Annotated in this window: 57 protein-coding genes and 1 riboswitch (1 of these 58 only partly in view); of the genes, 24 read left to right on the top strand and 33 right to left on the bottom strand. The window is 72.1% G+C overall.

Going from position 1 to position 54654, the window contains the following annotated elements:
• The first annotated feature begins 80 nt into the window (after positions 1 to 80).
• Both OHT52_RS25215 and OHT52_RS25210 read left to right on the top strand, forming a co-directional pair.
• Entirely contained in the window at positions 81 to 614 is a 534-nt protein-coding gene (locus OHT52_RS25215) for a YbhB/YbcL family Raf kinase inhibitor-like protein (RefSeq protein WP_328722473.1), read from the top strand.
• A gap of 140 nt (positions 615 to 754) precedes the next feature.
• Positions 755 to 1261 carry an HNH endonuclease gene (locus tag OHT52_RS25210; protein ID WP_328722472.1) on the top strand — a complete coding sequence of 169 codons (507 nt, stop codon included), beginning with the start codon at positions 755 to 757 and terminating at the stop codon, positions 1259 to 1261.
• Between the two features lie 101 nt (positions 1262 to 1362).
• On the opposite strand, the gene OHT52_RS25205 is transcribed toward OHT52_RS25210, so the two are convergent.
• The 4 genes from OHT52_RS25205 to OHT52_RS25190 form a co-directional block, all read right to left on the bottom strand.
• The gene (locus OHT52_RS25205; RefSeq protein WP_328722471.1) at positions 1363 to 2130 is read right to left on the bottom strand and encodes a sulfite exporter TauE/SafE family protein; all 768 of its coding nucleotides are present in this window, start codon (positions 2128 to 2130) and stop codon (positions 1363 to 1365) included.
• A 155-nt stretch (positions 2131 to 2285) separates the two neighbouring features.
• A complete protein-coding gene (locus OHT52_RS25200; RefSeq protein WP_328722470.1) occupies positions 2286 to 3236 on the bottom strand; it encodes an SPFH domain-containing protein in 951 nt (316 codons plus the stop codon).
• 132 nt (positions 3237 to 3368) lie between these two features.
• Positions 3369 to 3791 (bottom strand): NfeD family protein, encoded by a 423-nt coding sequence (locus OHT52_RS25195; protein ID WP_328722469.1) that lies wholly within the window; start codon positions 3789 to 3791, stop codon positions 3369 to 3371.
• A gap of 118 nt (positions 3792 to 3909) precedes the next feature.
• A complete protein-coding gene (locus tag OHT52_RS25190) occupies positions 3910 to 4707 on the bottom strand; it encodes an ABC transporter ATP-binding protein (RefSeq protein WP_328722468.1) in 798 nt (265 codons plus the stop codon).
• Positions 4708 to 4852: 145 nt separating this feature from the next.
• Here OHT52_RS25190 and OHT52_RS25185 point away from each other — a divergent pair, with 145 nt between their 5' ends.
• Positions 4853 to 5641, top strand: coding sequence for a hypothetical protein (locus OHT52_RS25185; RefSeq protein WP_328722467.1), 789 nt, complete (start codon positions 4853 to 4855; stop codon positions 5639 to 5641).
• A 122-nt stretch (positions 5642 to 5763) separates the two neighbouring features.
• On the opposite strand, the gene OHT52_RS25180 is transcribed toward OHT52_RS25185, so the two are convergent.
• Together OHT52_RS25180 and OHT52_RS25175 are read right to left on the bottom strand one after the other, a co-directional pair.
• Entirely contained in the window at positions 5764 to 6408 is a 645-nt protein-coding gene (locus OHT52_RS25180; protein WP_328722466.1) for a response regulator transcription factor, read from the bottom strand.
• Positions 6401 to 7546 carry a GAF domain-containing sensor histidine kinase gene (locus tag OHT52_RS25175; protein ID WP_328722465.1) on the bottom strand — a complete coding sequence of 382 codons (1146 nt, stop codon included), beginning with the start codon at positions 7544 to 7546 and terminating at the stop codon, positions 6401 to 6403. Before OHT52_RS25175 ends, OHT52_RS25180 begins: the two co-directional genes overlap by 8 nt.
• Positions 7547 to 8021: 475 nt before the next feature.
• Here OHT52_RS25175 and OHT52_RS25170 point away from each other — a divergent pair, with 475 nt between their 5' ends.
• Positions 8022 to 8798: a transglycosylase SLT domain-containing protein gene (locus OHT52_RS25170; RefSeq protein ID WP_328722464.1), complete on the top strand. Its 777-nt coding sequence runs from the start codon at positions 8022 to 8024 to the stop codon at positions 8796 to 8798.
• A 135-nt stretch (positions 8799 to 8933) separates the two neighbouring features.
• On the opposite strand, the gene OHT52_RS25165 is transcribed toward OHT52_RS25170, so the two are convergent.
• Positions 8934 to 11507 carry an ABC transporter ATP-binding protein/permease gene (locus tag OHT52_RS25165; protein ID WP_328722463.1) on the bottom strand — a complete coding sequence of 858 codons (2574 nt, stop codon included), beginning with the start codon at positions 11505 to 11507 and terminating at the stop codon, positions 8934 to 8936.
• A 393-nt stretch (positions 11508 to 11900) separates the two neighbouring features.
• Here OHT52_RS25165 and serB point away from each other — a divergent pair, with 393 nt between their 5' ends.
• Positions 11901 to 13157 carry a phosphoserine phosphatase SerB gene (gene serB, locus OHT52_RS25160; RefSeq protein ID WP_328722462.1) on the top strand — a complete coding sequence of 419 codons (1257 nt, stop codon included), beginning with the start codon at positions 11901 to 11903 and terminating at the stop codon, positions 13155 to 13157.
• 104 nt (positions 13158 to 13261) lie between these two features.
• On the opposite strand, the gene OHT52_RS25155 is transcribed toward serB, so the two are convergent.
• The 4 genes from OHT52_RS25155 to OHT52_RS25140 form a co-directional block, all read right to left on the bottom strand.
• On the bottom strand, positions 13262 to 13780 hold the full coding sequence (locus OHT52_RS25155) for a SixA phosphatase family protein (RefSeq protein WP_328722461.1): 519 nt from the start codon (positions 13778 to 13780) through the stop codon (positions 13262 to 13264).
• A gap of 101 nt (positions 13781 to 13881) precedes the next feature.
• The gene (locus tag OHT52_RS25150) at positions 13882 to 14088 is read right to left on the bottom strand and encodes a hypothetical protein (RefSeq protein ID WP_328722460.1); all 207 of its coding nucleotides are present in this window, start codon (positions 14086 to 14088) and stop codon (positions 13882 to 13884) included.
• 274 nt (positions 14089 to 14362) lie between these two features.
• Positions 14363 to 14479, bottom strand: coding sequence for an SGM_5486 family transporter-associated protein (locus OHT52_RS25145; RefSeq protein WP_328722459.1), 117 nt, complete (start codon positions 14477 to 14479; stop codon positions 14363 to 14365).
• 17 nt (positions 14480 to 14496) lie between these two features.
• Positions 14497 to 15816, bottom strand: a complete 1320-nt coding sequence (locus OHT52_RS25140; protein ID WP_328722458.1) for a CynX/NimT family MFS transporter — start codon at positions 15814 to 15816, stop codon at positions 14497 to 14499.
• A gap of 219 nt (positions 15817 to 16035) precedes the next feature.
• Between OHT52_RS25140 and OHT52_RS25135 the strand changes: the two genes are divergently transcribed.
• Positions 16036 to 16710: a FadR/GntR family transcriptional regulator gene (locus OHT52_RS25135; protein WP_328722457.1), complete on the top strand. Its 675-nt coding sequence runs from the start codon at positions 16036 to 16038 to the stop codon at positions 16708 to 16710.
• Positions 16711 to 16735: 25 nt separating this feature from the next.
• Here the strand turns inward: OHT52_RS25135 and OHT52_RS25130 are convergent, their stop codons facing one another.
• The 3 genes from OHT52_RS25130 to fabG form a co-directional block, all read right to left on the bottom strand.
• Complete coding sequence (locus tag OHT52_RS25130) at positions 16736 to 17137, bottom strand: hypothetical protein (protein WP_328722456.1); 402 nt, start codon at positions 17135 to 17137, stop codon at positions 16736 to 16738.
• Positions 17138 to 17367: 230 nt separating this feature from the next.
• Positions 17368 to 18135 carry an enoyl-ACP reductase FabI gene (gene fabI / locus OHT52_RS25125; RefSeq protein WP_328722455.1) on the bottom strand — a complete coding sequence of 256 codons (768 nt, stop codon included), beginning with the start codon at positions 18133 to 18135 and terminating at the stop codon, positions 17368 to 17370.
• A 5-nt stretch (positions 18136 to 18140) separates the two neighbouring features.
• The gene (gene fabG, locus OHT52_RS25120; protein WP_328722454.1) at positions 18141 to 18860 is read right to left on the bottom strand and encodes a 3-oxoacyl-[acyl-carrier-protein] reductase; all 720 of its coding nucleotides are present in this window, start codon (positions 18858 to 18860) and stop codon (positions 18141 to 18143) included.
• Between the two features lie 275 nt (positions 18861 to 19135).
• Between fabG and OHT52_RS25115 the strand changes: the two genes are divergently transcribed.
• The 3 genes from OHT52_RS25115 (at position 19136) to tyrS (ending at position 23436) form a co-directional block, all read left to right on the top strand.
• Entirely contained in the window at positions 19136 to 20659 is a 1524-nt protein-coding gene (locus tag OHT52_RS25115; RefSeq protein WP_328722453.1) for a TldD/PmbA family protein, read from the top strand.
• The gene (locus OHT52_RS25110; protein WP_328722452.1) at positions 20656 to 22050 is read left to right on the top strand and encodes a metallopeptidase TldD-related protein; all 1395 of its coding nucleotides are present in this window, start codon (positions 20656 to 20658) and stop codon (positions 22048 to 22050) included. Before OHT52_RS25115 ends, OHT52_RS25110 begins: the two co-directional genes overlap by 4 nt.
• Positions 22051 to 22167: 117 nt before the next feature.
• Positions 22168 to 23436, top strand: a complete 1269-nt coding sequence (gene tyrS, locus OHT52_RS25105; protein ID WP_328722451.1) for a tyrosine--tRNA ligase — start codon at positions 22168 to 22170, stop codon at positions 23434 to 23436.
• Between the two features lie 66 nt (positions 23437 to 23502).
• Here the strand turns inward: tyrS and OHT52_RS25100 are convergent, their stop codons facing one another.
• Positions 23503 to 23781 (bottom strand): GlsB/YeaQ/YmgE family stress response membrane protein, encoded by a 279-nt coding sequence (locus OHT52_RS25100; protein WP_266702929.1) that lies wholly within the window; start codon positions 23779 to 23781, stop codon positions 23503 to 23505.
• Positions 23782 to 23991: 210 nt separating this feature from the next.
• Between OHT52_RS25100 and OHT52_RS25095 the strand changes: the two genes are divergently transcribed.
• Both OHT52_RS25095 and OHT52_RS25090 read left to right on the top strand, forming a co-directional pair.
• Positions 23992 to 24414 carry a DUF3099 domain-containing protein gene (locus OHT52_RS25095; protein ID WP_328722450.1) on the top strand — a complete coding sequence of 141 codons (423 nt, stop codon included), beginning with the start codon at positions 23992 to 23994 and terminating at the stop codon, positions 24412 to 24414.
• A gap of 221 nt (positions 24415 to 24635) precedes the next feature.
• Positions 24636 to 24881 carry a hypothetical protein gene (locus OHT52_RS25090; RefSeq protein WP_328722449.1) on the top strand — a complete coding sequence of 82 codons (246 nt, stop codon included), beginning with the start codon at positions 24636 to 24638 and terminating at the stop codon, positions 24879 to 24881.
• Positions 24882 to 24947: 66 nt separating this feature from the next.
• Here OHT52_RS25090 and moaA read toward each other — a convergent pair whose 3' ends face one another.
• The 3 genes from moaA to OHT52_RS25075 form a co-directional block, all read right to left on the bottom strand.
• Entirely contained in the window at positions 24948 to 25937 is a 990-nt protein-coding gene (gene moaA / locus OHT52_RS25085; RefSeq protein ID WP_328722448.1) for a GTP 3',8-cyclase MoaA, read from the bottom strand.
• A gap of 199 nt (positions 25938 to 26136) precedes the next feature.
• Entirely contained in the window at positions 26137 to 27777 is a 1641-nt protein-coding gene (locus tag OHT52_RS25080) for a solute symporter family protein (protein ID WP_328722447.1), read from the bottom strand.
• Positions 27774 to 28139: a DUF485 domain-containing protein gene (locus OHT52_RS25075; protein WP_328722446.1), complete on the bottom strand. Its 366-nt coding sequence runs from the start codon at positions 28137 to 28139 to the stop codon at positions 27774 to 27776. Before OHT52_RS25075 ends, OHT52_RS25080 begins: the two co-directional genes overlap by 4 nt.
• 302 nt (positions 28140 to 28441) lie before the next feature.
• Between OHT52_RS25075 and OHT52_RS25070 the strand changes: the two genes are divergently transcribed.
• Positions 28442 to 29965, top strand: a complete 1524-nt coding sequence (locus tag OHT52_RS25070; RefSeq protein ID WP_328722445.1) for a S8 family peptidase — start codon at positions 28442 to 28444, stop codon at positions 29963 to 29965.
• Positions 29966 to 30028: 63 nt separating this feature from the next.
• Here the strand turns inward: OHT52_RS25070 and OHT52_RS25065 are convergent, their stop codons facing one another.
• The 4 genes from OHT52_RS25065 to OHT52_RS25050 all read right to left on the bottom strand — a co-directional run bounded on the left by OHT52_RS25065 (position 30029) and on the right by OHT52_RS25050 (position 33536).
• Positions 30029 to 31072 carry a zinc-dependent alcohol dehydrogenase family protein gene (locus tag OHT52_RS25065; protein ID WP_328723891.1) on the bottom strand — a complete coding sequence of 348 codons (1044 nt, stop codon included), beginning with the start codon at positions 31070 to 31072 and terminating at the stop codon, positions 30029 to 30031.
• Positions 31073 to 31091: 19 nt separating this feature from the next.
• Complete coding sequence (locus tag OHT52_RS25060) at positions 31092 to 31799, bottom strand: lysoplasmalogenase (protein ID WP_328722444.1); 708 nt, start codon at positions 31797 to 31799, stop codon at positions 31092 to 31094.
• Positions 31796 to 32698, bottom strand: a complete 903-nt coding sequence (locus OHT52_RS25055; protein ID WP_328722443.1) for a sterol desaturase family protein — start codon at positions 32696 to 32698, stop codon at positions 31796 to 31798. The genes OHT52_RS25060 and OHT52_RS25055 overlap by 4 nt, the downstream gene beginning before the upstream one ends.
• A 115-nt stretch (positions 32699 to 32813) precedes the next feature.
• Positions 32814 to 33536 (bottom strand): VIT1/CCC1 transporter family protein, encoded by a 723-nt coding sequence (locus OHT52_RS25050; protein WP_328722442.1) that lies wholly within the window; start codon positions 33534 to 33536, stop codon positions 32814 to 32816.
• Between the two features lie 105 nt (positions 33537 to 33641).
• Between OHT52_RS25050 and OHT52_RS25045 the strand changes: the two genes are divergently transcribed.
• The 5 genes from OHT52_RS25045 to OHT52_RS25025 all read left to right on the top strand — a co-directional run bounded on the left by OHT52_RS25045 (position 33642) and on the right by OHT52_RS25025 (position 38439).
• On the top strand, positions 33642 to 34622 hold the full coding sequence (locus tag OHT52_RS25045; protein WP_328722441.1) for a DEDDh family exonuclease: 981 nt from the start codon (positions 33642 to 33644) through the stop codon (positions 34620 to 34622).
• A 69-nt stretch (positions 34623 to 34691) separates the two neighbouring features.
• Positions 34692 to 34925, top strand: coding sequence for a hypothetical protein (locus OHT52_RS25040; protein ID WP_136320436.1), 234 nt, complete (start codon positions 34692 to 34694; stop codon positions 34923 to 34925).
• A gap of 60 nt (positions 34926 to 34985) precedes the next feature.
• Positions 34986 to 35786 (top strand): SURF1 family cytochrome oxidase biogenesis protein, encoded by an 801-nt coding sequence (locus tag OHT52_RS25035; protein WP_328722439.1) that lies wholly within the window; start codon positions 34986 to 34988, stop codon positions 35784 to 35786.
• 99 nt (positions 35787 to 35885) lie between these two features.
• Entirely contained in the window at positions 35886 to 37679 is a 1794-nt protein-coding gene (locus OHT52_RS25030; RefSeq protein ID WP_328722438.1) for a glycoside hydrolase family 15 protein, read from the top strand.
• A gap of 4 nt (positions 37680 to 37683) precedes the next feature.
• Entirely contained in the window at positions 37684 to 38439 is a 756-nt protein-coding gene (locus OHT52_RS25025; RefSeq protein WP_328722437.1) for an SDR family oxidoreductase, read from the top strand.
• 23 nt (positions 38440 to 38462) lie between these two features.
• Here OHT52_RS25025 and amaP read toward each other — a convergent pair whose 3' ends face one another.
• The 5 genes from amaP to OHT52_RS25000 form a co-directional block, all read right to left on the bottom strand.
• Positions 38463 to 39050 carry an alkaline shock response membrane anchor protein AmaP gene (amaP, locus tag OHT52_RS25020; RefSeq protein WP_328722436.1) on the bottom strand — a complete coding sequence of 196 codons (588 nt, stop codon included), beginning with the start codon at positions 39048 to 39050 and terminating at the stop codon, positions 38463 to 38465.
• A complete protein-coding gene (locus OHT52_RS25015) occupies positions 39047 to 39751 on the bottom strand; it encodes a DUF6286 domain-containing protein (protein ID WP_443046662.1) in 705 nt (234 codons plus the stop codon). Before OHT52_RS25015 ends, amaP begins: the two co-directional genes overlap by 4 nt.
• Positions 39748 to 40101, bottom strand: coding sequence for an Asp23/Gls24 family envelope stress response protein (locus OHT52_RS25010; protein ID WP_327175034.1), 354 nt, complete (start codon positions 40099 to 40101; stop codon positions 39748 to 39750). Before OHT52_RS25010 ends, OHT52_RS25015 begins: the two co-directional genes overlap by 4 nt.
• Positions 40098 to 40289, bottom strand: a complete 192-nt coding sequence (locus OHT52_RS25005) for a hypothetical protein (protein WP_266702963.1) — start codon at positions 40287 to 40289, stop codon at positions 40098 to 40100. The genes OHT52_RS25010 and OHT52_RS25005 overlap by 4 nt, the downstream gene beginning before the upstream one ends.
• Before the next feature lie 109 nt (positions 40290 to 40398).
• Positions 40399 to 40884: an Asp23/Gls24 family envelope stress response protein gene (locus OHT52_RS25000; protein WP_328722435.1), complete on the bottom strand. Its 486-nt coding sequence runs from the start codon at positions 40882 to 40884 to the stop codon at positions 40399 to 40401.
• Positions 40885 to 40980: 96 nt separating this feature from the next.
• Here OHT52_RS25000 and OHT52_RS24995 point away from each other — a divergent pair, with 96 nt between their 5' ends.
• Positions 40981 to 41835: a hypothetical protein gene (locus tag OHT52_RS24995; protein WP_328722434.1), complete on the top strand. Its 855-nt coding sequence runs from the start codon at positions 40981 to 40983 to the stop codon at positions 41833 to 41835.
• Positions 41836 to 41869: 34 nt separating this feature from the next.
• Here OHT52_RS24995 and OHT52_RS24990 read toward each other — a convergent pair whose 3' ends face one another.
• The 3 genes from OHT52_RS24990 to OHT52_RS24980 all read right to left on the bottom strand — a co-directional run bounded on the left by OHT52_RS24990 (position 41870) and on the right by OHT52_RS24980 (position 45009).
• Positions 41870 to 42661, bottom strand: coding sequence for an enoyl-CoA hydratase/isomerase family protein (locus tag OHT52_RS24990; protein WP_328722433.1), 792 nt, complete (start codon positions 42659 to 42661; stop codon positions 41870 to 41872).
• 144 nt (positions 42662 to 42805) lie between these two features.
• Positions 42806 to 43027 (bottom strand): helix-turn-helix domain-containing protein, encoded by a 222-nt coding sequence (locus tag OHT52_RS24985; protein WP_266702971.1) that lies wholly within the window; start codon positions 43025 to 43027, stop codon positions 42806 to 42808.
• Between the two features lie 383 nt (positions 43028 to 43410).
• On the bottom strand, positions 43411 to 45009 hold the full coding sequence (locus OHT52_RS24980) for an ABC-F family ATP-binding cassette domain-containing protein (protein ID WP_328722432.1): 1599 nt from the start codon (positions 45007 to 45009) through the stop codon (positions 43411 to 43413).
• A 201-nt stretch (positions 45010 to 45210) separates the two neighbouring features.
• On the opposite strand from OHT52_RS24980, the gene OHT52_RS24975 reads away from it, so the two are divergent.
• A complete protein-coding gene (locus tag OHT52_RS24975) occupies positions 45211 to 45630 on the top strand; it encodes a VOC family protein (RefSeq protein ID WP_328722431.1) in 420 nt (139 codons plus the stop codon).
• Between the two features lie 89 nt (positions 45631 to 45719).
• Here OHT52_RS24975 and OHT52_RS24970 read toward each other — a convergent pair whose 3' ends face one another.
• From OHT52_RS24970 to OHT52_RS24960, 3 genes are all read right to left on the bottom strand, one after another.
• Complete coding sequence (locus OHT52_RS24970) at positions 45720 to 47051, bottom strand: hypothetical protein (RefSeq protein ID WP_328723889.1); 1332 nt, start codon at positions 47049 to 47051, stop codon at positions 45720 to 45722.
• A gap of 183 nt (positions 47052 to 47234) precedes the next feature.
• Positions 47235 to 48362 carry an alpha/beta hydrolase gene (locus OHT52_RS24965; protein ID WP_328722430.1) on the bottom strand — a complete coding sequence of 376 codons (1128 nt, stop codon included), beginning with the start codon at positions 48360 to 48362 and terminating at the stop codon, positions 47235 to 47237.
• A gap of 151 nt (positions 48363 to 48513) precedes the next feature.
• The gene (locus tag OHT52_RS24960) at positions 48514 to 49197 is read right to left on the bottom strand and encodes a class II aldolase/adducin family protein (RefSeq protein WP_328722429.1); all 684 of its coding nucleotides are present in this window, start codon (positions 49195 to 49197) and stop codon (positions 48514 to 48516) included.
• Positions 49198 to 49508: 311 nt separating this feature from the next.
• Between OHT52_RS24960 and OHT52_RS24955 the strand changes: the two genes are divergently transcribed.
• From OHT52_RS24955 to OHT52_RS24935, 5 genes are all read left to right on the top strand, one after another.
• A complete protein-coding gene (locus OHT52_RS24955; RefSeq protein ID WP_328722428.1) occupies positions 49509 to 50801 on the top strand; it encodes an inorganic phosphate transporter in 1293 nt (430 codons plus the stop codon).
• An 11-nt stretch (positions 50802 to 50812) separates the two neighbouring features.
• A complete protein-coding gene (locus OHT52_RS24950; RefSeq protein ID WP_328722427.1) occupies positions 50813 to 51043 on the top strand; it encodes a hypothetical protein in 231 nt (76 codons plus the stop codon).
• Between the two features lie 203 nt (positions 51044 to 51246).
• A riboswitch (cobalamin riboswitch) is annotated at positions 51247 to 51357 on the top strand.
• A gap of 134 nt (positions 51358 to 51491) precedes the next feature.
• A complete protein-coding gene (locus OHT52_RS24945) occupies positions 51492 to 52469 on the top strand; it encodes a cobalamin biosynthesis protein (RefSeq protein WP_328722426.1) in 978 nt (325 codons plus the stop codon).
• Positions 52466 to 54094, top strand: a complete 1629-nt coding sequence (locus tag OHT52_RS24940) for a cobyric acid synthase (protein WP_328722425.1) — start codon at positions 52466 to 52468, stop codon at positions 54092 to 54094. Before OHT52_RS24945 ends, OHT52_RS24940 begins: the two co-directional genes overlap by 4 nt.
• Positions 54091 to 54654, top strand: partial view of a putative cobaltochelatase gene (locus OHT52_RS24935; RefSeq protein ID WP_328722424.1) — the 5' portion only. It continues 1521 nt past the right edge of the window; the window shows 564 of its 2085 coding nt (coding positions 1-564); its start codon is at positions 54091 to 54093; its stop codon lies beyond the right edge, outside the window. Before OHT52_RS24940 ends, OHT52_RS24935 begins: the two co-directional genes overlap by 4 nt.

Raw genomic sequence — 54654 nt, 5'->3', positions numbered from 1 at the left:
TGTCCGGCATGATCCGTCGGAGACGTCCCGGTCCCGGTGGGGAGTGCCCACCGGGACCGGCCCCCAGGAAAGGTGTTGCTGTGACCGAAGCGAAGAAGCCCCCGCTCCCCCACGACTTCCACCCCGAGGTGCCCGCGTTCCGCGTGGTGAGCGACGATCTCGCGCCCGGCGCCGTGCTCGCGGACGCGCAGGTGCACGCGGGGGGCAACACGTCCCCGCAGCTGCGCTGGGAGGGATTCCCGCCCGGGACGAAGAGTTTCGCCGTGACGTGCTTCGACCCGGACGCGCCCACCGGCAGCGGCTTCTGGCACTGGGTGCTGTTCGACATCCCGGCCTCGGTCACCGAGCTGCCGGCCGGCGCGGGCAGCGGTGCCTTCGCCGGGCTGCCCGAAGGAGCCGTGCAGGCACGCAACGACTACGGGTCGAAGGACTTCGGCGGTGCCGCCCCGCCGGCCGGCGAGAACCACCGCTACGTCTTCACGGTGTACGCCGTGGACACGGAGAAGCTCGGGACGGACAGCGACACTTCCCCCGCCGCGGTCGGATTCAATCTGCGTTTCCACACGCTGGGACGCGCGCAGTTGATCGGTGAGTACGCCTCTCCCGAAAGCTGAGCGTTCTTCTCCCGTTTGCCCTGCCCCGGTCTTGGAGAGATCTGGGCAGGGCACTTTTATTGCGTTGTCCCACACGGCCCGCCCAGCCAGAGTTGGTCCGGGCCCGCCGGGGGGCGGGCGGCACAAGGGAGGTGGGCAGGATGCGTGACACGCTGGTCCTCAACGCGAGCTTCGAGCCGCTGTCGACGGTGACCCTCAATCGTGCGGTGGTCCTCGTCCTGACGGACAAGGCGGTCGTCGAGCAGGCGGATCCCGGCCTGCGCATGCGTGGTGCCGCCGTCGACATCCCGGTGCCCCGCGTGATCAGGCTCTGCAGGTTCGTACGCGTGCCGTTCCGAAGACAGGCGCCGTGGTCGAGACGGGGGGTCCTCATACGTGACCAGCACCGTTGCGCGTACTGCGGGCGGCGGGCGTCCACCGTGGACCATGTCGTGCCGCGCGCCCAGGGCGGCCAGGACACCTGGCTGAACACCGTGGCCTCCTGCGCGGAGGACAACCACCGCAAAGCGGCCCGGACGCCGGAGCAGGCGGAGATGCCCCTGCTGCGCCAGCCGTTCGTCCCCTCTCCGGCCGAGGCGATGCTGCTGGCGATGGCGTCGGCCGACCGTTCCTCGCTGCCGGACTGGCTGGACCGTACCGCTGCCTGAGCCCGCCGCGCATGTCCTGAGTCAGCCGGTCGTGTCCGATCGGCATACGCCTGATGGCGTACCGGAAGCCCGTCTCCATGGGGGAGACGGGCTTCCGTGTGTCAGCGGAGCAGCAGCTGGACGAGGGCGCAGAGTCCGACCGCCACCACGAGGGAGCGCAGCACGGTGGGGCTGAGGCGGCGGCCGACCCGGGCGCCGATCTGGCCGCCGATGGTCGAGCCGACCGCGATGAGGAGGACCGCGGTCCAGTCGAAGTCGGCGACGAAGAGGAAGAAGAGCGCGGCGACGCTGTTGACGACGGCGGCCAGGACGTTCTTGACGGCGTTGAGGCGCTGGATGGTGTCGTCGATCAGCATGGTCATCAGGGAGAGGTAGATGATTCCCTGGGCGGCGGTGAAATAGCCGCCGTAGACGCTGGCGAGGACGAGGCCGACGGCGAGCAGGGGGCCGCCCTCGGGGTGGGCGGGGGTGCCGGAGCGTTCACGGCGGTGCTGCACGGCCTTGCTGATGCGTGGCTGGAGCACGATCAGTACGAGGGCGAGGGTGACCAGAACCGGGACGATCGTCTCGAAGGCGGTCGACGGCAGGGCCAGCAGGAGCGTGGCTCCGGCGAGTCCGCCGACCAGGCAGCTGATGCCCAGTCTGATGATGCGTGAGCGTTGGCCCTTGAGCTCCGCGCGGTACCCGATGGCCCCGCTGACTGAGCCGGGCACGAGGCCGAGGGCGTTGGAGACGGTGGCGGTGACCGGCGGCAGGCCGACGGCGAGCAGTACCGGGAAGGTGATCAACGTACCTGATCCGACAATGGTGTTGATCGTTCCCGCGGCGGTGCCGGCGGCGAGGACGGCGAGCATTTCCCAGAGGGACATGCCACTCCTTCGGTGATCGGTGACGCATCCCCGCCATGAAGGTCGGGGTGCCGCACCGATCATGCACGAAGCCCCGGGGCGGGCCGGACGCGGGCCCCGTGAAGGGGGTTCCGCCGTCCGGCCGCGCTCCCCGGCCGTGCACCCGGGGTGGCGGGTCAGTCGACCGGGGGCTCCTCGCGGCGCTCCTTGCCCGGGCCGCCGCCGGCCCCACCGGTGTTGAATCCGGGGGCTCCGCCACCGAGGTTGCCGAAGGCACCACTGAGGCCCTTGAGGGCGTCGCCGATCTCGCTGGGCACGATCCAGAGCTTGTTGGCGTCCCCCTCGGCGATCTTCGGAAGCATCTGGAGGTACTGGTACGAGAGGAGCTTCTGGTCCGGGTCCCCCGCGTGGATGGACTCGAAGACCGTCCGGATGGCCTGGGCCTCGCCCTCGGCGCGCAGGGCCGTGGCCTTGGCGTCACCTTCGGCGCGCAGGATCGAGGACTGCTTCTCGCCTTCGGCGGTGAGGATCTGGGACTGCCGGATGCCTTCGGCGGTGAGGATCGCGGCGCGCTTGTCCCGGTCGGCGCGCATCTGCTTCTCCATCGAGTCCTGGATGGAGGTGGGCGGCTCGATGGCCTTGAGTTCGACGCGGTTGACGCGGATGCCCCACTTGCCGGTGGCCTCGTCGAGCACGCCGCGCAGGGCCGCGTTGATCTCCTCGCGGGAGGTCAGGGTCCGCTCCAGGTCCATGCCGCCGATGATGTTGCGGAGGGTGGTGACGGTGAGCTGCTCGATCGCCTGGATGTAACTGGCGACTTCGTACGTCGCGGCGCGGGCGTCGGTCACCTGGTAGTAGATGACCGTGTCGATGTTGACGACCAGGTTGTCCTGGGTGATCACCGGCTGCGGCGGGAAGGGCACGACCTGCTCACGGAGGTCGATGCGGTTGCGGATGGAGTCGATGAACGGGACGACGATGTTCAGCCCCGCGTTCAGCGTGCGGGTGTAGCGCCCGAAACGCTCGACGATGGCGGCGCTGGCCTGCGGGATGATCTGGATCGTCTTGATCAGGGCGATGAAGACGAGCACCACCAAAATGATCAGGACGATGATGACCGGTTGCATCGTGTGCCTCAAGCCCTTCGATAGCCGACGGATCCTGGTGATCGGGTCGCACTCTCACTGCTTCGGACCGGGCGAGTCGACATGATCGACTTCGAGTGTCGCAGAACTCGCCCTGCCGCGTGGCCGGTTCGGTCACATGACGACGGCGGTGGCCCCGTCGATGTCGACGACGTCGACCTGTTGGCCAGGCTCGAAGCTCTGGGTCTCGTCGAGCGCGCGGGCCGACCAGACCTCGCCCGCCAGCTTGATGCGTCCGCCCCCGCCGTCGACGCGTTCGAGCACGACGGCCTGGCGGCCTTTCAACGCGTCGATTCCCGAGGAGAATTGAGGGCCGTCTCCCCGGTGGCGCGCGGCGACCACCCGCACCACGGCGACCAGCGCGACGGAGACGACGACGAAGACCAGCACCTGGGCCACGATCCCGCCGCCGAGGGCGGCGACGATCGCCCCCGCGCCCGCGCCCACCGCGAACATCCCGAACTCCGGCATGGCGGTGAGGACCAGGGGAATTCCCAGCCCCACCGCCGCGATCAGCCACCACACCCACGCGTCCATGTCGTCATGGTAGGACCGCATGTGCCCCAGGGACAGGGGCCCTGTGGGGCGGGATCCGGCCAGGGGTGTCCGGTCCCGATCAGCCGGAGACCGCCCGGGGCCTTTCGGACGGGAGGCCCTACGACAGGGGCAGTCCGCGCGCGGTGTAGCGGTCGCCCTGGTGCTCGACGACGAGCGGCAGGCCGAAGCAGCGGGAGAGGTTGCGCGAGGTGAGCTCGGTCTCCATGGGGCCGGCGGCGAGCACCTTGCCCTGCCGGATCATCAGGACGTGGGTGAATCCCGGCGCGATCTCCTCGACGTGGTGGGTCACCATGATCATGGAGGGGGCGTACGGGTCGCGGGCGAGGCGGCCGAGCCGGCGCACCAGGTCCTCGCGTCCGCCGAGGTCGAGTCCGGCGGCGGGCTCGTCGAGCAGGAGTAGTTCGGGGTCGGTCATCATCGCGCGGGCGATCAGGGTGCGCTTGCGCTCGCCCTCGGAGAGGGTCCCGAACTTGCGGTCGAGGTAGTCGTTCATGCCGAGGCGGTCGAGGAAGGCGCGGGCGCGCTGCTCGTCGACCTCCTCGTAGCTCTCGTTCCAGGTCGCCGTCATGCCGTACGCGGCGGTGAGGACCGCCTGCAGGACGGTGAGGCGCTTGGGGAGCTTGTCGGCCATCGCGACACCGGCGATGCCGATGCGCGGGCGGAGTTCGAAGACGTCGGTGCCGACCCCGCCGAGCTGCTCGCCGAGGACCCTGGCGGTTCCGGTGGACGGGAAGAGGTAGCTGGAGGCGATGTTGAGCAGCGTCGTCTTGCCGGCGCCGTTCGGGCCGAGGATGACCCAGCGCTCCCCCTCCTTGACCGACCAGGAGACGTCTTCCACCAGAGCGCGTCCGTCGCGGACCACGGATACGTCCACCAGCTCCAGTACATCGCTCATGAGCGCGTTGTCTCCCCATGCAGTGTCGAGATCGTCGCGTGCCGGAGGGCACAGCTCCCACGCAAAACTTACGCCACCCCGGGAGTGCTCCGGCCGCGAGGTCCGTTCCCGCCGGGGAGAGCGCGGCAGCTCTTAGGCTGTTCCCATGCTTTCGGAACCACGCTCAGGGCTTCTTGCCGCCTGGGGAAACGCGCTGCTCGCCGGACTCGTGTCACCGGACGACGCGGTGGACGCGATCGTCCAAGAGGACGCGGTGCACCGCGTCGAGGGACTGCCCGGTGAGGCGGGGCCCGTCGGGCTCACGCTGGCGCTGGGGCGGCTGCGGGGGCTGGGGGTGACGGGTTACCGGGTGGCGCTGCCGGCCCCGGGGCATCCGCTGGGGCTGAGCGGTCCGCCGGAGTTCAACGCGCGGGCGCTGGAGGCCGAGGAGGCGGTGGTCGCCTCCGGGGCCGCGTACGGGCTGGTGCCGGAGGTGAGCGAGGCGGGGCCGCCCGGCGATCTGCACGTCGAGGTGGTGTGGCGGGTGACACCCGTGCGGGAGGCCCCGCCGGCGGACGTGCCGTCGCTCGGTGAGGCGGAGCGGGAGCTCGCGGAGGCGCTGCGGGACGCGACGGCGCTGCTGTCGCGGCTGGACGTGGCGGGTTCCGGGCCGGTGGCCGAGGCGGCCCTCGACGCCTACCGGGCCCGGGCGGAGCGCGGGCGCGAGGTGCTGGCGCCGGGGTACCCGCCCCGGGCGGTGCGCGTACTGGAGCTGGCCCAGCGGGTGGGTCTGCTGATCACGCTGGCGCACGAGAACGGGCACGGCGGTGCGGTGAGCGCCTCCGAGATCGCGGCCCGGGGCGAGGCGCTGCGCCCGGTGGAGCGGGTGGCGCGCAGGGCGCAGGTGGCCGCGTACAACGCGTACGTGGAGGAGGGTGAGCGGGGGCGGCGGTAACCGCCTCCGGGCCGGGGCGGCCTTCCTCGCCGCCCAGGCTGCCCGGGTCGCGCCGACGCTCTCCGTCGGGCCGGCGTTCTCCGTCGCGCCGGGTCCGCCGGGTGCCGGTGGGCCGCCCCGGGTCAGCCCGCCATTCCGTGGCGTACGGCCCAGAGGGCGGCCTGGGTGCGGTCGGCCAGGTCCAGCTTCATCAGGATGTTCGAGACGTGGGTCTTGACGGTCTTCTCGGAGAGCACCAGCGCGCGGGCGATCTCGCGGTTGGACCGGCCGTCCGCGATGAGGCCGAGCACTTCGCGCTCACGCTCGGTGAGGGTGGTGCCCCGGCCCGTACCGCCGCCGCTGTCCTCCTGGGCGAGGAGCGCCCCCGCCACCTCGGGCTGGAGCAGGACGTGGCCCGCGTGGACGGAGCGGATGGCGCCTGCCAGGGCGTCGGGGTCGACGTCCTTGTAGACGTAGCCGGAGGCTCCGGCGCGCAGCGCGGGGACGACGGTCCGCTGCTCGGTGAAGCTGGTGACGACGAGGACCCGCGCCGGGTTGGCCAGCTCGCGGAGCTTGCGCAGCGCCTCTATGCCGTCCATGCCGGGCATCTTGATGTCCATCAGCACCACGTCGGGGCGGAGCTCCTCGGCCTGGGCGACGCCCTCGGCGCCGTCGGCGGCCTCTCCGACGACCTCTATGTCGTCCTGCACCTCCAGGAACGTGCGCAGTCCGCGCCGTACCACCTGGTGGTCGTCGACCAGCAGCACGCGGATGGTCTTGTCAGCCACCGGGGATCTCCATCTCGATCGTGGCGCCCTTGCCGGGCGCCGATTCCACGTTGAGGGTGCCGCCGACGCTGTGCGCGCGGTGGCTCATCGAGACGAGGCCGAGGTGCCGGCCGGCTTCCCGGACCGCCGTGGGGTCGAAGCCCTGGCCGTCGTCGGTGATCCGCAGCACGGTGGCCGCGCCGCGCCGGGTCAGGGCGACGGTGACGCGGGCGCCGCCGGAGTGGCGCAGCGCGTTGTGCAGGGCCTCCTGCGCGACCCGGAGCAGCGCCTCCTCCTGGGCGGCGGGCAGTGCGCGTACTCCGTCGCTCCCGAAGGTGACCCGTGCGCTCTGGGCCCGGTCGAGGACCTGGACCTGGGTACGGAGGGTGGCCACGAGGCCGTCTTCGTCGAGCGCGGCGGGGCGGAGTTCCACGACGGCGGCGCGGAGTTCGTCCACGGCCTCGGCGGCGAGGGCGGCGACCTGCTGGAGCTCGCCCTTGGCGCGTGCGGGGTCGCGGTCCACCAGGGCGGCGGCGGCCTGGGCGGTGAGGCGCAGGGAGAAGAGTTTCTGGCTGACGGCGTCGTGCAGTTCGTGAGCGAGGCGGGAGCGCTCCTCGGCGATGGTGAGCTCGCGGCTGCGTTCGTAGAGGCGGGCGTTGGTGAGGGCGATGGCCGCGTGCTGGGCGAGGATCGAGAGGAGTTCCTCGTCCTCGGCGGTGAAGCCGCAGCTTCCCTCGGGTTTGGGGCACTTCTTGTTGGCGAGGTAGAGGGCGCCGATGGTCTCGTCGCCGTCCTGGATGGGCAGGCCGAGGAAGTCCGACATGTCGGGGTGGGCGTCGGGCCAGCCGCCGAAGCGGGGGTCCTCGCGGACGTCGCTGAGCCGCTCGGGCTTCGCCTCGTGGAGCATCGCGGCGAGGATGCCGTGCTGCCGGGGCAGCGGGCCGATCGCCTTCCACTGTTCGTCGCTGACGCCGTCGACGACGAACTGGGCGAAGCCCCCGTGGTCGTCGGGGACGCCCAGGGCCGCGTATTCGGCGTCGAGCAGCTCGCGGGCGGAGGCGACGATCGTCTTGAGGACGTCGCGCACGTCCAGTTGCCGGCTCATCGCGAGCAGCGCGGCGCTCACGGCGGCGAGACCCGACGGTCGGAGGTGGCTCATACGCCTCACGGTACCGGCGGCGCGCGAGGCCGGTATCGGCCTGTGGACGGCGTCGGCCGGGGTCTTCGGGCGTAGGTCCGTGGGCCCGGGCCCCGGGCGCACCCGGGGCGTGCGCCCGGCGCCGTCCGTCGTCGGGACCTTCCTCCGCGCCGCCGGGACAACCCCTGACAGTGTGAGTTGCTCTTGCAACGCACAGTCAGATCGATGGTCCGGCCATGTGAGCCCACGCATAGGACTCACGTCACGTACGAAGCCTGTTAGTGGATGAATAGAGGCGATTTAGCCGGTCATGACGGGCTTCCACGAAACGGACATAAGACTCTGATCCACTACTTGGCTTCGTACGTCACACCTTTGCCAGGGCATTTTGCGGTCGCTAAGAATTGCACTTGTCCACCTGACAGAGAGGCGCACCGCCACTCTCCGTCTCCGTGTCCCGCGAGGGGCACCCACGACTCGAAGAGGTACGTCTGTGATGTCCGCGTCCCGCATATTCGACCGAACCCGTCGTCTGAACAAGACGCAGAAGCTCTCCGCCGCCGGCGTCTCCGCGCTGGGTGTCGCCGCCCTGACGTTCTCGTTGGTTCCGAGCAACGCGCAGGCCGAGAGCACCAACGCCTCCGTGGCGGCGTCCCCGGTCGTCTTCGCGTCGGGAGCCGACTCGGCCCGGGCCAAGGCTGTGCAGGACAGCGTGATCGAGCAGAACACCACCGCCGCCAAGCTGGTCAAGGCCGCCGACGCCGCCAGGGCGAAGGACGAGGCCGCCCGGAAGAAGGCCGTGGCCGACGCCAAGGCCCTGACCGACGCGAAGGCCGCGGAGCGTGCCGAGGCCGAGGCGAAGGTCAAGGCCGCGGACCGGGCGAAGGCCGACGCCGCGAAGCGCTCGTCCGGCGAGACCACGAGCCGTTCCGCCGAGCGGAAGCCGGTCTACGCCGACAACCTGAACGGCTGGATCCAGGAATCCCTCGCGATCATGAAGGCGAAGGGCATCCCCGGTACGTACGAGGGGCTGCACCGCAACATCATCCGCGAGTCCAGCGGTAACCCGCAGGCCATCAACGACTGGGACATCAACGCCCGGAACGGCGTCCCGTCGATCGGTCTGCTCCAGATCATCAAGCCGACCTTCGACTACTACCACGTCGCCGGCACGGTCCACAGCCAGTACGACCCGGTCGCCAACATCACCGCCTCGGCCAACTACGCGGCCGACAAGTACGGCTCGATCGACAACGTCGACAGCGCGTACTGACCGGCTCCTCGCGGTACGACCGCGGGCCCAGGGCCTGAGCACGGCTGAAACGCCGCAGGGCGGCACCCCACTCGGGGTGCCGCCCTGCGGCGCGTTCGCGTACCGGGTCACGGCCCGGGAACGCGAGGGTGTCCGCTACTTGCGCATGACCTCGGGCTCGTGGCGGCGCAGCAGCCGGGCGACCGCGAAGCCGCAGACGACACCGAGCGCCAGCAGCACCACGAGGTCGGTGGCCCACATGCCCGCCGAGTGCTCCCAGAGCGGGTCCAGAACGGTGGGGTGCTCGGGGTCCCACGGCGGCATGAGGCGGGAGAGGTCGAGCGTGGTGCCCGCCGCGGCCACGCCCCAGCGGGACGGTGCCAGCCAGGCGAGCTGCTCCAGGCCGGGAGAGTCGAAGATCTGGAAGAGCACCCCGGTGAAGACGACCTGCACGATCGCGAACATGACGAGCAGAGGCATGGTCTTCTCGGCGGTCTTCACCAGCGAGGAGATCACGAGGCCGACCATCATCGAGGTGAAGCCGAGCGCCGTGATCGAGACACAGACCTCGACGGCCGGCGGCATGACGAGCCCTTCCTCCGGCAGCTGTCGGCCGGAGAGACCGATGGCGCAGATGATGACGCCCTGCAGCACCGTGATCACGCCGAGGACGATGACCTTGGACATCAGGTACGCGGACCGGGAGAGGCCGGTGGCCCGTTCCCGTTCGTAGATGACGCGTTCCTTGATCAGCTCTCTTACGGAGTTCGCCGCACCGGCGAGGCTGATGCCGACCGCGAGGACCATCACGATCGGACCGGCCTTGCCGTTGAACTTCTGGGGGTCGGCAGGGGCGGCCAGGCCGAGCTTGGCCGGGATGACCACGCTGAGGGCACCCAGGACCACGGGCAGCACGACCATCAGGCCCAGGAAGAACTTGTCGGACACGATGACCGAGACGTACCGGCGGATCAGGGTCCACAGCTGCGTCGGCCAGCTCTGCGGCTTGGGCGGGCGCAGCTGCTGCGGCGGTGCCATGGTGACGGGCTGCGCGGCGACGGCGTCGATGTCGGCGGCATACAGCTGGTAGTGCTGCGAGCCGCGCCAGCGGCCGGCCCAGTCGTAGTCCCGGTAGTTCTCGAACGCGGAGAAGACGTCGGCCCAGGTGTCGTAGCCGAAGAAGTTGAGCGCCTCCTCCGGCGGACCGAAGTACGCCACCGCACCGCCGGGCGCCATGACGAGCAGCTTGTCGCAGATCGCCAGCTCGGCCACGGAGTGGGTGACGACGAGAACCGTACGGCCGTCGTCGGCGAGGCCGCGCAGCAGCTGCATCACGTCGCGGTCCATGCCCGGGTCGAGGCCCGAGGTCGGCTCGTCCAGGAACAGCAACGACGGCTTGGTCAGCAGCTCCAGGGCGACCGAAACCCGCTTGCGCTGGCCGCCGGAGAGGGACGTGACCATCTTGTCCTTGTGAATGTCGAGCTTCAGCTCGACGAGGACCTCGTGGATGCGGGCCTGACGCTCGGCCGCCGTGGTGTCGGCGGGGAAGCGGAGCTTGGCCGCGTACTTCAGCGCCTTGGTGACCGTGAGCTCCTTGTGCAGGATGTCGTCCTGCGGCACGAGCCCGATGCGCTGGCGCAGCTCGGCGAACTGCTTGTAGAGGTCACGGTTGTCGTAGAGGACGTCGCCCTGGTCGGCGGGCCGGTAGCCGGTGAGCGCCTTGAGCAGGGTGGACTTGCCGGAGCCGGACGGGCCGATGACCGCGACCAGCGACTTCTCGGGGATGCCGAAGGAGACGTCCTTGAGGATCTGCTTGCCGCCGTCGACCGTCACGGTGAGGTGGCGGGCGGAGAAGGAGACCTCGCCGGTGTCGACGAACTCCTCCAGCCGGTCGCCGACCAGCCGGAAGGTGGAGTGGCCGACGGCGACGATGTCGTTCGGCCCGAGGAGCGCGGAGCCGGACTTCTGGAGCTGCTGGCCGTTGACGTAGGTGCCGTTGTGCGAGCCGAGGTCGCGGATCTCGAAGCGGCCGTCGGGGGTCGCGTGGAACTCGGCGTGGTGGCGTGAGACCTGGAGGTCGGAGACGACCAGTTCGTTCTCCAGGGCACGGCCGATGCGCATGACCCGGCCCAGCGCCAGCTGGTGGAAGGTGGTGGGGCTGCGGTCGCTGTGCACCGGCCCACCGGCGTCCGCCGCGTGGCCCTGCTGGCGAGGGACGCTCGCCCCCGGGTCATGCGCCCCCCGGTCCTGCGGCTGCCGCTGCCAGGATTGCTGCGGCACGGGCGCGACGGGAGGCTGGTACGGGGCGGCCGGCGGCTGGTACGGGGCGGCCGGCTGGTACGGAGCCTGCTGGGCCTGCGGTGCGGGTGGCTGGTACGCCGGCGCCTGCTGGGCCTGTCCGGCCTGGGCCCGCTGCGGGGCCGGGGCGGCGGCGCCGACGCCGATCCTCGGCCCGTCCTGGGCGTTGCCGAGGCGTACCTCGGTGCCGGGCCCGATCTCCGTCCGCTGCACCCGGGTGCCGTGCACATAGGTGCCGTTGGTGCTGCCGTGGTCTTCGACGACCCAGTCGCGCCCGCTCCAGCTGATCGTGGCGTGCCGCCACGAGACCCGGGCGTCTTCGAACGTCAGGTCCCCCTGTGGATCACGTCCGAGCGTGTACGACCTGGACGGATCGAGCGTCCAGGTTCTGCCATTCAATTCCAGTACGAGTTCCGGCACTCCGCGCCCCACTTGTCGTCCCCCGATTCGCCCCCGTTGCGGGAAGCCCAGGGATGCTGAACATCGGGGGGCACTATTCCAGGGACACTCCCCGATCCGAAAGCCGGACCACCCGGCCCGCGTTGGCGCGGCGGACACGGCGGGGGTCCGGCCGGCGGACACGGCGGGGCCGGCGGCAGGTCGGGCGACGGCCGGGAGGCGGGTACGGCGAGGGGCTCGACGCAGGTCCGGCGGGGGGTGGGGCGGGCGCGGCGTACGGAGGGCTCGCGGAAGCCGCCCCGGCAGGCGGCGCCGGACGGTACCCCGCGAAGGCCCCGGACGGTTGTCGGAGGGGTCTGGCCCGGGTGTCCGCCACTCGGGACGGCCTGCCGGGGCTCCGACGGCGACCGATACGGTGGAACCACCATGAGCGCATCTCAGCCACCTCAGTCTCCCTCGTCCTCCGAGCTTCCTGGGTCCCGTCCGGGCAGCGACTCCCCCACTCTTCTCGTGAAGATCTTCGGGAAGGACCGTCCCGGCATCACCGCCGGACTCTTCGACACGCTCGCCGCCTACGCGGTGGACGTCGTGGACATCGAGCAGGTCGTCACCCGTGGCCGGATCGTGCTGTGCGTGCTGGTGACGGCCCCGACCGCCGGCGGCACCACCGAGGGCGATCTGCGGGCGACCGTGCACAGCTGGGCCGAGTCCATCAAGCTCCAGGCCGAGATCATCTCGGGTACGGGCGACAACCGCCCGCGCGGCGACGGCCGTTCCCACGTGACCGTGCTGGGCAACCCGCTGACCGCGGAGTCGACCGCCGCCATAGCGGCCAGGATCACCTCGACCGGCGCCAACATCGACCGGATCTTTCGGCTCGCGAAGTACCCGGTGACCGCCGTCGAGTTCGCGGTCTCCGGAGCGGGCACCGAGGAGCTGCGGACCGCGCTGGCGGTCGGGGCGGCGCAGATCGGTGTGGACGTGGCGGTGATGTCGGCCGGTCTGAGCCGTCGGGCCCAGCGCCTGGTGGTGATGGACGTGGACTCCACGCTGATCCAGGACGAGGTGATCGAGCTCTTCGCCGCGCACGCGGGCTGCGAGAAGGAGGTCGCCGCGGTGACCGAGCAGGCGATGCGCGGGGAGCTGGACTTCGAGCAGTCCCTGCACGCCCGGGTCGCCCTGCTGGCCGGACTCGACGAGTCCGTGGTGGAGAAGGTGCGCGCCGAGGTGCGGCTGACCCCCGGGGCCCGCACCCTCATCCGTACCCTGAAGCGGCTCGGCTACCAGGTCGGCGTCGTGTCGGGCGGGTTCACGCAGGTCACGGATGACCTCAAGGAGCGGCTGGGGCTGGACTTCGCCTCCGCCAACACCTTGGAGATCATCGACGGGAAGCTCACCGGACGCGTGGTGGGCGACATCGTGGACCGGGCGGGCAAGGCCCGTCTGTTGCGCAGCTTCGCCGCGCAGGCGGGCGTTCCGCTGGCGCAGACGGTGGCGATCGGGGACGGCGCCAACGATCTGGACATGCTGAACACCGCCGGTCTCGGGGTGGCGTTCAACGCCAAGCCGGTCGTCCGTCAGGCGGCGCACACCGCGGTGAACGTGCCGTTCCTGGACACCGTGCTCTACCTGCTGGGCATCACCCGCGAAGAGGTCGAGGCGGCGGACGCGCCGGACGCCTGAGAGCGGTCCGGTACGCGCCGCGGGACGCGGCGACGGACGGGGCCCCGGCACGCCTGCGCAGTGCCGGGGCCCGGTCGTCGGGAGGTGAAACCGGCCGGGGCCGGTCAGTCGATGGGCGTCCAGTAGTCGGTGAGCCGGCCGGCTCCGAGTTCGACGCTCTTCCACGTCCCGGGGAACTCCAGGACGGCGAAGGCGGCGGTCGGGAACCCGTCCCTGGTCATCCGGGTGAGCGCGTCGCCTTCGGCCGAGCCCGCGAGGGCGTCCGCCGCACCGTGCATCCCGGGGTTGTGGCCGATGACGAGCAGGTTGCGCACCTCGTCGGGGGTCTCGTTGAAGAGGGCGACGAGTTCGCCGAGTGAGGCTTCGTACAGCCGCTCCTCGTACACGGTCCTGGGGCGCTGCCCGAACTCGTGGACCGCCAGCTTCCAGGTCTCCCGCGTCCTGACGGCGGTCGAGCACAGGGCGAGGTCGAAGTCGATGCCGGAGCCGGCGAGCTTGCGCCCGGCCACCGGCGCGTCCTTGCGTCCGCGCTCGGCCAGTGGTCGCTCGTGGTCGGACGCTTGCGACCATTCCGCCTTCGCGTGCCGGAGAAGAACGATCCTGCGAGGTGTGTCGACGCTCATGTCGTTCAGCTTCGCACGAATCGCGGCCCTGGGCGCAGGGTGTTGACGGGCTCGACCGCCAGGGGTGACAGCGAGGGCCCGGGAGTGGCCGGGCCGACCGTTCAGTAGGACAACTGATCGAGCGCACGCTCGACGAACCGGCCGAAACCGGGGTCGGTGGACACGGCGTGCGCCTGCTCCGGGTCGGCCATCACGAGCAGCAGCGCGGCGAACGCGAGCACCGGGAGCACCACGGCCCACCAGGGCAGCCGCACCGGTGACCCGGCGGCCGGCCCGCGCGCGGGCCGGGGGTTCGTAGGGGCCGGCATGTCCGCCTCCGGGGGTCGTGGGTTCCTTTACTCAGAACCTACGGAAGAGCGGACGGGCCGCCCATCCGGTGACCCACCCACTCGACCCTGAACCTGGCCCCCTAGGGGATGGTGGGGTTGTCCCCACCCTCGCCGCGAGCCGCGTCCCGGTCGTCCCGATGGTCCCGGTCCGTGCGCCCGGCCGCCGGTGCCGGAAGGAGAGGGCCGTCGGAAGGAGAAGACCGTCGGAGGGAGAAGACCGTCGGAGGGAGAAGACCGTCGGGGGAGAAGAACGTCAGGGGGAGAAGACCGAGGCGATGACTCCGATGATCACAGTGATGAGAAGCATGGCCCCGAGGACGAGGAGAAGCTTCTTCTGGCCGTTCTGGGGATTCGGATCGAGCACTGGCATGGGGCAAGTCTCGCATCTCACCCCCGGCCGTCGATCGTCCGGTCCCGTCCGGCGAGTACACCCGCCACGATCTGCGGAACCATCAGCGCCGCCATGAAGGCGATGGGCAGCCCCCAGCCGCCGCTGTGCTCGTTGAGCACACCGACCAGCAACGGGCCCGGGATCGAGATCAGGTAACCGGTGGACTGGGCGAACACCGAGAGCCGGGCGACGCCCGTGCCGGTACGGGCCCGCAGGCCGATCATGGTGAGGGCGAGCGGGAAGGCGCAGTTGGAGACGCCCAGCAGCACCGCCCAGGCCCAGGCGCCGCCCGCCGGAGCGAGGTAGAGACCCGCGTATCCGGCCAGGCCGCAGATCCCGAGGAAGAGGACGATGGGTCCCTGCGTACGCATCCCCGCGGCGACCCGGGGGATGACGAAGGCGAGCGGCACGCCCATGACCATGGTGACCGCGAGCAAGACGCCTGCCGTGCTCGCCGAGATGCCCGCGTCCCGGAAGATCTGGGGCATCCAGCCCATGGTGATGTACGCGGCGGTGGACTGGAGCCCGAAGAAGCAGGCGAGGGCCCAGGCGGTCGAGCTGCGGCCGATCCGGAAACCGGCGGGGAGCGGCTGCGGGCCGGCCGGGACGGCACCGGCTCCCGCGCTCTCCGGGGCGATTCCGTTGCCCCTGCGCACCAACGGGATCCAGACCAGCACGGCGAGGACGCCGAGCGCGGCCCAGACGGCGAGGCCGGTCCGCCAGCTGCCGCCGAGCGCGTCGGTCACCGGGACGGTGGCCGCCGCCGCCAGGGCGGTGCCCAGCGAGAGGGCCATCGAGTACAGGCCGGTCATCGGTCCGACGCGGTCGGGGAACCAGCGCTTGACGATGACCGGCATCAGGACGTTGCCGACGGCGATGCCCATCAGCGCGAGCGTGCTGGCGAGCAGGAATCCGGCGGTGGAGCCGGCGAAGGGGCGGATCAGCAGGCCCGCGGTGATCGCGACCATACCCGCGAGGACGACCGCCGGAGGGCCGAACTTCCGGGCGAGGCGGGGGGCGGTGATCCCGAACACCGCGAAGCAGAGCTGCGGCACCGAGGTGAGGGCACCGGCGACTCCGCCGCTCATGTGGAGCCCGTCGCGCACCTCTTCGAGGAGGGAGCCCAGGCTGGTGATGGCCGGGCGGAGGTTGAGCGCGGCCAGGACGAGACCGGCGGCGAGCAGGCGCGGCAGCCACGGGGAGATTCCCGCGGCGGGGCCCCCGTCGGGGCTCTCGGGCTTCGGGGCGGTCGGCCCGGTCGCCCGTGCCTGGGTCGTGGCCGTCGGGCCGGGGGTCTCGGTAACGTCTTCCACCATGGCGCCATCATAGAATCATGGGATGATTGGTTGTCCACCCCGGCGACGGGCTCCCGGGGGGTCGGGCACCCCGGCGACGGGCTCCCGGGGGTCGGACGCCCCCGGCTCTGCTGACAGAATCCGGTCCACGCCTCGCCGCACCCGGCCACCGGGAGGTTCACGGCCCACCGAGGGCCCGGAACGTTGCGGAGCACTGCGGAACGCGGAACAAGGAGTCTCATGGCGCTGACCTCCCCCCGGCGCTCGGCACTCGCCGACCAGGTGATTGCCCAGCTGAGGAACCAGATCACCTCGGGCGAGTGGCCCGTCGGCTCGCGCATCCCCACCGAACCGGAGCTGGTCGAGCAGCTCGGGGTGGCCCGGAACACGGTCCGCGAGGCGGTGCGCGCCCTCGCCCACAACGGCCTGCTGGACATCCGCCAGGGCTCGGGGACGTACGTGGTGGCCACCAGCGAGCTGGCCGGGGTGATGCAGCGGCGCTTCGCGACCGCCGACCCGCGCCACGTGGCCGAACTCCGGTCCGTGCTGGAGTCGTCGGCGGCACGGCTGGCGGCCGCGCGGCGCACCGACCGGGACCTCAAGCAGATGGACGCCCTGATGGCGCGGCGCGAGGAGAGCTGGGCGGCCAGGGACGCGGAGGCCTTCGTCGCGGCGGACGCCACCCTGCACCTGGCGATCGTCGCCGCCGCGCACAACGACGTGCTGACCGAGATCTACGCGGACCTGAGCGACGTCCTGCGCGACTACCTGCGCGGGGACGTGGGCCCCGAGCTGCGGCCCGAGGACCTCATGGACCACGGCCGCATGGTGGAGGCGATCCGCGAGGGCGACGCGCGGACGGCGGCCGAGGAAGCGGGGGGCCACGCGCTGCACTGCCCGCCGGAGCGGGGCTGAGGGGCGCCCCCGCCGGGCGACGGGATCAGCCCGTGTCCGCGTCCCGGCCGTCGTTCGCGCTGTGGGTGACCCAGGCCGTGGCCACCTCTTTCCAGCAGCGGTCCTGCAGCCGGACCGTTCGCCCCGGCTCGACGGCCACCGCCGCGCCGTCGCCGTCCACGTCCCACCACCGGGCGCACTCCGTGTGCAGCCGGACGACGTCGAGGGAGGGGTACGGATTGTGGCAGTAGGAGATCACCAGGGAGCCCTCGACCGTGGTGCGGCACTCGGACCCGGCGGGCTCCGGGGACGGCGCGCGCGGCGCGCGGGTGCCGGAATCAGCGACTCCGCCCGATCCGGCGGCGTAGATCCCGGCGGGGACCATGAGCGCGACGACGGCTGCCGCGGAGACGAGCAGTACCCAGGTGCGGCGACGCGTGGGACGCACGGCAATCTCCTCCCCGCAGCCTGACCAGAGTCCGGTTCCTCCACATTCTGCGGTGGATCGCCGGTCTTTACGACCCGGGGCGGCACGGGCCGGCCGTCGGCGGGGTCCCGGACGCCCGGCGGGCTCTCCCCCTCCGGGCCCGGCCCGCCGGGGCCGGGACGCACGTCGGCCGCGCACCCCGCCGGAGGAGATCCGGTGCGGGTGCGCGGCCGGCAGAGGGGCCGTACGGGTCAGGCGCCGATCATGTGCACGCCACCGTCGACGTGGATGATCTCTCCCGTGGTCTTCGGGAAGAAGTCGGAGAGGAGCGCGACCACGCCACGGCCGGCCGGCTCCGGGTCGTTCATGTCCCAGGCCAGCGGGGAGCGGGTGTCCCAGACCTTCGCGAGGTCGCCGAAGCCGGGGATGGACTTCGCGGCCATCGAGCCGAGGGGACCGGCGGAGATCAGGTTGCAGCGGATGTTGTCCGCGCCGAGGTCGCGGGCGAGGTAGCGGGAGGTGGCCTCCAGAGCCGCCTTCGCCGGGCCCATCCAGTCGTACTGCGGCCATGCGAACTGCGCGTCGAAGGTGAGACCGACGATCGAGCCGCCCTCCCCCATCAGCGGCTTGCAGGCCATCGCGAGCGACTTCAGCGAGAACGCCGAGACGTGCATCGCGGTGGCGACCGACTCGAACGGGGTGTTCAGGAAGTTGCCGCCGAGGGCGTCCTGCGGCGCGAAGCCGATGGAGTGGACGACGCCGTCCAGCGTGCCGAGTTCGTCGCGGACCAGCCCGGCGAGGCGGTCGAGGTGCTCGGCGTTGGTGACGTCGAGCTCCAGGACCTTCGCGGGCTTGGGGAGCTTCTTGGCGATGCGCTCGGTCAGGGTGGGGCGGGGGAAGGCGGTGAGGATGATCTCCGCGCCCTGCTCCTGGGCCACCTTCGCGGTGTGGAACGCGATGGACGACTCCATCAGCACCCCGGTGATGAGGATGCGCTTGCCGTCGAGAATTCCGCTCATGGTGATCAGTGACCCATGCCCAATCCGCCGTCAACGGGGATGACGGCTCCAGTGATGTACGACGCGTCGTCGGAGGCGAGGAAGCGGACCGCCGAGGCGACCTCCTCGGGCCGCGCGTAGCGGCCGAGCGGCACCTGGGCGACGATGCCCGCGCGCTGCTCCTCGGTGAGCACCTGTGTCATGTCGGTGTCGACGAAGCCGGGTGCGACGACGTTGAAAGTGATGTTCCGCGAGCCGAGCTCACGGGCCAGTGACCGGGCGAACCCGACCAGTCCCGCCTTGGAAGCGGCGTAGTTGGCCTGTCCCGCCGAGCCGAGGAGGCCCACGACGGAGGAGATGAGGACCACGCGGCCCTTCTTCGCGCGCAGCATGGCGCGGTTGGCGCGCTTGACCACCCGGAAGGTGCCGGTGAGGTTGGTGTCGACGACGGACGTGAAGTCCTCCTCCGACATCCGCATGAGGAGCTGGTCCTTGGTGATGCCGGCGTTGGCCACCAGCACCTCGACGGGACCCTGCTTCTCCTCGATCTCCTTGTAGGCCTGCTCCACCTGCTCGGCGTCGGTGATGTCGCAGCGGACCGCGAGCACACCCGCCTCGGTGAGCTCGGCCGGCGGCTCGCCGGAGCGGTACGTGATCGCCACCTTGTCGCCGTTGTCGACGAAGGCGCGGGCGATGGCGAGGCCGATGCCCCGGTTTCCTCCGGTGACGAGAACCGAGCGGCTCAACGGATCACCCTTTCCTTGACGGTCTGGTACGCCGAAAACCTATCGTTACGGTGCGGTGTACGGAGAATCGGGCCCTGACAGTGGCTCGTGCGAGGTGCTGTGGGGTTTCTACAGTCGGCTCCGGTCGCGGGGGCGTGCCGGGCGGACCGCGACGGGTGCCGGACGCCGCCCCGGCGCCCTCGGCGTGCGATGACCGTAACCGTCCATCACGCCCCCGCCGCACCGTGATTGACTTCCACCCCGGGCACGATTCCACAGCGCAAGGGAGGCCGTCCGTGGCCCATGACATCGACCCGTCGTTTCTCTCCCTGCCCCTTGGGGCCCTCGCCGACGCGGCCCTCGCACGGGCCCGCGCGCTCGGCTCCACGCACGCGGACTTCCGCTTCGAGCGGGTGCGGAGCGCGACGCTGCGGCTGCGCGACGCCCGCCCCTCCGGTTCCTCGGACACCACCGACCTGGGGTACGCGGTGCGGGTCGTGCACGGCGGGGCGTGGGGGTTCGCGTCCGGCGTCGGTCTGACGATGGACGCGGCGGCGAAGGTGGCCTCGCAGGCCGTCGCCATGGCGAAACTGTCGGCGAAGGTGATCGCGGCGGCGGGCAGCGACGAGCGGGTGGAGCTGGCGGACGAGCCGGTGCACGGGGAGCGGACCTGGGTGTCCCGTTACGAGATCGACCCGTTCTCCGTACCCGTCGGGGAGAAGACCGGGCTGCTCGCCGAGTGGAGCGGGCGGCTGCTCGGAGCGGCCGGGGTCGCGCACGTGGACGCCTCGCTGACGACCGTCCACGAGAACAAGTTCTACGCGGACACGGCCGGCACGGTCACCACCCAGCAGCGGGTACGGCTGCATCCGCAGTTGACGGCCGTGGCGGTGGACTCCGCGACGGGCGACTTCGACTCGATGCGGACGATCGCGCCGCCGGTGGGCCGCGGCTGGGAGTACCTGACCGGCACCGGCTGGGACTGGAACGACGAGCTGGAGCGCATTCCGGAGCTGCTGGCCGAGAAGATGCGGGCGCCGGGCGTGGAGGCGGGGACGTACGACCTGGTCGTCGACCCGTCGAACCTCTGGCTGACCATCCACGAGTCGATCGGCCACGCCACCGAGCTGGACCGGGCACTGGGGTACGAGGCGGCGTACGCCGGCACCTCGTTCGCCACCTTCGACCAGCTGGGGAAGCTGACGTACGGTTCCCCCGCGATGAACGTGACGGGCGACCGGACGGCCGAGCACGGGCTGGCGACGATCGGGTACGACGACGAGGGCGTCGAGGCGCAGTCCTGGGACCTGGTCAGGGACGGCACCCTTGTCGGCTACCAACTCGACCGCAGGACGGCAAAGTTGACGGGCCTGGGCCGGTCCAACGGCTGCGCGTACGCCGATTCGCCGGGCCATGTGCCGGTGCAGCGGATGGCCAACGTCTCGCTGCGGCCGGACCCGGGCGGGCTCTCCACCGAGGATCTGATCGGCGGGGTCGAGCGCGGGATCTACGTGGTCGGTGACCGCTCCTGGTCGATCGACATGCAGCGCTACAACTTCCAGTTCACCGGGCAGCGCTTCTTCCGCATCGAGAACGGCCGGCTCGCCGGTCAGCTGCGGGACGTCGCGTACCAGGCGACCACCACGGACTTCTGGGGCTCGATGGAGAAGGTCGGCGGCCCGCAGACGTACGTGCTGGGCGGCGCCTTCAACTGCGGCAAGGCCCAGCCGGGCCAGGTCGCGGCCGTCTCGCACGGCTGCCCCTCCGCTCTCTTCCGAGGCGTGAACATCCTCAACACGACGCAGGAGGCGGGCCGATGAGCCGCGTGAGCAAGCCGTACGAGATCGTCGAGCGCGCCCTCGGACTGTCCACGTCCGACGGCCTGGTGGTCATCGCCGACGAGACCTCCTCGACGAATCTGCGGTGGGCTGGCAACGCCCTCACCACCAACGGTGTGACCCGGGGCCGGACGCTGACGGTCGTCGCCACCGTGGACGGCGCCGAGGGAACCGCCTCCGGTGTCGTCTCGCGCACCGGGGTCACCGCCGACGACCTGGAGCCGCTGGTACGGGCGGCCGAGGCGGCGGCCCGCGCGGCGGGCCCGGCCGAGGACGCGCAGCCGCCGGTGACCGGCGTACCGGTCCACGCGGACTTCACCGACGCCCCCGCCGAGACCGGCCCGGACGTCTTCGCCGACTTCGCCCCGGCGCTCGGCGAGGCCTTCGCCCGGGCCCGCGAGGGCGGCCGGGAGCTGTACGGCTTCGCACACCACGAGATGACCTCGACCTACCTGGGCACCTCCGCGGGGCTGCGGCTGCGGCACGACCAGCCGAACGGCACGCTGGAACTGAACGCCAAGTCGCCGGACCGCTCCCGGTCCGCGTGGGCGGGGCGGGCCACCCGGGACTTCAAGGACGTCGACCCGGCGGCCCTCGACGACGAGCTGGCCCAGCGCCTCGGCTGGGCGCGGCGGCGGATCGAGCTGCCGGCCGGCCGGTACCAGACGCTGCTGCCGCCGACCGCCGTGGCGGACCTGCTGATCTACCAGATCTGGTCCTCGACGGCCCGGGACGCCATCGAGGGCCGGACGGTGTTCTCCCGGCCGGGGGGCGGGACGCGGCTGGGCGAAAAGCTCGCGCGGCTGCCGCTGACCCTGCGCAGCGACCCGCACGCGCCGGGGCTGGAGTCGGCCCCGTTCGTGATCGCGCACTCCTCGGGGGACGGGGCGTCGGTCTTCGACAACGGGCTGCCGCTGGAGCCGACCGACTGGATCGGCGGCGGCCGGCTGGAGCGGCTGACCACCACCCGGCACACGGCGGCCCTGACCGGGCTCCCGGTGGCTCCGGCCATCGACAACCTGCTGCTGGAGGGCGGCGGCGAGCGGACGCTGGACGAGATGGTCGCGGCCACCACCGGCCGGGCACTCCTGCTGACCTGCCTCTGGTACATCCGCGAGGTCGATCCGGCGACGCTGCTGCTGACCGGGCTGACCCGGGACGGGGTCTACCTGGTGGAGGACGGCAAGGTGGTCGGCGAGGTGAACAACTTCCGGTTCAACGAGTCGCCCGTCGACCTGCTCTCCCGCGCTTCGGAGGCCGGTCGCACCGAGCGGACGCTGCCGCGCGAGTGGGGCGACTGGTTCACCCGCGCCGCGATGCCCGCACTGCGCGTCCCGGACTTCCACATGAGCTCGGTCAGCCAGGGGGTCTGAGCCGGGCCCGGCCCGTAAACCCATCGGGGGCGGCCCGGGACACCGCTTAGACTGGCCGGGCGTGGGCCCACCAGGCACGGAGGCCCACTGTTCACACGCTGAAGGAGACACGGAACCGTGACGGACATCGTCGACGAGCTCAAGTGGCGCGGGCTGTTCGCCCAGTCCACTGACGAGGACGCCCTGCGCAAGGCTCTTGGCGACGGTCCGGTCACCTTCTATTGCGGCTACGACCCGACCGCGTCCAGCCTGCACGTCGGCCACCTGGTCCAGGTGCTCACGATGCGCCGGCTCCAGCGGGCGGGCCACCGGCCGCTGGCGCTGGTGGGCGGGGCGACCGGTCAGATCGGCGACCCCCGTCCCACCGCCGAGCGCACGCTGAACGACCCGGAGACCATCGCCGCCTGGGTGACCCGGCTGCGCTCGCAGATCGAGCCGTTCCTGTCCTTCGAGGGCGAGAACGCGGCGGTCATGGTGAACAACCTGGACTGGACCGCGGGCATGTCCGCGATCCAGTTCCTGCGGGACATCGGCAAGCACTTCCGGGTCAACAAGATGCTGGCCAAGGACTCGGTGGCCCGCCGCCTGGAGTCACAGGAGGGCATCAGCTACACCGAGTTCAGCTACCAGCTGCTCCAGTCCATGGACTTCCTGGAGCTGTACCGGCGCCACGGCTGCGTCCTCCAGCAGGGCGGCAGCGACCAGTGGGGCAACCTCACGGCCGGCATCGACCTGATCCACCGGGTGGAGCCCGCGGCGACGGTGCACGCGCTGGCGACCCCGCTGATGGTCAAGGCGGACGGCACGAAGTTCGGCAAGACCGAGGGCGGCGCCGTCTGGCTGGACCCGGAGATGACGACCCCGTACGCCTTCTACCAGTTCTGGCTGAACGTCGACGACCGCGACATCTCCCCGTACATGCGCATCCTGAGCTTCAAGCCGCAGGCGGAGCTGGAGGAGCTGGAGAAGGTCACCGAGGAGCGTCCGCAGGCTCGTACGGCGCAGCGCGCGCTGGCCGAGGAGCTGACCACCCTGGTGCACGGCGCCGACCAGTGCGCGGCCGTCATCGCCGCGTCGAAGGCGCTGTTCGGCCAGGGCGAGCTGGGTGAGCTGGACGAGGCGACGCTGGGCGCGGCGCTCTCCGAGCTGCCGCACGCGAAGCTCTCCGAGCCGGCGCCGCTGGTGGACCTGCTGGTCGAGGCCGGTCTCGCGCCGAGCAAGTCGGGTGCCCGTCGCACGGTGAACGAGGGCGGCGCCTACCTGAACAACGCCAAGATCACCGACGGTGACGCCCTGCCCGCCGCCGAGGACCTGTTGTACGGGCGGTGGCTGGTGCTGCGCCGGGGCAAGAAGAACCTCGCGGTGATCGAGATCGCCGCGGGCTGACGCCTTCCGCACACGGCGAAGGCCGGGCACGCGACGTCGCGTGCCCGGCCTTCGCCGTGTGCGGGGTCAGGTCCTCTGTTTGCCGTGGCCTCGGATCGACTGCCAGACGACGTCACCGACACCGACCACCGCCACCGCGCCGATCAACTGGAGCACGTGCCGGATCCAGTCGATGCCTTTGGTGTCCTCGACGCCGATCCACGCCGCGACGGCGTTACCGAGGATGCTGCCGATGATGCCGAACACGGTCGTCAGCCACAGAGGGATGTCCTGCTTGCCGGGCAGGATCGCCTTCGCGATCAGCCCCAGCACCAGGCCCACGATGATCGCCCACAACCAGCTCATACCGCCTCCTCGAACTGCGCGTCATGCGGGTACGCGCCCAAGTCTCGTGTGCGGGGACCCGTGGCGCACGCCGGGCGCTTCCGTACGGGCGGAACCCGCGGCCGGAAGGTGTGCGGCCGGCCCACCCGGTCTCGTTCGCGGAGCGTGCCGGGCGTACCTTGGGAGCGGTCCGGTCCGAGGCGTCCGGCACAGCGAGCAGGCGGTGGGAACATGAGGGGCAAGCGGGACGACGCGGAGGTCTTCCGGATCACGGGGGCCCGGCAGGGACTGGCCGACGACGTGCGCGGCCGGCAGCGACGGTACGTGATCTCGATGTCCGTGCGGACGGTGTCGGTGATCCTCGCGGCCGTCCTCTGGAACGTCGAGCGGCACATCTCGATGGTGGCGCTGGCCCTGGGCCTGCTGCTGCCGTACGTGGCAGTGGTCGTCGCCAACGCGGGCCGGGAGAACGCCCCTTCACTGCCGTCCACCTTCGTGCCCGCACCCGTGCGGCCTGCTCTGGAGCCGGGGTCCGGGGTGGCAGCCGGCGCCTCGGCCGACCCGGGAACGGGGGCCGGGAACCACGCCGGAACGGGCGCGGACAGCGCCTTCGGCGCGGACGGTCGCCCCCGGTATCCGCACGAGCACGGATGAGGTTCACCGTCCGCGGAGCTCAGGAAAACCTCAGTTCAATCATGGAGTTCGGGTGCACCGCGACAGGGTGTGCGTGACATACTCCTTCGTACGCTCCGCATCCCCCGTCGGAGCGAGAGACCGACGCCGAGCAGCTCCCCCCGTGGCTGCTCGGCGTCGTTTTTTCTCGCCCTCCGGACGCGCGAGGAGAGCGCCGCACCGGCTGTCTTAGGGTGGAGGCCGTGAACTTCCCCCTGACTTCCGCCGAGAGCGACACCGGTGCGCCCGTCTGTTCCGCCAAGGGCTGCCGCGCGGACGCGGTATGGGTGCTCGCCTGGAACAACCCCAAGCTGCACACCCCGGAGCGCCGCAAGACCTGGCTGGCCTGCGAGGAGCACCGTGAGCACCTGTCGCAGTTCCTGGGCGTACGCGGTTTCCTCAAGGACGTCGTGCCGCTGGCCGACTGGGAGGCCCCGGCGGAGGGCTGAACGCCCGCAGGGCCGTGGGCCCGTGTCCGGTACGCCGGCCGGCCGTCGGCCGGCGGCATCGGCCGGTCAGCCGCCGATCGACGACATCGGCCGGTCGGGCTGGAGGAACGACGGGTCGTCCAGGCCCGAGCCCGCCTTCTTGCCCCACATGGCGACGCGCCAGAGCCGGGCGATCTCCTCGTCCGCCGCGCCGGAGCGCAGCGCGGTCCGCAGGTCGGTCTCCTCGCGGGCGAAGAGGCAGGTGCGGACCTGTCCGTCGGCGGTGAGCCGGGTGCGGTCGCAGGCCCGGCAGAACGGACGGGTCACCGAGGCGATGACCCCGACGCGGTGCGGGCCGCCGTCCACGGTCCAGCGTTCCGCGGGGGCGGAGCCGCGTGCCCCGTCGTCCTCGGCGGTGAGCGTGAAGCGGGTGCGCAGCGAGGCGAGGATGTCACCGGCGGTGATCATTCCGTCGCGCTTCCAGCCGTGCTGGGCGTCCAGTGGCATCTGCTCGATGAAGCGGAGTTCGTAGCCGTGCTCGACGGCCCAGGCGAGGAGTTCGGGGGCCTCGTCATCGTTGAGTCCGGGCATCAGCACGGAGTTGACCTTGACGGGGGCGAGGCCCGCCTCGTGCGCGGCGGCGAGTCCGTCCAGCACGTCCCGGTGGCGGTCGCGGCGGGTCAGCGTCTTGAAGACGTCCGGCCGCAGGGTGTCCAGGGAGACGTTGACCCGGTCGAGCCCGGCGGCCCTGAGGGCGGCGGCGGTGCGCCCCAGCCCGATGCCGTTGGTGGTGAGGGACATCCTGGGGCGGGGCGTCAGAGCGGCGCACTGCTCGACGATGCCCACCAGGCCGGGGCGGAGCAGGGGCTCGCCACCGGTGAACCGCACCTCGGTGATGCCGAGCAGCTCGACGCTGATCCGGACGAGCCGGACGATCTCCTCGTCGCTGAGCAGCTCGCTCTTGCCGAGCCACTGGAGTCCCTCTTCGGGCATGCAGTAGGTGCAGCGGAGATTGCATTTGTCGGTCAGGGAGACACGAAGGTCGGTGGCGACCCGGTCGTAGGTGTCGATGAGCATGTGCACCCTCCCCCGATGACTTTCACGGAAATCCGTGATGCGGTCCTGGCTCTTCTCTCTTCCGAGAGTACGCGAGCCGGGCGGTCGGGCCCCGCGCACGGTGGCCGCACGACCGCGCCGGTCACGTCATGAGGACTTTACGACGCGACCGGCGCGGGAGGGCGTGCCGAATCCGCACGCTTGTGTGAACTTTCCTGGCTCAGTGCGCGGCGACACCGGTGAGGGACTTGACCTCCAGCTCGGCGTACTTGCCCTTGTCGGGCTCCTCCTTGGAGAGCAGGGAGCCGACCAGGCCGAGCAGGAAGCCCAGCGGGATGGAGATCAGGCCGGGGTTCTCCAGGGGGAACCAGGCGAAGTCGACGTCCGGGAACATCGAGGACGGCTTGGAGGAGACGACCGGCGAGAAGAGCACCAGCAGGACGGAGGAGGCGAGCCCGCCGTAGATGGACCAGAGAGCGCCCTGGGTGGTGAACCGCTTCCAGAAGAGGCTGTAGAGGATCGTCGGCAGGTTGGCGGAGGCGGCGACGGCGAAGGCCAGGGCGACCAGTCCGGCCACGTTGAGGTCGCGGGCCATGGCGCCGAGGCCGATGGAGACGATGCCGATGGCGACGGTGGCCCACTTGGCGGCGCGGACCTCCTCCTTCTCCGTCGCCTTCCCCTTGCGGATGACGTTGGCGTAGATGTCGTGGGCGAAGGACGACGAGGACGCCAGGGTGAGCCCGGCGACCACGGCGAGGATGGTGGCGAAGGCGACGGCGGAGATCACCGCGAGCAGTACGGCGCCGCCGGTGGATCCGGCGCCGCCGCCGATCTCCAGGGCTGCCAGCGGGGCCGCGGTGTTGCCCGCCTTGTTCGAGGCGACGATGTCGTCCGGCTTGAGCAGCGCGGCGGCACCGAAGCCGAGCACGATCGTCATCAGGTAGAAGGCGCCGATGATGCCGATGGCCCAGTTGACGGACTTACGGGCGGCCTTGGCGGTGGGCACGGTGTAGAAGCGGATCAGGATGTGCGGGAGTCCGGCGGTGCCGAGGACCAGGGCGATGCCGAGGGAGAGGAAGTCCAGCTTCGAGGTCCCGGTGGCACCGTACTTCAGGCCGGGTTCCAGGAAGGCGTGGCCCTTGCCGCTGTTGGTGGCGGCGGTGCCCAGCAGGTCCGAGATGTTGAAGTGGAACTTCAGCAGGATCAGGAAGGTGATGAGCAGGGTGCCCGCGATGAGCAGGACGGCCTTGACCATCTGCACCCAGGTGGTGCCCTTCATGCCGCCGATGGTGACGTAGACGATCATGAGCAGGCCGACCAGGGCGACGATGGCGATCTTCCCGCCGTCGCTGGTGATGCCGAGCAGCAGCGAGACGAGCACACCGGCGCCGGCCATCTGGGCGAGCAGGTAGAAGATCGAGACGACGATGGTGGAGGCGCCGGCGGCGGTTCGTACGGGGCGCTGGCGCATGCGGTAGGCGAGGACGTCGCCCATCGTGTAGCGGCCGGAGTTGCGCAGGGGTTCGGCGACCAGGAGCAGGGCGACGAGCCAGGCGACCAGGAAGCCGATGGAGTAGAGGAAGCCGTCGTAGCCGAAGAGCGCGATGGCTCCGGCGATGCCGAGGAAGGACGCGGCGGACATGTAGTCGCCGGAGACGGCGAGTCCGTTCTGGAAGCCGGTGAACTGGCGTCCGCCCGCGTAGAAGTCGGCGGCGCTCTTGGTCTGGCGCCCGGCCCACACGGTGATGAAGAGGGTCGCGACGACGAAGACCGCGAAGAGGGTGATGATCAGCGTCCGGTGGTCGCTCGCGCCTTCGGCGGCGAGCTGGACGACGGGGTGCGCGACCTGGGCGGCGCTCATGCGTCGGCCTCCATACGGGACTTGATGGCCGCCGCCTTCGGGTCGAGCTTGGTGGCGGCGTGGCGGGAGTAGAGCCACGCGATGAGGAAGGTCGTGGCGAACTGGGCGAGTCCGAGGACGAGCGCGACGTTGATGTTGCCGACGATCCTGGTGCCCATGAAGTCGCCCGCGTAGTTGCAGAGCAGGACGTAGAGCAGGTACCAGGTGACGAAGGCGACGGTCAGCGGGAAGGCGAACGACCGGTGCGAGTGGCGCAGTTCGGCGAACTCCGCGCTCTCCTGCACCTCGAGGTAGGCCTCGGTGGTGGGCTGGGCCGGACTGGTGTCCGTACCGCCCTCTGGCGGCGGTGCATCGGTAGCCACGGAATCTCCTCGCGACGCGGGGGCGGTGATGGGGGACGTGATCGGTCTCATGGGGAACCTCACTGGATCGGTCGTGCGACTCCCCTGACAACGGCACGTGCGGCGCGACGAAGCGGTTCACCCCCTCTTCGGCCGCCGGGATGACGGGAAAGCGCCCCGAACGGCCCTCGGAGATCACCCTTCGAACTCGTTTGCCTCAATTCATTGATGCGCGGCGATGATCGACGCTAATTTCACTGGTCATGTACCCGACCAGACACGCAAGGTGTCCGGCCGGCTGATACGGATGATGTGGAGAACCCATGGCTCATCTGGCATCCAGGCGCGTGACGGCACTCGCGCTGCCCCTAGGACTCGCGCTCACCGCTTCCCTCGGCGTCCTGCCGGCCACCGCCGCCTCGGCCGCCCCGGCCCCGGCCGTGTCGCTGGACGGCCCGGAGCTCAGTTACGTCGTGAACACCGAAGGCAGTCGCAAGACCGTCGAGCAGGTCGAGAAGGCCGTCGCGAAGGCCGGCGGCACGATCGTCGTCGCGTACGACCAGATCGGCGTCCTCGTCGTCCACTCGCAGAACCCCGCGTTCGCCCAGACCGTCCGCCGGGTGCGCGGCGTCGAATCGGCCGGTGCCACGCGCACCAACCCGATCGTCCCGCAGGCGACCACCGACGTCGGCGCGGCGGCGCAGCCGCTCACGGCGGCGGAGGCGGCCGGTGCGGCGGCGACCGCGACCGCGTCCCAGGACCCGCTGGAGCCCTTGCAGTGGGACCTGCCCGCCATCAAGGCGGACAAGGCCCAGCAGATCAATCCGGGCAGCAGGAACGTCACGGCCGCGGTGATCGACACGGGCGTCGACGACACCCACCCGGACCTCGCCCCCAACTTCGACGCGGCGGCCTCCGCCAACTGCGTCTCCGGCGCCCCCGACACGACGCCGGGGTCCTGGCGCCCCGCCGCGGGCGAGAGCGACCACGGCACCCACGTCGCCGGAACCATCGCCGCCGCGAAGAACGGCATCGGCGTCACGGGCGTGGCCCCGGGCGTGAAGGTCGCCGGGATCAAGGTCGCGACCACGGACGGGTTCTTCTACACGGAGGCCGTCGTCTGCGGCTTCGTCTGGGCCGCCGAGCACGGCGTCGACGTGACGAACAACAGCTACTACACCGACCCGTGGCTCTACAACTGCAAGAACGACCCCGACCAGGGTGCCCTGGTCGAGTCGCTCGGCCGGGCCACCCGGTACGCGGAGCGCAAGGGTGTCGTGAACGTCGCGGCGGCCGGCAACTCCGCCCACGACCTGGCCGCCGACTCCATCGAGGACTCCACGAGCCCCAATGACACCGTCACCGAGGACCGCGTCATCGACCCGCGCACCTGCCTCGACATTCCGTCGATGCTGCCGGGCGTGGTGACCGTCTCCGCGACGGGGGCCAAGGGCCTCAAGTCGTCGTACTCGAACTACGGTTACGGCGTGATCGACGTGGCCGCCCCCGGTGGTGACTCGACGGTCTACCAGCGGCCCGACGCCCCGGCGACCAGTGGCCTCATCCTCTCCACGGGGGTCGGCGGCGGCTACAACTACAAGGCCGGTACGTCGATGGCGACCCCGCACGTCGTCGGCGTCGTTGCCCTGATCAAGTCGCGGCACCCGCACGCCTCGGCCGCCGCGGTGAAGGCGCTGCTGGCCCTGGAGGCCGACGCCACCGCGTGCGGAGCACCGTACGACATCGACAGCGACGGCACCGTCGACGCGGTCTGCGAGGGCGGCAAGGCGTACAACGGCTTCTACGGAGCCGGGAACGTGGACGCGCTGGACGCGGTCCGCTTCTGACCGGCGCGGCGTGACACGGGGAGGGGCCGGGCGAACGCGTCCCGGTCCCTCCCCCGCGTGTCCCTACGGCTTGACGAGGACCTTCAGCGCGGTGCGCTCGTCCATCGCCCGGTATCCGGCGGGCACCTCGTCCAGACCCACCGCCAGGTCGAAGACGGGCGACGGGTCGATGGTGCCGTCCAGCACGTCGGGGAGCAGCTCGGGGATGTAGGCGCGGACCGGGGCGACCCCGCCGCGCAGGGCGACGTTGCGGTTGAACATGTCGCCGAGGTCCAGGCCGGTGCCGCTGCCGTGCGGGACGCCGACGTAGCCGACCGCCCCGCCGTCGCGGGCGATCCCGAAGGCGGTCCGCATGGACTGCTCGGTGCCGACGGCCTCGATGACGCTGTGGGCGCCGGCGCCGCCGGTCAGCTCACGCACGGCGGCCACGGCCTCCTCGCCCCGCGCCGCGACGACGTCGGTGGCGCCGAAGGCGCGGGCGATGTCGGTACGGGCGGTGTGGCGGCCGAGCGCGATGATCCGGTCGGCGCCGAGGCGTTTGGCGGCCATGACGCCGCAGAGGCCGACCGCGCCGTCACCGACGACCGCGACGGTGGAACCGGGCTTCACCCCGGCGCCCACGGCGGCGTGGTGGCCGGTGCCCAGGACGTCGGAGAGGGCCAGCAGCGCGGTGAGCAGCCGGTCGTCCGAGGCGGCCTCGGCGGGGAGCTTGACGAGGGTGCCGTCGGCGAAGGGGACGCGGACGGCCTCGCCCTGGCCGCCGTCGGAGCCCTCGGAACCCCAGAACCCGCCCTGCGGGCAGGAGGTGTGGAGGCCGTCGGCGCAGTAGGCGCAGGTGCCGTCCGACCAGACGAAGGGGGCGACGACGAGGTCGCCGGCCCGGAACCCGGTGACGTCGGAGCCGGCCTGCTCGACGATGCCGAGGAACTCGTGGCCTATGCGCTGGCCGGGCTTGCGGGCGGACTCGCCGCGGTAGGCCCACAGGTCGCTGCCGCAGATGCAGGCGCGCAGCACCCGTACCACCGCGTCGGTGGGCTGCTGGACGACCGGGTCGGGCACGTCCTCCACCCGGATGTCGTGCGGGGCGTGGATGACGGTGGCGCGCATGTGGGGGTCCTCGCTGGTTTCAGACGGTTTCAACCTTTCCACGGTACGCCCCCGCCGCCCTGGGCCCCCGTACGCCCCCGACCGCTCCGGTGGTGAGCAGGAGCTGGGCGGCGATGTAGGTGAGCATGACGAGGAAGTCGTGGGCGGGCGGCTGCGGCCAGTCGGCGACCCCGGTGGCGATCAGCGAGTCGGAGAGCAGGAAGAGCGCCCCGCCTGCGGCGGCGTACCGGCCGAGGGCGCCGGAGCGCCAGGCCATGGTGGCGAGCAGCAGGCTGTACCCGGTCATCGGCAGGCGCATCCCGGCCGGCAGGTCGCCCCACATCGCCACCAGGACGGCGGCGAGCAGGGCCGCGTAGACGCAGCCCGCCGTCCGTGAGGCCCGCGCGCGGCCGAAAAGCCGGAGGTAGCAGAGGTGTCCGGCGGCGAAGGAGCCCATGCCGAGGAGGAAGGCGGTGTCGTGGTCCACCATCAGGGCCACGTCGCCGCCCCATCCGAAGAGCAGCGCGGCGATCAGCCACCGGGGCCCGCCCCGGACGGCGGCGTACGCGGCGAGCACCGGCATCAGCAGCGGTTTGGCGAGAAGGTGGGCGGTGTCCGCCCCGGCCAGCAGCCCGCCCAGGTCGGCTGCGGACAGCACCAGGTACCCGGCGAGCAGCAGGGGCGCGGCCCGGGCCGCCCGCGCGGCGCGCGTCCCGCCCGTGGGCGCTGCCCCGGCGCGGCCGGTCATCCGGCGGTCCCGGTGACCGGGGGGTGTCGCGGGGCCGGGGCGGTGGTGGCGGCGGTTGCGGTCGCGGTGGCGGGCTGCCAGCCGGGGCCCCGGAAGATCCGTCCGGCGCGCTCGCTCCAGCTCGTCGCCGCCCGGACGTCGCGGGCGATGGCCGCGTACTCGTGGGTGGCGACGCGCAGCGGGTTGTGGGTGGCGATGTTCTTGGTGAGGCCGTAGACGGGCCGTTCCCCCTCCTCGGTGAACGACCCGAAGAGCCGGTCCCAGAGGATCAGGATGCCCCCGAAGTTCCGGTCCAGGTAGCCGCCCTGGGAGGCATGGTGCACCCGGTGGTGCGAGGGCGTGTTGAGGACGTACTCGAAGGGGCGGGGCAGCTTCCCGACGCGTTCGGTGTGCACCCAGAACTGGTAGACGAGGTTGGCGGACTGGCAGAAGGCGAGCGCGGCGGGGTGCACCCCGCAGGCGACCATCGGCAGGTAGAACGGCCAGACGGTCGCGGAGGTCCAGGGCTGGCGCAGTGCGGTGGTGAGGTTGAACTTCCGGCTGGAGTGGTGGACCACGTGGCAGGCCCAGAGCAGGCGGACGACGTGGTGGCCGCGGTGGGACCAGTAGTAGAGGAGGTCCTGGGCGAGCAGCATGAGCAGGACCGTCCACCACAGGACGGGGACCCGCAGCGGGGTGAGTTCGTACACCGCCGTGTAGATCGCGAGGATCGGTATCTTCCACAGCAGGTCGAAGCCGAGCGAGCCGAGCCCCATGGTGACGCTGGTGGCCGCGTCCCTGGTGTCGTAGCCGGCGGCGTCCTCGTCCGGGTGGAAGCGGTAGCTGATCATCTCGACGAGGGCGAGCAGGACGAAGGCCGGCAGGGACCACAGCACGACATCGGGCAGGTTCGGCTCCATGCGATGAACCGTAGGGCTGCCACGGGGTGGCGGAACAGACGTGGTTACCACCAAGTAAGCGGGAGGAACCACCCCTGTTGTTTGGTGAGTTCCACCAACAGGGACCGCTGCGGGTTCACACCCCGGCCATCCCCAGCAGCGTCCCCGCCGCGTAGGTGACGCCCATCGCCACCGCTCCCCCGCCCGCGTTGCGCAGCACCGCCGGAGCCACCGGAGCGTTGCCGAGGCGGGCGCTCCACCAGCCGGTCGCCGTGAGGGCGACGAGCACCGAGGCCACGGTCACCGGCAGCCGGTACGAAGACGGGGGCAGCACGATCGCGAGCAGCGGCAGCAGCGCGCCCGCCGTGAACGCGAGGAAGCTGGCGCCCGCCGCGTGCCAGGGGTTGGTGAGCTCGTCGGGGTCGATGCCGAGCTCCACCTCCGCGTGGGCGCGCAGCGCGTCGCGTGCGGTGAGCTGGAGGGCTGCCTCGCGGGCGACCTCGTGGCTGAGGCCCTTGCCCTCCAGGAGGTCGGTCAGCTCGACCAGTTCCGCCTCGGGTTCGTCGCGGAGCTCGCGGCGCTCGGTGGCGAGGGCGGCCTTCTCGGAGTCGCGCTGGGTGGAGACGGAGACGTACTCCCCGGCGGCCATGGACATCGACCCCGCCAGCAGTCCGGCGAGCCCCGCCGTGAGCAGCGTGCTCCGGTCGCCCGTGGCGCCCGCCACACCGACGACGAGGCCGGCCGTGGAGACCACGCCGTCGTTGGCTCCGAGGACGGCGGCCCGCAGCCAGTTCAACCGGGTTCCGAGGGCCCCGTCGTGGGGCTCGTCGTGCTGCGGGGCGCCTTGGGTGTCCGTCACCCGCGGATCGTCTCACCGCCCGGGGAACCAGCGGGAGCACCCGTACCGCATCGGCGTCCGGAAGGCGGCCGAATAGGGGACTGTCGGTCTCGGCCCGTATTCTCTGTGACCATGCTCGACGACCGTCAGACCGCAGCGCCGTGGCCGGCCGCGTATCCCCAGGGGTACGCGGTCGTCGACGTGGAGACCACCGGACTCGCCCGCGACGACCGGATAGTGTCCGCCGCCGTCTACCGCCTGGACTCCCGGGGCGAGATCGAGGACCACTGGTACACGCTGGTGAATCCGGAGCGCGACCCGGGACCGGTGTGGATCCACGGCCTGACCACCGAGGTGCTCGAAGGCGCCCCGCTCTTCGCGGAGATCGCCGGGCAGCTCTCGGAGTACCTCACCGGCCGGGTGCTGGTCGCCCACAACGCCGCGTTCGACTGGTCGATGATCGCCCGTGAGTACGCGCGCGCCTCCGTGGTCGCCCCGGTCGAACAGCGGCTCTGCACCATCGCTCTGGCCAAGGAGCTGCGGCTGCCGCTGCCCAACCACAAGTTGTCCTCCCTGGCTTCGCACTTCGGGGTCGTCCAGGAGCAGGCGCACCACGCGCTGGACGACGCCCGGGTGCTGGCCGAGGCGTTCCGGCCGAGCCTGCGGGCGGCGGCGCGGGACGGGGTGCGGCTGCCGCTGCTGGAGTGCCGGCCGCTGACGGAGTGGTCGGACTCGCCGGTGCGGCCGAAGATCGGCCACCAGCCTTCGTACGGGCAGAACAGCTGGCGCCCCTCGCGGAAGCGGGCCGCCTGCCCGTACCCCAATCCGGGGCGGTACAGCGCGGACCAGCCGTTGAAGCAGGGCATGCGGGTGGCGTTCTCCGGGGACACCTCGGTCGACCGCGAGCTGCTGGAGGACCGCGCGGTGGAGGCCGGGCTGCACATCGCGACGAGTGTGTCGCGTCTCACCAGCCTGCTGGTGACCAACGACCCGGACTCCGCGACCTCGAAGACGGTCAAGGCGAAGTCGTTCGGTACGCCGGTGGTGGACGAGGCGGCCTTCACCCATCTGCTGCGGGACGTGGCACCGGCCGCACCACAGGCATAGGAGTGAACCGGCGGCGACTCGCCCGGCCGCCGCTCGCCCGCCGCTCGCCCGCGTCCCACCCTGTGGCGCATGGCACGTTGTGAGGTTTGCGGAAACGACTACGGGATGTCCTTCGAGGTGCACGCGCAGGGCGCGGTGCACGTCTTCGACTGCTTCGCCTGCGCCATCCACCGCATGGCGCCGATCTGTGAGCACTGCCGTGTGCAGGTGATCGGGCAGGGCGTCGAGGTGGACGGGCACTGGTTCTGCGGCGGTCACTGCGCCCGCGCCGAGGGAAAGGCGGGCATCGTGGACAAAGTGTGACGGGCCCGACGGACCACCCCACCGTGACGCACCCCATGACCCCGGTTGTACGGTCATGGGGTGTACCGCTTCCTGTTGACCCGGCAGTGGGTGCTCGTCACCCTCCTCGTCCTCGTCCTGATCCCGACCATGGTCGAGCTGGGCTTCTGGCAGCTGCACCGCCACCAGCACAAGGTCGCGCAGAACGCCCTGATCGCGCGGAACCTCTCCGCCGATCCGGAGCCCGTCCAACGGCTCACTTCGCCCGGTCACACCGTGCCCCGCGCGGACTACTGGCGCACGGTCACCGCCCGGGGCACCTTCGACACCGCCCACGAGGTCGTGGTGCGCCGCCGTACCTCCGACGACGGCCGCATCGGGGTGCACGTCCTCACCCCGATGAACCTCGACGGCGGCGGCACCGTCATGGTGAACCGCGGCTGGGTCGAGTCCGCCGCCGACCAGTCGGCCTTCCCCGACGTACCGGCCGCCCCGAAGGGCGACGTCACCGTCACCGGTCGGCTGATGGCGGACGAGACGACGGACACCAGCGGCATCAAGGACCTCAAGGGACTGCCGGACCGCCAGGTCATGCTGATCAACAGCGCCCAGCAGTCGGCGCTGCTCTCCCGTCCGGTCCTCGGCGGCTACATCGAGATGACCGCGCCCGCGGCAGCGGGGAACTCGCCCGAGCAGATCGCCACCCCCGACCACGATTCGATCGGCCCTCACATGGCGTACGCCGTGCAGTGGTGGCTGTTCGCGGCCGGTGTGCCGGTCGGCTGGACGGTGCTGGTACGCCGGGAGAAGCGCGACCGTGCGGAGGCGGCGGCACAGGCCGCCGCGGAGGGGGCCGGGGAGCCGGAGCCCGCCCGCGTGTAGGGAAACCTCGGGCACGCGGTCACGCGTCCACCCGGACGGCCCCGCCCCGCCGGCATCCCGCCTGCTTAGCAACGGCCCCATTCGGGAAAACGCAACTGCGTGACTCAACGTATCGAGGACTACGCCCTCATCGGCGATCTCCAGACGGCCGCACTCGTCGGCAGAAACGGTTCCGTCGACTGGCTCTGCCTGCCGCGCTTCGACTCGGGCGCCTGCTTCGCGGCGCTGCTGGGCGACGAGGACAACGGACACTGGCGGATCGCGCCCGAGGGCACCGCCGCGTCCGACACCTGCACCCGTCGCGGCTACGCCGACGAATCCCTCGTCCTGGAGACGTACTGGGAGACCCCCACCGGGACGGTGAAGGTCTCCGACTTCATGCCGCAGCGCGACAAGTCGCCGGACCTGATGCGGATCGTCGAGGGGATCAGCGGGAGCGTCGAGATGAGCTCGGTGCTGCGGCTGCGCTTCGACTTCGGCTCCATCGTGCCCTGGATGCGCCGCTCGCACGGCCACCGGGTGGCGGTCGCCGGGCCGGACTCGGTCTGGCTGCGCAGCGACCCGCCGGTCAAGACGTGGGGGCAGCAGTTCAGCACCTGCTCCTCCTTCACGGTCGCCGAGGGCGAGCAGGTGGCGTTCGTCCTGACCTGGCACCCCTCGCACTCGCCGCGCCCGAAGCTGATCGACCCGTACAAAGCGCTGAAGCACACCTTGAAGGACTGGGCGAAGTGGTCGGCGACCTGCACCTATCAGGGGAAGTACCGGGACGCGGTGCTCAGGTCGCTGATCACGCTGAAGGCGCTGACGTACCGGCCGACCGGCGGGATCGTGGCGGCCCCGACCACCTCGCTCCCCGAGGAGATCGGGGGAGTACGGAACTGGGACTACCGCTACTGCTGGCTGCGGGACGCCACTCTGACCCTCGGCGCACTGCTCGCCGCCGGCTACCTGGACGAGGCGGCGGCCTGGCGGGACTGGCTGCTGCGCGCCGTCGCAGGCGACCCGGCCGACCTCCAGATCATGTACGGGCTGGCCGGTGAGCGCCGGCTGCCCGAGACGGAGCTGCCCTGGCTGTCCGGGTACGAGGGCTCCCGGCCGGTCCGCACCGGCAACGCGGCGGTCCGTCAGCTCCAGCTCGACGTGTACGGCGAGGTCATCGACGCACTCCGCCTCGCCCGGGACGCGGGCCTGAGCGACAAGCCGCACGCCTGGAACCTCCAGCTCAGCCTGCTCGGCTTCCTGGAGTCCACCTGGCGCGAGCCCGACGAGGGCCTGTGGGAGATCCGGGGCGAGCGGCAGCACTTCGTCCACTCGAAGGTGATGGCCTGGGTCGCGGCGGACCGCGCGGTCGCCTCCCTGGAGTCCGACCCCTCCCTGCCGGGCGACCCGGACCGCTGGCGCGCGATGCGCGACGCGGTGCACGCCGAGGTGTGCGCGAAGGGGTACGACCCCGTGCGGAACACCTTCACCCAGTCGTACGGCTCGAAGGCGCTGGACGCGGCGACGCTCCTCATGGTCCGTACGGGTTTCCTGCCGCCGGACGACCCGCGGATCGTCGGCACGGTCGACGCCATCCGCGCGGAGCTGGGCAGCGACGGCCTGGTCCGCCGCTACAGCACCGAGGGGGCGTCGGTGGACGGGCTGCCGGGCGAGGAGGGGGCCTTCATCGTCTGCACGTTCTGGCTCGCGGACGCGCTGCTGCGGACCGGGCGCCCCACCGAGGCGGAGGAGCTCTTCGAGCGGCTGCTGGAGCTGCGCAACGACGTGGGCCTGCTGGCCGAGGAGTACGACACGGTGACGGGCCGCCAGCTGGGGAACTACCCGCAGGCGTTCAGCCACATCGGGCTGGTGAACACGGCGGTGGCCCTCGCCGGGGACGAGGCGGCAGGATAGGGCCATGGATCTTGGACTGAAGGACCGCGTCTACGTCGTCACCGGGGCCAGCCGAGGGCTCGGCAACGCCGCGGCGACCGCTCTGGCGGCGGACGGCGCGAAGGTGCTCATCACCGGACGGGACGAGAAGAGCATCACGGCCGCCGCCGCCGCGCTCGGCCCCGACGCTCTCGGCGTCGCGGCCGACAACGGCGACCCGACCGCCGCCCGGACGCTGCTGAACGCGGCGAGGGAACGGTTCGGCCGGCTCGACGGCGTACTGATCAGCGTCGGCGGGCCGCCGCCGGGTTCCGCCGCCGACAACACCGACGAGCAGTGGCAGTCGGCCTTCGAGTCGGTCTTCCTCGGTGCGGTGCGCCTGGCCCGCGCGGCGGCGGCCGAACTCGGCGAAGGCGGGGTCATCGGCTTCGTGCTCTCCGGGTCGGTCCACGAGCCGATCCCCGGCCTGACCGTCTCCAACGGGCTGCGCCCCGGGCTGGCCGGTTTCGCCAAGTCCCTGGCGAACGACCTCGGGCCGCGCGGCATCCGGGTGATCGGCCTGCTGCCCTCCCGCATCGACACCGACCGGGTGCGCGAGCTCGACGCGCTCTCCGGCGACGCGGACGCGGCTCGCACCGCGAGCGAGGCCCGCATCCCGCTGCGCCGGTACGGCACGCCCGAGGAGTTCGGGAAGACCGCGGCCTTCCTGCTCTCCCCCGCCGCGTCCTACCTCACCGGCATCATGCTGCCGGTGGACGGCGGTGCCCGGCACGGGTTCTGAGCCCAAGCCGGCGTACGGCTCCGTCAGGTGACGCGTTCCGCGCGGTGCTTGACGGCCTTCAGCAGCACCTCGGCCGGCAGCTCGTCCAGCCCGGCCGAGGCGCGGGCGTGGGCCAGCGCCTCGTCGGAGAAGCCGCGGAGCGCCTCCGCCGGGACGGCGTGCGGTTCCAGCTGCATGCGAACGCGGGCCTGCGGGGCGGTGCGGCGGCCGGTCAGCGCGGCCTGGGCCCGGGCGACTCCGTCGAGGCCGCCCGCCTCCGCGGCGAGCACGCCCTCCAGGGCCCGGCCCCGCAGCAGCGCCCCCTCGCCGTCGCCGCTGTCGACCAGTACCGTGGCGAGCCGGGCCCGCCGCAGCTGGGCGAGCAGCCACCACAGGGCGAGCACGACGAGCACGGCGAGGATGGCGATGACGGTCGGCCACCACCAGCTCTCGTCGCGCCAGCGGCCCCGGTCCGCGTCGCTGAGCAGCACGTCGGACTTCCCGTTCCAAGGGAACCAGGACGGCACCGCGGCACCGAGGCCGGTGGCGAGCACGGTGCCGCCGACGGCTACGAGGATCAGTCCGGCGAGGGCGAGCAGGACCCGGTTGACCGTGCGGAGCATGGCGCTCATCCCTTCTTGGCGGCCCGGTGGACGCGCACGGAAAGCTTCGGCGGCTTGGCGAGGCCGAGTTCGGCGATGGCGGTGGTGAGCGCGGACTCCAGGTCGGCCCGTACCTCGCCGAGTTCGCGGAAGTGCGAGACGGCCCGTACGGCGGCCTTGCGGCGTCCCGACCTGACGCGTACGGACTGCACGCCGGACACCTCCTGGGCCCGGTCGCGCAGGACCAGGGCCGCCGCGGTGCGGTCGAGGGCCGCGTGCACCCCGTGGTGCCTGCGGCTCATCGTCAGCAGGGAGCGCAGCCCCGGGGTGAGGGCGATCAGGAGCAGCCACAGTCCGAGCGCGGCGGCGATCCCGGCGCCGGTGAGCACCCAGACGTCGTCGAGGGAGCGTTCGGCGAGGCCGTCGGCGAGTGAGCGCCGCCACTGCATCGCCGGGTGGTCGGCGCGCACGGCCGCCACGTCGTAGAGGAAGAGCCCCGAGGCGCCGAGCACCACGAGCGCGAGGAGTGCGGCGGGGACGCGGCGGGCCGACCAGAAGCGCCCGGCCCGTCCGCGGACCGGTTCCTCCGCCGCGGGGCCGGACCGGTACGTGGACGAGGAGGCGTTCCGTTCGGGGCCGAGCGGCTCCGGCACGACGACGGGGAGCCGCTGCGTGCTGTGCTGGGGGCCGTCCGGGCCGCCTGGGCCGTCCGAGTACGAGGGCTCGCTCACCGGATCCTCCCCTGTCCCGAGGAACCCGTCGCCGCCGAGTGCAGGCGTTCGATCCGTACGGCCACCTCGGGCACCTCCATTCCCGCCAGCGTCCTGACCCGCTCGGCCACCTGCCGGCGCACGGCCCCGCACTGGCGGCCGATGTCGCTGGGGTAACCGAGTTCCAGGCTGACGTGTACCCGCGCGGAGTCCCGGTGAACGGTGACCGAGGCATTGGGCGGTGAGCCGTCCTCGGGGACCTCGTCGATCGCCTCCCGGGCGGCCTGTGCCGCGATCTTCGCGACGACCCGGTCGGCGATCCGGGTCTCGCCGCGCTCCGCCGCGGGAACCGGGCCGGTCACCGGGGTCACCGTTGCCGGTCGCCGCGCTCGCGACTCCGGAAGAAGTCGCCGGGTTCCCAGTCGCCGTCCAGGAAGCGGCCGGCGATGAAGCCGACCGCGCCCAGTGCGGCGACCAGCAGGAAGGCACCGAATCCGCCGAAGTACCCGGCGAACCCGAGCGCCATGCCGGCCACCATGCCGACCACGGCCATGCTCATGCTGACTCCTCAACTCCCTTGTCGGACAGGGGTAAACGGGCCCGGCAAACCGGCGGTGGGCCGGGCCGACGGGCATGACGGGCGGCCGGGTGCACGGTGGTCGCCCGGACTACTGGACCCGGGAGGAGGACCCGTCGTCCTCGTCGTCCTCCTCGTCGGGCAGCTTCACGTCGCTGACCGCGATGTTGACCTCGACCACTTCGAGCCCGGTCATCCGCTCCACTGCGGCGACGACGTTCTCGCGGACGTCACGGGCCACCTCGTGGATGGCCACGCCGTAGTCGACGACGATCTCCAGGTCGAGCGCGGCCTGCGACTCGCCGACCTCGGCCTTCACCCCGCGGGCGGGCGACTTGCCACCCCCGCCGGGCACCCGGTCGCGCATGGCGCCGAAGCTGCGGGAGAGCCCGCCGCCCATGGCGTGCACACCGTCGACGTCGCGGGCCGCCAGTCCGGCGATCTTCTCGACGACCCCGTCCGCGATCGTGGTGCGCCCGCGGGCACCGGCGTCGCCGCCGCCGCGCTTGGTCAGGCTTCGGCCCCGGTCGTCGCCGGAGGCGTCCGGGCCGGGGCGCTGCGTGGTGGTCTCACTCATGGCCGCTCATCCCTTCGATGGGGCAGGGGTGTACTCCCTTGCCCACATTAGGTGCGCTTGTCCGGGTTCGCGCTGCGGATACGGCAGGCTGGGGCGATGACAACGGCGGACGGCCCCCGGCGGGCGGATGGATGGGCGGCCTCGGTGCGCGAACGGCTCGGGCTGGGCCGGTTGCTCCCTCTGGGCGGTCCGGGGGACGGAGCATGGATCGCCGAGCGGGCCGCCGCGTCCGTGCTGCGGGACTCGACGGCGGGGCCCGGCGCGGTGCTCGGGCGGCTGCGCATCGGCGCGGCGACGGCGGGCACCGCGCCGGGTGCGCCGGGGGAAGGCCCGGGACGAGGGACCGGGGCGGGTCCGGCAGAGCGGTACGGCGAAGGGCTGAGAAAGGAGCGCCACGAGGGGCGGGCCCCGGGGCCGCCCGCGCCGCCGAGCGCGCTGCCGCCGGGTCCGCTGCGGATCGAGGCGGAGTTCACCGCCGTCGCCGACCGGCCGCTGCCCACGTCCGCCGCGCTGCTCAGGGAAGCCCTGATGGAGGCCGCGTCGCGGCGGCTGGGGCTGGACGTGGCGGAGGTGGACCTGCGGGTGACGGGTCTGCTGCACGCGGGGACGCCTCCCGTGGGGACGTCGGCGGACGGCACGGCTCCGGCCGGCACGTCGGCGGCCGGGGAGCGGACGGCCTTCCCCCGGCCGGAGGTGCGAGCCGGGCGGGACGACGGGGCCGCGGGGCTGGCAGCCGCCGCGGTCCCCGGCGTGGTCTCGCTGACCCGGGTGCTGGGCGCTCCGGTGACCACCTCGGCCGATCACGTACGGGTCGAGGTGGCGACGGCCGGCGGACACCGCGCGCTCGACGTGGCCCGCGCGGTGCGCACGGCCGTGACGGGCGCACTGGAGGACGGGCCGCCGGTCTCGGTTCTGGTCACCGCCGTGGTGCAGGCCCCCGAGCCCGGCTGAGGGCCTGCCGGAACGGCCGGGTCCGTCGGGCGCGTCAGTCGGTGATGCCCGCCAGGTCGCGCAGTCGGCGGCCCTGGGCGGCTCGCTCGGCGGCGCGCTGCTCCTCGTACGTGCGTGAGATCGCGCCGCGCAGCAGCGCCTTGGTCTCGGTCACGGCGTCACGCGGCGCGGCCAGCAGGGCGGCGGCCAGGTCCTGGGTCGCGGCGTCGAGCTGGCCGGCGGGGACGACGAGGTTGGCGAGGCCCGTACGCTCGGCTTCCGGGGCCGACACGAAGCGGCCGGTGGCACACATCTCCAGCGCGCGGGCGTACCCCACGAGGTGCACCAGGGGGTGGGTGCCCGTGAGGTCGGGGACGAGCCCGAGGCTGGTCTCCCGCATGGCGAACTGCACGTCGTCGGCGACGATCCGCAGATCGCAGGCGAGGGCGAGCTGGAAGCCCGCCCCGATGGCGTGGCCCTGGACGGCCGCGATCGACACGATGTCGTTCCGCCGCCACCAGGTGAACGCCTCCTGGTACTCGGCGATGGTCGCGTCGAGCCCGGACTCGGGTCCGCGCGCCATGTCGAGAAAGGAGGGCTCACCGTCGAAGCCCTCGGGAGCGAACGCCTGCCGGTCGAGGCCCGCGGAGAAGGACTTGCCTTCGCCGCGGAGCACCACGACCCGCACGGTACCGGGGACTGCCCGCCCGGCCTCCGTCAACGCCCGCCACAGAGCGGGAGACTGAGCGTTGCGCTTGGCCGGATTGGTCAGGGTCACCGTGGCGACCGCGTCATCGACGGTGAGTCGTACGCCGTCCTTGTCGAGCAGCGGGTCGAGCGAGGTCATCGTGCGCCTCCGGATCGGGGTGCTGTCAGCACTTCACCAGCTAAGTGACTGAACAGTAACCATCCGGTCGACCGTGTGGCCGACCGGGTGGTCCCTTCCGATTCGGTGGACCCGCTGCCCACGCCCGAGACCCGCCGCCGACCGTCAGGCCGATGCGGCCTTCTTGCCGCGTGTCGCTCCGCCGCGTCCCCGCAGGGTCACGCCGGACTCACTGAGCATCCGGTGGACGAATCCGTAGGAGCGGCCGGTTTCCTCGGCCAACGCCCGGATGCTCGCACCGGAGTCGTACTTCTTCTTCAGGTCTGCCGCGAGCTTGTCGCGCGCGACGCCGGTAACCCGGCTGCCCTTCTTCAGAGTCTCGGCCACCCGTGCCTCCTCATGGGAAGTGCGCTCTTGTTTCTCATGATCACCCCTACCGTGCGCCCTGACCACCCATTCGGCAAGGTACGTACAACCCGATTCCGCGCCAGGGAAGGGCTCCACAGAAGCGGAATGAAGCATTCTGAGGGGCTCAAGAGGCAGCTGGGGAGAGCACGAAAGAGAAAGTCCAGGTCAGGGCCGTCCGGGGCGGGGGCGCCAAAACGGCTGCGCCCGGCAGGTATCTGCCGGGCGCCGCGCCGAGGGATGAGACCGTCTCGCACAGATGAGGGATCACGCGTAGGCCGAATGATCCATTCGGCGTGGATCATTCGATCGGGGCGGCCTCGGACGTGCCGGGCCGGGCCCGTCCGTCCGCACCGCCCGCCCGGTCAGGCCAGGGCGACCAGGTCGCGGTAGTCGGCGCCCCAGAGGTCCTCGACGCCGTCGGGGAGCAGGATGATGCGCTCGGGCTGGAGCGCCTCCACCGCGCCCTCGTCGTGCGTGACGAGGACGACCGCGCCCTTGTAGGTCCGCAGCGCGCCGAGGATCTCCTCGCGGCTGGCCGGGTCGAGGTTGTTGGTGGGCTCGTCGAGAAGCAGGACGTTGGCCGAGGAGACGACCAGCGTGGCCAGGGCCAGCCGGGTCTTCTCGCCGCCGGACAGGACGCCCGCGGGCTTGTCCACGTCGTCGCCGGAGAAGAGGAACGAGCCGAGGGTCTTGCGGACCTCCACGAGGTCGAGGTCCGGGGCCGCGGAGCGCATGTTCTCCAGGACCGTGCGCTCCGGGTCGAGGGTCTCGTGTTCCTGGGCGTAGTAACCGAGCTTGAGGCCGTGGCCCTTGATGATCTCGCCGGTGTCGGGCTTCTCGGCCTCGCCGAGGAGCCGCAGCAGCGTGGTCTTCCCGGCGCCGTTGAGGCCCAGGATGACGACGCGGGAGCCCTTGTCGATCGCGAGGTCGACGTCGGTGAAGATCTCCAGCGAGCCGTACGACTTGGACAGGCCCTCCGCCATGAGCGGGGTCTTGCCGCAGGGCGAGGGCTCCGGGAAGCGCAGCTTGGCGACCTTGTCGGAGACGCGGACGGCCTCCAGCCCGGCGAGCAGCCGGTCGGCGCGCTTGGCCATGTTCTGGGCCGCGACGGTCTTGGTGGCCTTGGCGCGCATCTTGTCGGCCTGCGAGTTGAGGGCGGCGGCCTTCTTCTCGGCGTTCTGGCGCTCACGCTTGCGGCGCTTCTCGTCGGCCTCGCGCTGCTGCTGGTAGAGCTTCCAGCCCATGTTGTAGACGTCGATCTGGGACCGGTTGGCGTCGAGGTAGAAGACCTTGTTGACGACCGTCTCCACGAGGTCGACGTCGTGGGAGATCACGATGAAGCCGCCCCGGTACGACTTGAGGTAGTCGCGCAGCCAGACGATGGAGTCGGCGTCCAGGTGGTTGGTGGGCTCGTCGAGGAGCAGGGTGTCGGCGTCCGAGAAGAGGATGCGGGCGAGCTCGACACGGCGGCGCTGACCACCGGAGAGGGTGTGCAACGGCTGGCCCAGCACGCGGTCCGGAAGGCTGAGGGCCGCGGCGATGGTGGCGGCCTCGGCTTCGGCGGCGTACCCGCCCTTGGTGAGGAACTCCGTCTCCAGGCGCTCGTACTTCTTCATCGCCTTCTCGCGGGTGGCGCCCTTGCCGTTCGCCATCCGCTCCTCGTTCTCGCGCATCCGGCGCAGGATCTCGTCCAGGCCGCGGGCGGAGAGGATGCGGTCCCGGGCGAGGACGTCGAGGTCTCCGGTGCGCGGGTCCTGCGGGAGGTAGCCGACCTCACCGGAGGAGGTGATCGTCCCGCCGGCGGGGGTGCCCTCCCCGGCGAGGCATTTGGTGAGGGTGGTCTTACCGGCGCCGTTGCGGCCGACGAGGCCGATGCGGTCGCCCTTGGCGATGCGGAAGGACGCGTTTTCGATGAGGACGCGGGCGCCGGCGCGCAGCTCGATGCCGGAAGCGGTGATCACGGTAAGACTCCAGGGCGGTATGGACGGCGGAAGGACGAGGGCGGAGGTCTCTCGACGCCGCTAATGCACAAGGAGAATTGCCATGGGCCCATTCTACGGGCGGTGCGCAACTCCTCCGCCGTGCACGGGCCCGGACCGCCGGGCGGTGCCAGAATGAGACGGGGATCACAGCGCGCGGAGAGTGGCGGAAGGTGACGATCCATGACGGACACGGCACACGGCGCACCCACGGTCTTCCCGACGGTCCTGTACGAGGACGCGAAGGCGGCGATCAGGACGCTGACCGAGGTGCTGGGGTTCACCGCGGAAGCGGTGTACGAGGACGGCGGCGGCGCCGTGGTCCACGCGGAGCTGTCCCTGGGCAACGGCAGGGTGATGCTCGGGTCCCGGGGGCGGGACGGCGTCTTCGCGCGGGCCATGGCGGGCGGCGGACCGGTCGGGATCTACGTGGTCCTCGGCTCGGCCGAGGACCTGGACCGACACCACGCCCGCGCCGCGGCCCGCGGGATGGAGATCCTGATGCCGCCGACCGGCCAGGACTACGGCTCGCGGGACTACATGGCCCGTGACGCCGAGGGCAACGTGTGGAGCTTCGGTACGTACGCCCCGGGCGCCGCCTGAGCCAGGGCCGGGTCGCACCATTCGCACCGCCCGCCCGACGGATGTGGTCCGGCACGCCCCGGGCCGGCGGGCCCGGGGGACGTGGCGGGTCAGGCGCGGCCGCCGCCGGTGTGCACCTGGAACGCGGCCCGTCGCATCGCCTTGGCGAGCGCCGGGTCCGGGTGGGCCGCGGCAAGCGCCACCAGGACCTGGACCGTACGCGGGTGGCCGACCGCCCGGACCTCTTCGAGCAGCGCCGGGACGGTGCCCTGGACGGCTGAGTCCAGGTGCCGCACGAGCAGCCCGGTCTCGCCGTGGTCGGCGACGGCCGCGGCGGTGTCCACCCAGAGCCAGGTGGCCTCCTCGCGGCTGAGGACCTCCTGGGCGTCGTCCGGGTCTGCGCCCTCGTACTCGGCGAGCCAGAGCAGGGCGTACGGACGGAGCGAGGGGTGCGCGACGACCGCGCGGACCTCGGGCTCGGCCGGGGCACCGACGACGCGCAGCGCCTCGAAGGCCAGTCCGCGCAGCAGCGCGTCCTCGCCGCGGGCGACGCCGAGGAGTTCGGCGACGGCGCTGGGGACCGTACGGGCGGCGAGCCAGGCGCGGTACTCGGCGCGGGCCGGTCCCGGGGTGAGCGAGGCGCAGCCGAGGAGCATGCCGGCGGCAGGCTGTTCGATGTTCCCGGCCGGGCTCTGCGCGGCGACGCAGATCTGCTCCAGCTTGACCCAGACCGCCCAGTTGCCGAGCGGGGTGAGGGTGGCGTGTCCCGGTTCGAGGGTGAGCGCGCCGACGGCGGCGAGGCCTTCGAGGGCCCAGTCGAGCAGCAGGGCGTTCAGCTCGTCGGAAGGCGCGGCGGCGGGGGCCACGGGCTGCGTACCCGCCGGTGCGCCCTCGGCGCCGGGGGCGTACGGCACCTCGCAGCGTTCCTCGTGGAGTTCGGCGACGCGCTGGCCGAGGAGGTCCAGGAGGACGGGTACGGGCACGGGCCCGGCGGAGAGCTGGAGGAGCGACAGGACCTGGGGAACCGCCTCGATCGCTTCGGCGACGGCCGTCGCCTCGATGCCTTCGGGCGAGACGTGCACGAGCGACCACGCGTCGAAGAGCGCGACCCAGCCGCGGAGCACCGCCGAGTCGTCGCGGTCCCAGGCGCGCAGGCGCCAGCCGGGGCGCACGGTGTCGCCGTGCAGCTCGACGAGACCGGCCAGCCGGGCCCGGTCCCAGCCGGCCAGCACCCGGTCGGGGGTGAGCCGCAGTTCGGCGGCGGCACGGTCCAGATCGGCTGCGGAGAGCGGCGCCGTGCCGGGGCCGGCGCCGTCGGCGGCGGCCCAGTGGGCGACCCGCACGTCCGCGGCGAGCACCTCCCTGGCCTGGCGGGCCAGTTCGGTGCGTGGCGGAGTGCCCTCGGGTGGGCGGGGGGCGGGCCTGGTGCGGCGGGTGGTCACGGCCTTGCGCGCCGTGGCGAGGGGTCGCGGGCGGACAAGTCGCAGCCTGGAGTCGCGCGGGTTACGGGACGTCACGGGGAGCAGTCTTGCCTCTGACAGGCCGAAAGCCCAAACGGAAGCCGCGCCGCCCCGTCCGAGCGGCCCCGCCCGGCGGTCATCAACCGGGCGGTTTGCCCCCAACTCTCACATCAGGGGCGTGAGAAAGCGGCGGAGGGTTTCCTCGTAGGCGGCCGGGCCCAGGTTCCACATCGACGCGTGGGGGGCGTCGGGGACGGTGTGCAGGGCGACGAGGTCGGGGCGGAGCGCGGCGAGTTCCCGCGAGGGTCCCCAGGGGGCCAGGGTGTCGCCGGGGCCGTGGAAGATCAGCGTCGGAACGCGCAGCACGGTCGGCAGCCTGCCGTGCAGGAGCGGAGTGCCCCGCAGGCCGGTCCGCCCCTGGGCGGCGCGGACGGCGAGCGGCATCAGCGCGGTCGGGACGCCCCGCGCCGCGGCGAGGGCCCGCAGGGTGGTCTCCCAGTCCATGACGGGGGAGTCCAGCACGAGGCCGGCGACGCTGTCGCGGAGCGCGGAGTCGACGCAGGCGTGCAGGGCCATGGTGGCGCCGGTGGACCAGCCGAGCAGGACGACCTTCTCGGCGCCGTAGCGGAGGGCGTAGCGGATCGCGGCGTCGAGATCGCGCCATTCCGAAGCGCCGAGGTGGTCGAGTCCGTCCGGAGAGCGCGGGGCTCCCGCGTCGCCCCGGTGGGCGAGGGCGAGCACCGGGAGGCGGAGGTCGTTCAGGAACCCCATCACGTTGAGGGTGTGTTCCCGCGTGGTGCCGATGCCGTGCAGGGCGATGACCCAGGTGGAGCGGTCGGCGGGGACGTACCAGGCGGGCAGTGCGCCGAGTTCGCCGGGGATCTCCACCTCGTGGTGGACGAGCCCGAGGGCGGTGCCGGGGTCGCCGCGGTGCACCTCGGGGGTGGCCCGGACGCGAGTGCCCGGCTCCAGGGAGCCCTGGGTGACGCGTACGAGCCGGCGGACGACGGTGTCGGCGGAGAACGCGGGCTCGTCGGCCACCGGGCCGACCACGGCGTGGACGTCCGGTCCGGCGAGACCCCAGAGTCCGGGGCGCAGCGAGGCGAAGGAGCGGGTCAGGGTCACCTGCCCGGGCGCCGTCGCGTGGACGGTCAGGCCGCGGTCGGCGGGGAGGGGGCGGCCGGCGGGGACCGTGAGAGCGGTACCGCCGGCGTATCTGCCGACGGCGACCGCTGCCGCGCCGGCGCCGAGGATCGTGGAGACGGCCGCTGCCGTCGCTGTTGCCGGGCGCACGGCTTCAGTCTCGCGGCAAGACGGTGCGGGGGGCCAGTGGGATGGGCCGTCCGGTGGGCACGGCGTGTCGTGGGACGTGTCGCGCTTGGGTGGGGGCGGGGCGCGTGCCGGGGCTCGCGGTGGTGGGTCGTGGGGCGTGCCGGGGCGGGTCTCAGCCGCGCTGGCCGTAGCCCCGGAGCGCCTCGGCGACTTCGTCCAGCTGGTCCGGGGAGAGCAGGGAGGGTGCGCGGCCGGGGACGGAGCTCGCGGCGAGCCAGACCCGGCAGAGCCATTCCAGCTGGGCGGTGCGGTCGTACGCCTCGTCCAGGCTCGATCCGTGGGTGACCGTGCCGTGGTTGCGGAGCAGGCAGCCGGTGCGGTCGCGGAGGGCGGCGAGCATGTTCGCCGCCAGCTCGGGGGTGCCGTAGCGGGCGTATCCGGCGGTGCGGACCGGGCCGCCGAGCATCGCGGCGGCGTAGTGGACGGGCGGGATCTCGTCGACGAGCGTGGAGACGGCGGTGGCGTGCACGGCGTGCGTGTGCACCACGGCGCGCGCGCCGGTGGAGCGGTAGACCGCGAGATGGAGCGGGAGCTCGCTGGTGGGGGTGAGGGTGCCGAGGGTGCGGTGACCCGCGAGGTCGACGCCGAGCAGGTCCTTCGGGCCCAGCCGGTCGTACGGGACGCCGCTGGGGGTGACCAGCACCGTGTCGCCGACGCGTACCGAGACGTTGCCGGAGGTGCCGACGACGAGTCCGTCGGCCGCCGTCCTGCGGGCGGTACGGACGAGGTCGTCCCAAGCGGTGGCGAGCGTGCCGGGGCGGGGCTCCCGCCGTTCTGCCGCGTACTCCTCAGCCATGGACGGGATCATAGGGACCGTCGGCACGGCCTTCCTGTGAATAGGCAGCTAACCGGCCGGCCCGCGCGGACGTGACCGGAACGACATTCGGGGGCCGGTCCGGGTGTGCCCCGCTTCCTCGCGGGAGAGGCAAAAGCTGGTCGAGGGCAGTTCCCGCACCGCTCCCGAAGCCGGGAGGGTTCCCTCTCGGGCACAAGCGGAATGATCTGCGCGCCCACAGTGGCACCACAATGCCCCGCCCAGTTCATCTTCCGTTCACTCAGGTTGCTTACGTTCCACGTGCCAATGACGTCGAACGATTGCCTGGGTAAATGGAACACATCACGCTGCTGCTCGCGATCGTCGTCGCGACAGCTCTCGTGTTCGATTTCACGAACGGTTTCCACGACACCGCCAACGCGATGGCCACCACCATCTCGACCGGCGCCCTGAAGCCCAAGACAGCGGTGGCGATGTCAGCCACCCTCAATCTGGTCGGCGCGTTCCTGTCGGTGGAGGTCGCGAAAACGATCTCCGGCGGGATCGTCGACGAGGACGGTCTGAGAACCGAGGTCATCTTCGCGGCGCTCGTCGGCGCCATCCTGTGGAATCTGGTGACCTGGCTGGTCGGCCTGCCGTCCAGTTCGTCCCACGCCCTGTTCGGCGGGCTCATCGGTGCCGCCGTGATGTCCGCGGGCTGGTCCTCGGTCGACGGCGGCACCGTCGTCACCAAGATCCTGCTGCCCGCCGTCGCCGCTCCGCTGGTGGCCGGTGCCGCTTCGATGCTGGCGACGAGGCTGTCGTACCGCGTCAACCGGAACGTCACCGACGAGGCGCAGCTGAAGTCGACGGCCAAGGGCTACCGGGCCGGGCAGATCGCGTCGGCCGGTCTCGTCTCGCTGGCCCACGGCACCAACGACGCGCAGAAGACGATGGGCATCATCACCCTGGCGCTCGTCACCGGCGGTGTCCTCTCCCCCGGCTCGAACCCGCCGGTCTGGGTGATCTTCTCGGCCGGTCTGGCCATCGCCCTGGGGACCTACTTCGGCGGCTGGCGCATCATCCGCACCATGGGCAGCGGGCTCACCGACCTCCAGCCGCAGCAGGGCTTCGCCGCCCAGACCAGCGCGGCGACCGTCATCCTGGCCTCCTCGCACCTCGGCTTCTCGCTCTCCACCACGCAGTCCTGCTCCGGCGCGGTGATGGGTGCCGGGCTCGGCCGCAAGGGCGGCACGGTCAAGTGGTCCACCGCGACCCGGATGTTCGTGGCCTGGGGCCTCACGCTTCCGGCGGCGGGTCTGGTCGGCGCGGGCGCCGAGTTCCTGACCCGGCAGGGCACCTGGGGCATCGTGCTGGTCGCGGCGCTGCTCGTCGCGGGCTCCGGCGCCATCTGGATGCTGTCGCGGCGCAAGCCGGTCGACCACACCGACATCGCGGAGACGGGCGCGGACGCGCCCGCCGACATCGTCACCGCGGCCGTCGCCGCCGTCTCCCCGCCGCCCGCCGGAGTGCCGGCCGCCGGACTCCCGGTCACCGGCCTCACAGCCACCATCCCGGCCCCCCTCCCCGCCACGCCCGCCGCGGCGACGACGACCGAACCGGCCCGTCCGCCGGCCGCGGTGTAAGGACTCGACCCATGAAAATCGACTGGGCAGCTCTCGCGACCGTCTTCGGTGTCAGCCTCGTGGTCACCGTGGCGCTCGTCGGCTTCTTCAGCCTCGGCGTCGTCGGTCTCGCCAAGCGGGCCGGTACCGCCGTGCGCGGCGGACCGGGTTCGTCCGCCGTACTGGCGCGCACCGGCGCGTACGCCTGCTTCGCGCTGTGCGCGGCGGCGGTCGCGTACGGCATCTACCTGATCGTCGCCTGACGCCGCACCCCCGTATTTCTCCGCCCCGGCGGGCCGGACACCCCGTGTGTCCGGCCCGCCGTGCGTACGGCTGGGGGACGTCGTACGTGCGGCTGGGCGTTTCGCTGTGGGCCCGGGCACACTTCGGCCCCGCAGGTCAACGGCGAGTTGACGGGCCTTCGCGCTGCGTGGTGGACTGCCGGAGCCATTCACGGCGACAGCAGAGGAAGCCGGTGCGAATCCGGCGCGGTCCCGCCACTGTCACCGGGGAGCGGCGCCCCGACGTGCGTACGACGGACGACCGGGGTGGCCGCCGACCCGGGAGCCAGGACACTCTCGTCGCCGTCTCGTCGAACCAGGGCGCGGACCCTGAGTGAGGACATACGCCATGCCCGGCCGCCGTGCGCCCGATCCCCTGTCAGCCTTCTCCGCCGGCCCGGGACCGCTCCGCCGTACGGCGGGCTGAGCCGTGCGTGGAGAACACGTATTCGCCTGCGGCGCCGCCGCCGGGCTGATCGCCGACCGGCTGCTCGGCGATCCTCGCCGGGGCCATCCGGTCGCCGGGTTCGGCCGGGCCGCCGCCGCCGTGGAGAAGCGCCTGTGGCGGGACCACCGGGGCCGGGGAGCGCTGCACACCCTGGTGTGCGCCGGAGGCGCCGTGGGAGCCGCCGCGCTCGCCTCCCGTGCCGTACGCCGCCGTCCCACCGCCGCCGTCGCGCTGACGGCGGCCGTCACCTGGTCCGTCGTCGGGGGCACGTCGCTGGGCCGCGAGGCCAGGGCCATCGGCGCGGCGCTGGACGCCGGGGACGTCGAGGCGGCCCGGGAGCGGCTGCCACATCTGTGCGGGCGCGACCCGCAGGCGCTCGACGCACCGGGGATCGCCCGTGCCGTCGTGGAGTCCGTCGCCGAGAACACCTCGGACGCCGTCGTCGGCGCCCTGGTGTGGGGCGCGCTGGGCGGGGTCCCGGGGCTCGTCGGTTTCCGAGCCGTGAACACGCTGGACGCGATGGTCGGCCACCGTTCGCCGCGCCACCGCCGCTTCGGGTGGGCCTCGGCCCGGCTGGACGACGTCGTGGGCTGGCCCGGTGCCCGGCTCACCGCCGCCCTCGCCGCCGTCGCCGGGGGAAACCCGGGGCAGGCCGTCCGGGCCTGGCGCGCGGACGCGGGCCGGCATCCGAGCCCGAACGCGGGTCCGGTGGAGGCCGCGTTCGCGGGGGCGCTCGGCGTACGGCTGGGCGGGACCCTCGCTTACGGCGGGCGGGTCGAGCACCGGCCGGTGCTGAACGGCGCCGAGGGGCGGGCCGTGGCCGTGGAGAGCGGAGACATCGAACGCGCGGTGCGGCTGTCACGCCGGGTGAGCGTGCTGGCCCTGGCCGTCTGCGTCGCCGGCCGGCTGGCGGCGGGGCGGCCGGCGGCACGGACGAGTACGGAACGAGGACGGGCATGAGCAGCAGCGGGAACACGAAGAAGGGCGGCGGGCTGCTCGTCGCCGGGACCACCTCGGACGCGGGCAAGAGCGTCGTCACGGCGGGGATCTGCCGGTGGCTGGTGCGGCAGGGGGTGAAGGTCGCCCCGTTCAAGGCGCAGAACATGTCGCTGAACTCCTTCGTGACGAGGGAGGGCGCCGAGATCGGGCGGGCGCAGGCCATGCAGGCGCAGGCCGCCCGGGTCGAGCCGTCGGCGCTGATGAACCCGGTGCTGCTCAAGCCCGGCGGCGACCGGTCCAGCCAGGTCGTGCTGATGGGCAAGCCGGTGGGCGAGATGAGCGCGCGCGGCTACCACGGCGGCCGTCAGGAGTCGCTGTTCGGGACGGTCGTGGACTGTCTGGAGCAGCTGAGGGGCAGGTATGACGCCGTGATCTGCGAGGGGGCGGGCAGTCCGGCCGAGATCAATCTGCGGCGCACCGACATCGTGAACATGGGCGTGGCGAGGGCCGCGCGGTTTCCGGTGCTCGTCGTCGGCGACATCGACCGGGGCGGCGTGTTCGCCTCGTTCTTCGGTACGACGGCGCTGCTGAGCCCCGAGGACCAGGAGCTGGTCGCCGGCTATCTGGTCAACAAGTTCCGCGGGGACGTGTCGTTGCTGGAGCCCGGCCTGGACATGCTGCTGGGGCTGACCGGGCGGCGGACCTACGGGGTGCTGCCGTTCACGCACGGTCTCGGCATCGACGAGGAGGACGGGCTGCGGGTGTCGCTGCGCGGAACGGTCCGGGAGTCGGTCGTGGCGCCGCCGCACGGCGAGGACGTGCTGCGGATCGCGGTGTGCGCGGTGCCGCTGATGTCGAACTTCACCGATGTGGACGCGCTGGCCGCCGAACCGGGCGTGATCGTGCGGTTCGTGGACCGGCCGGAGGAGCTGGCCGACGCGGACCTGGTCGTGGTGCCCGGTACCCGGGGCACGGTGAAGGCGCTGGAGTGGCTGCGTGCCCGGGGGCTCGCGGACGCCTTGGTCCGGCGGGCGGCCGAGGGCCGTCCGGTGCTGGGGATCTGCGGCGGTTTCCAGGTGCTCGGCGAGCGGATCGAGGACGAGGTCGAGTCGCGGGCGGGCGTGGTCGAGGGGCTGGGCCTGCTGCCGGTGGGCATTCGGTTCGCACGGGAGAAGACCCTGGCCCGGCCGGTGGGCACGGCGCTCGGCGAGCCGGTGGGGGGGTACGAGATCCACCACGGCGTCGCCGACGTGCGGGGCGGCGAACCGTTCCTGGACGGATGCAGGGTGGGCCAGGTGTGGGGGACGCACTGGCACGGTTCGCTGGAGAGCGACGCGTTCCGGCGGGCCTTCCTGACGGAGGTCGCGCGGGCCTCGGGGCGGCGGTTCACGGTCGCCCCGGACACGAGCTTCGCGGCGCTGCGCGAGGAGCAGCTCGATCTGCTGGGCGACCTGATCGAGGAGCACGCGGACACCGGCGCCCTGTGGCGGCTGATCGAGGAGGGCGCCCCGAAGGGGCTGCCGTTCGTCGGCCCGGGCGCGCCGGTGCTGCCGGGGGCGGGCGCCGACGTGGGGGCCGTCCCGGCACCCGTACCGACTGCCGCGACGCACACGAACGTTTCCGACACCATCCAGGAGGCCCTGTGAGCACGCCGTATCCGTTCACCGCGATCGTCGGCCAGGACGACTTGAGGCTCGGGCTGCTGCTGAACGCCGTGTCACCGGCGGTCGGCGGGGTGCTGGTGCGCGGTGAGAAGGGCACAGCCAAGTCGACCGCCGTACGGGCGCTCGCGGCTCTGATGCCGGAGGTCGCGGTCGTGCCGGGCTGCCGGTTCTCCTGCGATCCGGCCTCCCCCGACCCCGCGTGCCCGGACGGTCCGCACGCGGCGGCGCCCGGCGCTTCGCGGGCGGCGCGGACGGTGGAGCTGCCGGTCGGCGCCTCCGAGGACCGGCTGGTCGGCGCGCTCGACATCGAACGGGCGCTCGCCGAGGGCGTGAAGGCCTTCGAGCCGGGTCTGCTGGCGGACGCGCACCGGGGAATCCTCTACGTGGACGAGGTGAACCTCCTCCACGACCATCTGGTGGACCTGCTGCTGGACGCGGCGGCGATGGGCGCCTCGTACGTGGAGCGCGAGGGCGTCTCCGTACGGCACGCGGCGCGGTTCCTGCTGGTCGGCACGATGAACCCGGAAGAGGGCGAGCTGCGG

The sequence above is a fragment of the Streptomyces sp. NBC_00247 genome (assembly GCF_036188265.1).
In the GTDB taxonomy this organism is placed as follows: domain Bacteria; phylum Actinomycetota; class Actinomycetes; order Streptomycetales; family Streptomycetaceae; genus Streptomyces.
This window is presented reverse-complemented; position numbering and strand designations above follow the sequence as displayed.

Coding starts and splice junctions, on each gene's coding strand:
- OHT52_RS25025 (WP_328722437.1), top strand. CDS start 37,684: ATGGATCTTGGACTGAAGGACCGCGTCTACGTCGTCACCGGGGCCAGC.
- OHT52_RS25200 (WP_328722470.1), bottom strand. CDS start 3,236: ATGCAACCGGTCATCATCGTCCTGATCATTTTGGTGGTGCTCGTCTTC.
- OHT52_RS24975 (WP_328722431.1), top strand. CDS start 45,211: ATGACGGACACGGCACACGGCGCACCCACGGTCTTCCCGACGGTCCTG.
- OHT52_RS25205 (WP_328722471.1), bottom strand. CDS start 2,130: ATGTCCCTCTGGGAAATGCTCGCCGTCCTCGCCGCCGGCACCGCCGCG.
- fabI (WP_328722455.1), bottom strand. CDS start 18,135: ATGAGCGGAATTCTCGACGGCAAGCGCATCCTCATCACCGGGGTGCTG.
- OHT52_RS25110 (WP_328722452.1), top strand. CDS start 20,656: ATGAGCCGCGTGAGCAAGCCGTACGAGATCGTCGAGCGCGCCCTCGGA.
- OHT52_RS25095 (WP_328722450.1), top strand. CDS start 23,992: ATGAGGGGCAAGCGGGACGACGCGGAGGTCTTCCGGATCACGGGGGCC.
- OHT52_RS25080 (WP_328722447.1), bottom strand. CDS start 27,777: ATGAGCGCCGCCCAGGTCGCGCACCCCGTCGTCCAGCTCGCCGCCGAA.
- OHT52_RS25170 (WP_328722464.1), top strand. CDS start 8,022: ATGTCCGCGTCCCGCATATTCGACCGAACCCGTCGTCTGAACAAGACG.
- serB (WP_328722462.1), top strand. CDS start 11,901: ATGAGCGCATCTCAGCCACCTCAGTCTCCCTCGTCCTCCGAGCTTCCT.
- OHT52_RS25185 (WP_328722467.1), top strand. CDS start 4,853: ATGCTTTCGGAACCACGCTCAGGGCTTCTTGCCGCCTGGGGAAACGCG.
- amaP (WP_328722436.1), bottom strand. CDS start 39,050: ATGAGCGCCATGCTCCGCACGGTCAACCGGGTCCTGCTCGCCCTCGCC.
- OHT52_RS24950 (WP_328722427.1), top strand. CDS start 50,813: ATGAAAATCGACTGGGCAGCTCTCGCGACCGTCTTCGGTGTCAGCCTC.
- OHT52_RS24940 (WP_328722425.1), top strand. CDS start 52,466: ATGAGCAGCAGCGGGAACACGAAGAAGGGCGGCGGGCTGCTCGTCGCC.
- OHT52_RS24955 (WP_328722428.1), top strand. CDS start 49,509: ATGGAACACATCACGCTGCTGCTCGCGATCGTCGTCGCGACAGCTCTC.
- OHT52_RS25140 (WP_328722458.1), bottom strand. CDS start 15,816: ATGGTGGAAGACGTTACCGAGACCCCCGGCCCGACGGCCACGACCCAG.
- OHT52_RS25100 (WP_266702929.1), bottom strand. CDS start 23,781: ATGAGCTGGTTGTGGGCGATCATCGTGGGCCTGGTGCTGGGGCTGATC.
- OHT52_RS25005 (WP_266702963.1), bottom strand. CDS start 40,289: ATGAGCATGGCCGTGGTCGGCATGGTGGCCGGCATGGCGCTCGGGTTC.
- OHT52_RS25135 (WP_328722457.1), top strand. CDS start 16,036: ATGGCGCTGACCTCCCCCCGGCGCTCGGCACTCGCCGACCAGGTGATT.
- OHT52_RS25060 (WP_328722444.1), bottom strand. CDS start 31,799: ATGACCGGCCGCGCCGGGGCAGCGCCCACGGGCGGGACGCGCGCCGCG.
- OHT52_RS24990 (WP_328722433.1), bottom strand. CDS start 42,661: ATGACCTCGCTCGACCCGCTGCTCGACAAGGACGGCGTACGACTCACC.
- OHT52_RS25055 (WP_328722443.1), bottom strand. CDS start 32,698: ATGGAGCCGAACCTGCCCGATGTCGTGCTGTGGTCCCTGCCGGCCTTC.
- OHT52_RS25070 (WP_328722445.1), top strand. CDS start 28,442: ATGGCTCATCTGGCATCCAGGCGCGTGACGGCACTCGCGCTGCCCCTA.
- OHT52_RS24995 (WP_328722434.1), top strand. CDS start 40,981: ATGACAACGGCGGACGGCCCCCGGCGGGCGGATGGATGGGCGGCCTCG.
- OHT52_RS25065 (WP_328723891.1), bottom strand. CDS start 31,072: ATGCGCGCCACCGTCATCCACGCCCCGCACGACATCCGGGTGGAGGAC.
- OHT52_RS25195 (WP_328722469.1), bottom strand. CDS start 3,791: ATGGACGCGTGGGTGTGGTGGCTGATCGCGGCGGTGGGGCTGGGAATT.
- OHT52_RS25150 (WP_328722460.1), bottom strand. CDS start 14,088: ATGCCGGCCCCTACGAACCCCCGGCCCGCGCGCGGGCCGGCCGCCGGG.
- OHT52_RS25145 (WP_328722459.1), bottom strand. CDS start 14,479: ATGCCAGTGCTCGATCCGAATCCCCAGAACGGCCAGAAGAAGCTTCTC.
- OHT52_RS25000 (WP_328722435.1), bottom strand. CDS start 40,884: ATGAGTGAGACCACCACGCAGCGCCCCGGCCCGGACGCCTCCGGCGAC.
- OHT52_RS25040 (WP_136320436.1), top strand. CDS start 34,692: ATGGCACGTTGTGAGGTTTGCGGAAACGACTACGGGATGTCCTTCGAG.
- OHT52_RS25190 (WP_328722468.1), bottom strand. CDS start 4,707: ATGAGCGATGTACTGGAGCTGGTGGACGTATCCGTGGTCCGCGACGGA.
- OHT52_RS25155 (WP_328722461.1), bottom strand. CDS start 13,780: ATGAGCGTCGACACACCTCGCAGGATCGTTCTTCTCCGGCACGCGAAG.
- OHT52_RS25210 (WP_328722472.1), top strand. CDS start 755: ATGCGTGACACGCTGGTCCTCAACGCGAGCTTCGAGCCGCTGTCGACG.
- moaA (WP_328722448.1), bottom strand. CDS start 25,937: ATGCTCATCGACACCTACGACCGGGTCGCCACCGACCTTCGTGTCTCC.
- OHT52_RS24960 (WP_328722429.1), bottom strand. CDS start 49,197: ATGGCTGAGGAGTACGCGGCAGAACGGCGGGAGCCCCGCCCCGGCACG.
- OHT52_RS25175 (WP_328722465.1), bottom strand. CDS start 7,546: ATGAGCCACCTCCGACCGTCGGGTCTCGCCGCCGTGAGCGCCGCGCTG.